This window comes from Embleya sp. NPDC050154 (assembly GCF_044460165.1).
Lineage (GTDB): Bacteria > Actinomycetota > Actinomycetes > Streptomycetales > Streptomycetaceae > Embleya.
Window position 1 is genome coordinate 58538 of the sequence record NZ_JBITJP010000037.1, and the last position, 45266, is coordinate 103803.

The following is a 45266-nucleotide window of genomic DNA, read 5'->3' on the forward strand; positions in this document are numbered from 1 at the left end:
CGCCCGGCGCGCCCGCCCGCTCCCAATCCCCCCCCCGCCCCCCCCCCCCCCCCCCCCCCCCCCCCGCGGCGCCTGGGCCCCCGGGGGGGGGGGGGGGCGGGCCGGGCCCCCCCCCCCCCCCCCCCGCGGCCGTTCACCCACCCGCTTCCCGCGTCCGGTTGCGCGGTTTCGGCCGCGGGTGGGCCGAACAGGTGACGGAACCGCATCAACTCGTGAGTGTGGCCCGCGTGATCGGGTTCGGCGCGTTGGGATGGAGCCGCGGGGGTCCGCCACGACCCGATGAAGGTGCAGTCCCATGAACGACTCGCCGAACCACTCGTCCGACCCGACCGGCAACCCGTACGCTCCACGCCTGGTCGCCGCCGGCCAGACCTTCGACGTGATCGAGGTCGACGCGCGGCTGGGGCGCGAGGCGGTGAAGCAGTTGCGCGCGGCGGGAGTTCGGGTCGGCCCGGTGATCCACGACCGGCGCTGCGCCAAGATGGGCTTCCTGGTCCCGATCACCTCCCCGGCCCGCACGCGCCTGCGCGACCAGCGCGGCCCGAGCCGACACGGCCTGGGCGCCTGGGTCACCTTCCCGCCCGCGCGCGGCGAGAGCGGCCCGCTGGTCTGGTACATCGCCCCGACCGAGAACCCGATCCCCACCCCGCTCGCCCCACTCGACTCCGCCATCGCCCGCGCCGCCGCGACCCTGATCGATCACACCTGACCCACCGCCACCCTCGCCGGCCCCCGAACACGGCGCCACGACGCGGGCTCCAACCCACCGCCCCGACCGAAAAACCCGCCCCCACCCCCACCCCACTCGCGCGTCAGGCCCCCGAGCACACCCCCACACGATGCGGGCTCCGGTTCACCACCCCACCCGCCCCCGCACCACCCGCCCCGCCGCGACCCTGATCGATCACACCCGACCCACCGCCACCCTCGTCACACCCCCGAGCACGCCCATACGATGCGGGCTCCGGTCTGGTGATGGGGGCGACGGATGGGTGTGGTGGGACGCAAGGTCGGGGAGTTACGCGGCGAGGTGGTCGGGCACCTCTGGGTGCGGCGGCGGATCCGGCAGTGGATCTCGATCGGGTTCGTACTCGGGCTGATGCTCGGCGCGGCGGCAGCCGCGGGCGTGGCGGCGTTGTACTGGCCGGAGCAGGACAAGCCGCTGAAGATGACGATGCGCGAGGGGGAGATACCGGTCAAGGCGCCGGCCGTGCTCAGCGGTCCGGCCACGCTCACCGCTCAGGGGCTCACCTGCGGCATCGAGTGGATCACCGGCACCCACGCCGAACACTTCGCCCAGGGCCGGTTGTGCCGGGTCAAGGTCTCCATCGCCAACAACTCGCTGGCCACGGTGCAGATCGCCAACCTGGAGCAGCGCCTGGTCCTGCCCGACGGCACCCAACTGGCCATGGACCTGGAATCGATGGAGATCAAGCGCCAACTCCGCGAGTTCACCCTCGGCGCCTCCGACACCCTGGTCGAGGACCTCTGGTTCGACCTCCCCAAGAACGTCACCCCCACCGCTATCCTCCTGCGCGCCAACCCCGAAACCCCCCAGGGCCGCGCCGAACTCCCACAAAGGGACTGGTCGAGGAAATGAGGAAATAACGAGCCTGAGGCGCCCACATTCGGGCGTCATCCCCGGTGCGGCGGGATCGGTGGGCAACTCCTCGGCGAGGGCCTGGCGTTCGGCCTGATCATGGCGCCGGCGGGTGGTTCGGCGAGGGAAAGCCGGCCGATCGTGGACGCGTTGCGGGTCGTGGTACAGGCTCTGGGCGATGCCGACACCCCCTACCATCGGGGCGTGTCGGCGCCTGTACGGGGGCGCGTCGTCCAGAAAGGCGCACTTGTGACGCAGTCCTTCCACCCGCCCGGATCCCCCGGGGTAGACCGGAAGCCGATGTTCGCCTTCGGTTGGATTCCGCTGCCCAAGCGGGTCGCCGAGCGCTACTTCGTGCCCGACTACCGGCTGATCGGGCGCGACGTGACCCTGGAGCGGGTGCGCGTGATCCGGTCCTGGCTCGGCCTGGGCGTGCTGGTGTGGATCGCGGCCACCTACGGCGGCGGCGAGGACGCCGCCCAGGGCCTGATGACCAGCTTCGTCGCGTCCGTGTTCGTCGCGATCATCGCGTGCCCGATCGCGGTGGCCATCATCGTCGCCCTGACCCGCTCGGACGTACGCACCGAGACGCGCAAGAGCCTGATGTTGCCGCTGCGTTCGCTCGCGCTGTTCGTGCTCGTCTCGGTGGCCACGCTCGGCGGCCTGACCGCGCTGGCGTACGGGTCCAAGGGGGTCAACGCCGGCGCCAGCGTGGCCTCTTTCTTCATCACGGCGCTCGGCCTGGCCGTGTCGCTGTGGGTGCTGCGCTTTTGGATCCTCGCCGTGCGCGCGATCCCGCAACACCTGTTCCGCGCCGTGGACGGGCACCCGCTGCTGCCCGCGGTGATCGCGCCCTGGCTGTCGTGGTGTGGCGCGCTGATCGACCTCGGCGACGACGGCGGCAAGGGCGCGCTGCCGGTCGGCGTGCGGCTGGTCGGCACGCTGGGTGGCCCGGTCACCATCACCGTCATGTCGTTGTGGGAGATCCGCCGGGTTCGCAGCCGCTACGGCGTCACCTTCCGCGGCGGACCGCACCCCACCCGCAGGCCCGATCCGATCATGCCGCCGATGCCGCCGTTCCCGAGCCAGGCCAACCCGTGGCAGCAGGCTCCGCAGCCGCAGGGCCTCTTCCAACAGGGGCCGTTCCCGCCCACCCCGCCGCAGGGGCCCCACTCGCAACAACACCCGGCCTGGCGGCAGCAGCCCGGATACCACCAGCCCCCGCCGCCCCCGTGGGGCCCGCCGCGCGGCTGACCCCACCCGTCGCCGGGGGTGGCGACCGATCCGGCCCACCCCCGGCGCGCAGGCGGATGCCCGGTCCGTCGAAGACCTCAGTCCGTCGACAACCGCTCACGCAACCGCGCGACCTGCGCGTCGGTCACCCCCAGGCCGTCCCGCACATAGCCCTCGACCGACCCGTACAGCTCCTCCGCCGTAGAGAACGCCGTGTTCAGGTAGTCCTCGTGCACATCGAAGACCGGCTTGAGATGCGCGGGGTCAAAGCCGCGCTCGGCGATGTGCCGCAGGATCTCGCCGTTCTTGTCCTTGAGGTGCTCGGTGCTGGCCAGGTAGTCCTCGAACACGGTCGCCCGGGGCACCCCGAGCAGGGTGAGCAGCACCGCCGAGGTCCACCCGGTGCGGTCCTTGCCCTGCGAGCAGTGGAACACCGTCGGCACGTCGACGGCCGCCATCCGCGCGAACACCTCGCGGTAGGCGGCCCGGGCGCCCTCGGTGGTCACGAACCGTCGGTACACCTCGCACATCAGCTCGCGCCCGGCGGTGCCGCCGAGCAGTTCGCCCGCGCGATCCGGGTCGGCGAACACCTCGCCGAACAGCTCGTCGTTCTGCCGCCCCATCACGTCCGCGATCAACAGCTCCGCGCCCTGCGGCACCCGGTCCGGCTCGCGGTCGCGCTCGGTGTCCGAACGCAGGTCGATCACCAGGCCGATGCCCAGCCGCAGCAGCGTCGCGGCGTCCGCGGTGTCCACCTCGCCGAGGCCGTCGGAGCGGTACACGAGCCCCGTGCGCACCTTGCGGCCGTCCGCGGTGGCATGCCCACCCGCGTCACGGAAGTTCGGGGCGGTGACCAGGATCGGCGTCGGGGACGTCATGGTGCGCGGTCCTTCGCTTCGAGGAGATGCCGGGCGAGCAGATACCGAACGGGCGGCTGCCGAGTGAGTACCACCACCCTACGTGAGCGTACGGCGGGTTCACCCGGGACCCGCGCCCGCGCTCGCGCCCCGCTACGTGGGTGCCCACACCGCGTGCTCGACCCGCAACAACATGGCCGACCGCCCCGCCAGTCGCAGTCCGCTGCCCCCCGCGACCGGCTCGCTGTACCGCGCCATCGGGTCGCCCTCCAGCGCCGTGTCCAGGACCACCTCGTAGCTGTGCGCCCACGGCTCGTCCGGCAGCGTGAACCGCATCGGCTGCGAGGACGCGTGCAGGATGAACAGGAAGCTGTCGTCCACGATGCGTTCGCCGCGCGGTCCCCGGCGGTCGATGTCCAGGCCGGACAGGTACATACCCAGCGTCGCGGTCGGCGCGAACCAGTCCTTGCGGGTCATCTCCCGCCCGCCGGGAGTGAACCAGGCGAGATCGCGCAGCCCGTCCGGCGCGACCGGGCGGCCCGAGTAGAAGGCCCGCCGACACAACACCGGATGCGCGCGCCGCAGGCGGATCAGCCGGGCGGTCAGGTCGAGCAGCGGACGCCACTCCGGCGAGTCCAGCGCCGACCAGTCCAGCCAGGACATCTCGTTGTCCTGGCAGTAGGCGTTGTTGTTGCCCGCCTGGGTGCGGCCCATCTCGTCGCCCGAGGTGATCATCGGGACGCCGGTGGACAGCAGCAGGGTGGTCATCAGATTGCGGATCTGCCGCTTGCGCAGCGACACCACGTTCGAGTCCGACGTCTCGCCCTCGTAGCCGTGGTTCCAGGACCGGTTGTTGTCGGTGCCGTCGCGGTTGTCCTCGCCGTTCGCCTCGTTGCGCTTGCGCTCGTAGGTGACCAGGTCGCGCATCGTGAAGCCGTCGTGCGCGGTGACGAAGTTGATCGAGGCGTACGGGTTGCGGCCGTCGCGCTGGTACAGGTCGGACGAGCCGGACAGCCGGTACGCCAGTCCACGCACGTCCGGGCGGGCACCTCGCCAGAAGTCTCGGACCGCGTCCCGATACTGGTCGTTCCACTCGGTCCACAGCGGCGGGAACGCGCCCACCTGGTAGCCGCCCGCGCCCAGGTCCCACGGCTCGGCGATCAACTTCACCCGGGACAACACCGGGTCCTGGGAAATCACGGTCAGGAACGAGGACAGCCGGTCCACGTCGTGCAGCGAGCGGGCGAGGGCCGCGGCCAGGTCGAAGCGGAAGCCGTCCACGCCCATCTCGGTCACCCAGTAGCGCAGCGAGTCGGTGATCAGCTGGAGCACGTGCGGCTGGACCACGTTGAGCGTGTTCCCGCACCCGGTGTAGTCGGTGTAGTGCCGGCCGTCGTCGGCCATCCGGTAGTAGCCGGCGTTGTCGATGCCGCGAAAGCACAGTGTGGGTCCGGCCGGGCCGCCCTCGCCGGTGTGGTTGTAGACCACGTCCAGGATCACCTCGAGCCCGGCCGCGTGCAGCGCGTGCACCATGTCCCGGAACTCGTGCACCTGGCCACCGCGCCCGCCCGCCGAACTGTAGCCGGCGTGCGGCGCGAAGAAGCCCACCGTGTTGTAGCCCCAGTGGTTGGTCCGCCCACCGCGCAACAGGTGTTCCTCGGACACGAACTGGTGCACCGGCAACAGCTCGACTGCGGTCACCCCGAGCCGGACCAGGTGGTCGATCGCGGCCGGATGGGCCAGGCCCGCGTAGGTGCCGCGCAGGTGGTCCGGGACGCGCGGGTGGCGCGCGGTGAAGCCCTTGACGTGCAGTTCGTAGATGACACTCTCGGCCCACGGAATCTTCGGCCGGCGATCCTGCGACCAGTCGGCGTCGTCCGCGACGACCACCGACTTGGGTACGTACGCGGCCGAGTCGCGATCGTCGCGCACCGTGTCGTCCCGGCCGCGCACGTGCCCGAACACCGCGTCGTGCAGCGCGAAGTCGCCGTCCACCGCCCGCGCGTACGGGTCCAGGAGCAACTTGGCCGGATTCCACCGGGCGCCGCGGCCGGGCTCCCAGCGTCCGTGTACGCGGTAGCCGTAGCGCTGGCCCGGCCGCACGCCGGGCACGTAGCCGTGCCACACCCGGAAGGTCTGCTCGCGCAGCGGCAACCGGGTCTCGCGCGCCGTCCCGTCCGGGCCGTCCTCGAACAGGCACAGCTCGACCGCGTCGGCGTCGCCCGCCCACAGCGCGAAGTTGGTGCCCGCACCGTCGAAGCGCGCGCCCAGCGGCAACCGGCGGCCCGGCCAGGGCGGCGGCACGTGGCCGTTGGCCGTGGCGAAACCGCCGAGCGCGCCACGCGCGTCGACCCCGGGGTCCGTCGATTCCCACTCGAGCGTCACGGCCCGCCTCCCCATCCCGCTCCCCAGGATGTTCCCGCCGTGCCCCCACGCCTACACGCCCACGCACCCATGCGTGTAAGCCGCCGCGGCGGCATCCCCCGAGGGATGCCGCCGCGGCGGGCAACGATCGGCCGGGTCGGGGCGGCCGATCGGGTCTGCTCAGAACCAGGGGTGCCAGTGGTGGATCGCGGTCGAGGTCTCGGCGATGTTGGCGTTGTCCTGGTCGATCACCACGACGCCCGAGTTGCCGTTCACGCCCGCGGTGTTGTTCTGGTTCGAGGCACCCGCGCCGGTCGCGCTCTGCTGCGTGGCGTTGTAGTTGCCGTCGACACCGCCGAGCACGTTCCCGCTGCCACTGTTGGTGGTGGTGGAGGTCGTGGTCGACGCGTTCGAGCCGTTGTCGCCGACGGTGCCGTTGCCGCCGTCCGCGGCGGCGGCACCCGCGCCCAGGAAGAGCAGGCCGGCGGCGAGGGGAGCTACGGCGAGGGTGCCGAGCTTACGGTTCATGGGGATCCTCCGTGTATCGCGGATCCGGGCAGGGCCCGGGCGTCATCAGGTACGGCATCAGGTGGTGCACGGGCCGTCGCGGAGGGCGAACGATCCGACCCCGGAGACGACTTCGTGTGACCAAGCTGTCGCAAACAGTGACAACAAATCCAGTCATCCGGCCCGGCTTCGCTCGGGAGAGTGACATGGGAGCCCCGAAACCCCAACGAGCGCCGGTACGGAGGGTTGCGATCTCACCAGGATTTCCACCGATTCGGCGTAGAATTTCGGCCATTCTGGCCGAATTTCATGGCTTTGTCGATGAACGGTGAGTGACCGCAGCGCAGTTCCCTACCGGCCGAGCGCGGAAGAGCGCCTCAAGTCGTCGCGTGGGCCCCCATCGGGGGGCGCGCACTCCCGTCTTCACGCGAGCTTCACGAATACCGGGTTTGAGTTAGGTTGCCGGCATGCCTGTCGTCGTCACCGGAGCCGACCAGCCCCTCGGTCGCGCCGTCGCGTTCGAACTCGCCGCCTCGGGGGCCGAGGTGCGGGTCACCGTCCGGGATCCGGGCGCGGTCGGCGCGCTGCGCGCGGCCGGCCTGCGCGTCTCGGTCGGCGACCTGTCCGACCCGCTGCGACTGGGCGCCGTGCTGGAGGGCGCGCACACCGTGCTGCACCTGGATCGCGGCGCGGACGGAGCCGGCTCGCCGGGTGACACGTGGGAGTGGTTGCTGGAGGCCGCCGAGGGTACGGATCTCCAGCGGATCGTCACGGTCCTGCCCCAACCTCCGACCCGTTCCCTCGTACGGGGGTACGAATTGATCATCCGTCGGTTGCCCGCCGGCGACGCCGAGGGGCCCGGATACCCGGATCCGGCGCTGGTCCGCGAGTTGGTCGAGGCCGATCGTCGGGCCCGGTGAGGGACGTCGGCGCGGGCGGGCGACGCGAGAGCGACGCCGATCGTCCGGGAGGATGGCCTTGATCACCGCATTTGCCCGTTCATGACCGGGAATTCGGAACCGCGGTGGATGTTCGATTCGTCGAATGGGTTGTGGGATGTGGCTCTCGGCTCCGGCCGGGCCGCGGCTCGGCCCCGGATGAAGGGACTACCCGTACATGTCAGCAGGATCGAAGCCGCTCTCGTCGAGGCGGTCCGGGGCCCGATGGCGCGTGGTGCCCGCACTGATACTCGGCGTGCTCCTGCTCGTGTCGGGCTGCTCCGACGACGGCGGTGACGGCGGCAGGAAGACCGACGGCGGGAACACCGCGACCGCCAAGGGCGACCAGAAGAAGGGCGCCGATCCGGCGGCGATCACGCTGACCCCGGCCGACGGCGCGACCGCGATCGACCCGCAGGCCCCGATCACGATCGCGGTCAACGGGGGCAGGCTCGGCCAGGTCAAGGTCGTCAACGCGCGGAACGAGCCGGTCGACGGCACGCTCGACCCGGACGGCAAGACCTGGAAGCCCAAGGTCGCCTTCACCCTCGGCGGCAAGTACACGGTCGACGCGACCGCCACCAACGCCGACAACACACCCACCACCGCGCGCGCGACGTTCAGCACGGTGTCCGCCGACAAGAAGGTCACCGCGAGGTTCAGCCCCGAGGACGGCGCCACCGTCGGCGTCGGCTTCCCGGTGTCGCTGACCTTCGACTACCCGGTCCGGAACAGGGCCGCCGTGGAGAAGGCGCTGTCCGTCGACGTCGAGCCCAAGGTCGAGGGCGCCTGGCACTGGTTCGACGACACCCGGGTGGACTATCGGCCCAGGGACTACTGGGCGCCCGGCACGAACGTGAAGGTCAACCTGAACCTGCGCGGGGTCGACGTCGGAAACGGCGCGATCGCCAACCAGTTCAAGAGCTACAGCTTCAAGGTGGCCGCCACCAAGCGGATCGCGATGGTGGACGTGAAGGCCCACACGATGAAGGTGTACGAGAACGATCAGTTGATCAAGACCATCCCGATCACGGCCGGCAAGTCGCCGAAGTACAGCACGTGGAACGGGAAGATGGCGATCACCGAGAAATTCGAGAAGACCCGGATGAACTCGCAGACCGTGGGTCTGGGCAGCGAGTACGACATCGACGACGTGCCGTTCGCGATGCGGATCACCACGTCGGGCACCTTCGTGCACGGCAACTACTGGGCCGACCCGAGCGTCTTCGGCAGCGAGAACACCAGCCACGGCTGCGTCTCGATGACGAAGGAGAACGCCAAGTGGCTGTACGACCGGGTGATCCCGGGCGACGTGGTGGACATCTCCGGCTCCGACGAGCGCGTGGTGGACCCGGACAACGGCTTCGGCGACTGGAACGTGCCGTGGGACAAGTGGGTCGCGGGCGCGACTCCGGGCAGCGGCGCACCGACGACCACGACGCCGACGCACTGACGACCGCTCCGACGACCACGACGCCCGAGCGCCGACTCGACGCGCTTGACCCGGGGCCGCGACCCACGCGGTGGCGGCCCCGCTCGCGGCCTCGCCCGGTGCCGGCGCCTAAGGTCGGGTCGAACCCATCAGGGCTGACCGAAGGAGAGCGTCATGGGCGAATTCGTGAACCTGGAAGTGGCCGACGGCGTCGGCACGATCCGGCTGAGCCGGCCGCCGATGAACGCGCTGAACCGGCAACTCCAGGAGGAGTTGCGGGCGGCGGCGCAGGAGGCGGGCGAGCGGGCCGACGTGCGCGCGGTCGTGCTGTACGGCGGTGAGAAGGTGTTCGCGGCGGGCGCGGACATCAAGGAGATGGCCGACATGTCCTACGTCGACATGGCCGACCGGGGCGCCGCGCTTCAATCCTCGTTCACCGCGGTCGCCGAGATCCCCAAGCCGGTGGTCGCCGCGATCACCGGCTTCGCGCTCGGCGGCGGTTGCGAACTCGCGCTGTGCGCGGACGTCCGGGTATGCGCCGACACCGCGAAGCTGGGCCAGCCGGAGATCACCCTCGGCATCATCCCGGGCGCGGGCGGCACCCAGCGGCTGCCCCGGCTGATCGGCCCCGCCAAGGCCAAGGACCTGATCTTCACCGGCCGCTTCGTCGCCGCCGACGAGGCGCTCGCGATCGGCCTGGTGGACCGGGTGGTCCCGGCCGAGGACGTGTACGCCGAGGCGGTGAAGTGGGCGGCCCGATTCGCCCACGGCCCGGCCTACGCGCTGCGCGCGGCGAAGGAGGCGATCGACCGCGGCCTCGACGTCGACCTGGACACCGGCCTGGAACTGGAACGACTGCAGTTCACCGCGCTGTTCGCCACCGAGGACCGCGACATTGGCATGCGCGCCTTCATCGCCAAGGAAAAGCCCGAGTTCACCGGCCGCTGACCACCGCGCGACTCGAACCGACCGCGCCCGCGGAGCCGGTGCCGCCGCCCCCCGGCGCCACCGGCCCCCGGGCTCGGCGCTACGGCGTCCGGCCCGCCTGGACCACGCCGGATTCGTAGGCGAAGACGACGGCCTGGGCACGGTCGCGGACGCCGAGTTTGGCGAACAGGCCCGTGGCGTGGTTCTTGACCGTCTGGACGCCGATGCTCATCGACGCGGCGATCTCGGCGTTGTCCAGGCCGGCCGCGATCAGCCGCAGCACCTCCACCTCGCGCGGGGTCAGGTCGCGCAGGGCGGTCGCCGAGGGCTGCGGGGCCGACGGGGCCTTGACGAAGGACTCGATCAGCCGGGTGAGCAGTCGTGGCGCGACCGCGGCCTCGCCCAGGTGCACGGTGTAGACCGCCGCGATCAGATCCTCGGGCGACACGTCCTTGGGCAGGAAGCCGATCGCGCCCGCGCGCAACGCGCCGACCACGTACTCGTCCATGTCGAACGTGCTCAGCGCGAGCACCCGGCACTCGGGCAGTTCCTCGGACAGCCGCGCGGTGGCCTTGACGCCGTCGAGCACGGGCATCCGGATGTCCATCAGGATCACGTCCGGGTGCAGCCGATGTGCGGCCTCGACGGCCTGCGCGCCGTCGCCGACCTCGCCGATCACCTCGATGCCGGGGTCCGAGCGCAGAATCAGGGCCAGACCCCGACGCACGAGCGGCTGATCATCCGCCAGCAGCACGGTGATCGGGGGTGCGTCCAGGCTCATCTCGGTTCCAGTCCTCTCCAGGCTCCGCCGGCGGCAGCGGCACCAGCGCCGTCACACGGTAGCCGCCTTCCGGGCGCCTGCCCGCCACCAGCGTCCCGCCGTGCACCGCGACGCGCTCGCGCATACCCAGGAGACCGTACCCACCGCCCACCATCGCCGACCCACCGCCGTCGCCGTCGTCGCAGATCTCCACCAGGACCCGATCCGGTCGGTACTCCAACCGGACGAAGGCGCGCGCGTTCCCCGCGTGTTTGCGCGCGTTCGTGAGCGCCTCCTGCACGACCCGGTACAGCGTGAGCCCGGTGGCCGGCGGCAGCGACCGCGGCGCGCCGAGCACCTCGTACTCGGTGGGCAAACCCGCCGCGCACGAGTCGGTGATCAGCCGGTCGATCTCCGCGATCCCCGGCTGCGGCGCCGAGGGCGCCTCCTCGACGACGTCGGCGCCGCGCAGCACACCGAGCAGTTGGCGCATCTCGCGCATCGCGGTACGGCCGGACGACTCCAGTGTCACCAGCGCGGCCTTGGCGGTCTCCGGGTCGCGATCGAGGGTGGAGCGCGCGCCGCCGGACATCAGGTACATCGTGGTGATGTGGTGCGCGACGATGTCGTGCAGCTCGCGCGCGATCCGCCGGCGCTCGTCGGCCACCGCGCGATCCGCCAACAGCCGTCGGTTCAGCGCCACCTGGTCCTGCCGGCTGCGCACCCCGACGCCGACCGCGATCAGCAGGCAGATCGTCATCAGGTTGGGGAGCATCGCGAACGGCACCGACCAGCCGATCAGGACGTCGCGCGTCACCTGAGTCGCGAGCACCGCGGCGCCGGCGATACCGGCGACTCGGTACGAACAGAACCGGGCCACCGTGTACAGCCCGACCGCGAGGGCCAGGCCGAAGTTGTGCGTCGCCGGATCGGCGGCCCACACCGGCACCGGTTGCACCGCGATCACCGCGGCCAGTACCGGCACCGGATGCCGACGTCGCACGATCATCAGCACACCGCCGGCCGCGAGCAGCAGCACCGCGAGCACCGACATGTGCGGGCCGGCGCGGTGGCCGGTCGTGAGGTACGCGGCGACGTCGGCCGCCACACACGCGAGCGCGATCAGCAGGTCGTTCCGGGTCCACGGGAAGGCCCGGACCCGGCGCCGGACCAGCCGCAGCAGGCCCTTCGGCGGCCCGGGATCGGGCGCCTCCGGGTCCGGCTTGCTCGCCGGCGCCGAAGCGCCCGGCGCGACGACGAGGTTCATGCACCCATTCCATCCTCTTCGACCCTGTTCCTGAACCTCATCGCAGACGATCCGCACCCCCGGACCCGAGTCCTGGTTGTGCGGTACTCCCGGACCGAGGTCCCGGTCCATTCCCCTTCCGCCGGTCGATGTCCGAAGGGGAGTACGCGTGATGACATTGAGCCAATCCGGAGTTCCCGCATCGAGCTCCCGCGTTTCGATCCGACGGCGGAGAAGGAAAATGATCCGTAGAACAACCGCGTTCGCCACACGTCATCGATGGATGACCATCATCGTCTGGGCGGTTTTCGGTCTCGCCCTGACCGCCGTCGGAACACCGTTGATGAACAGCGTCACCGATTCCTCGACCGGTGACTTCCTGCCGAAGAAATACGACTCCGCGGCGGCCATTCAGATCGCCGAGAAGAAATTCGACGAGAAGCCCGACCCGAACGCGGTGACCGTGCTGGTCGCCCGTGCCGACGGTGCCAAGATCGGCCCGCAGGACCAGAAGAAGATCGCCGACACCACGGCCGCGCTGGCCAAGAAGCCGATCGAGGCGAAGCCCGAGCAGTTCGCCAAGGACTTCTCGCAGACGCCGAGCTACGCCGTGGGTGTGGTCGCCCCGGACGGGACGTTCCAACTGGTCTCGTTGTCGCTGGACGGCAATATGAACGACGTCGGTCTCCAGGACGTCTACCGGGACGCCCGTGATCTGGCGAAGACCGATTACGAGGCCGCCGGATTCCGGGTCGGATTCACCGGTGGTATCGCGAACACGGTCGACAACCTGGACGAGGAAGAGGACACCCAGGCGCTCGTCGGAATTTTGACGATGGGCCTTATCGTCCTGCTCAACGTATTGGTCTTCCGCAGTGTCCTGGCCGCGATATTGCCGCTGCTCGCGGTGACGTTCATCGGCGGTGTGGCGACCGGCGCGGTGGCCGGCAGCGCGAAGCTCCTGGACATCAAGCTCGACCCGTCCGTGCCGTCCCTGATCACCGTCGTGCTCCTGGGCATCGGCATCGACTACTTCCTCTTCCTGATGTTCCGCTTCCGCGAGCAACTGCGCGCCAACCCCGATCAGGACAAGCGCGAGGCCGCCGCGATCACCGCCGGCAAGGTGGGCAACGCGATCACCTGCGCGGCACTGACCATCGTGGCCGCGTTCGCGACCCTGGGCATCGCGAGCTTCGGTCAGTTCAAGGTGCTCGGCCCGGCCATCGCGGTCTCGGTCCTGGTGTGCCTGCTGGGCAGCCTGACCCTGATGCCCGCGCTGCTCGCGGTGTGCGGTCGCGGGATGTTCTGGCCGGCCCGGGCGTGGAAGAAGGAGCGTCCGGCGGGCTTCGCCGCCCGTCTGGGCGAGAAGGTCAGCGCGCGTCCGGTGCGCTACCTGGCCGGCAGCCTGGTCCTGCTCGGCGTGCTCGGCGCCGGTGCGGTGGGCGTCAAGATGAGCTACGACCAGGAGGGTCAGCCCACCACCAACGCGACCAGGACCGCCGACGAGATCTCCCGCTCGCTTCCGGCGGGCGTGTCGGACCCGCACACGGTCTACGTGCAGACCAAGGCCGGCGGCAAGCTCGACGAACGTTCGCTCACCGGGCTGACCGGTGCGCTGGGCAAGGTCGAGGGCGTGGGCCAGGTCGCCAAGCCGGTGCTCAACCCGGACGGTTCGGCCGCTCGGATCGATGTGTTCCTGGCCGCGAAGGCCGACACCCAGAAGGCGCGGGAGTTGATCACCGGCCCGGTCCGGGGCACCATCTCGAAGCACACTCCGGACGGCGCCGAGGCGCACATCACCGGAACGGCGGCCATCTTCGCCGACGTCTCGGACGCGGTGGACAAGGACCTCAAGCTGGTCTTCCCGGTCGCCGCGATCCTGATCGCGCTGATCCTGTTCCTGCTGCTGCGCTCGCTGCTCGCGCCGCTCGTGCTGATGCTCGCGGTCGGCCTCGGCTTCGTGGCCACGCTCGGCGCCGGAACGCTGGTCTTCCAGCACATGCTCGACCGACCCGGCGTGTCCTTCACGCTGCCGCTGGTGCTGTTCCTGTTCGTGGTCGCGCTGGGCACCGACTACAACATCCTGATGAGCGACCGGCTGCGGGAGGAGATGGACAAGCCGGTCCCGGCCCGCAAGGCGGTGGCCATGGCGGTCGAGCACACCGCGCCCGCGATCGCCACGGCCGGTCTCGTACTGGCCGGATCCTTCGCCAGCCTGGCGGCCAGCCCCGCGACCGCGGAGATCGGCTTCGCCACCGCGGTGGGCATCCTGCTCTCCTCGATGCTGCTCTCGATCGTGCTGGTGCCCGCGATCGCCGCGATCCTGGGTCGGGGCCTGTGGTGGCCGCGCCGGAGCGGCAAGGCCAAAGGGCACGGCGGCGGCACCGGCGCGCAGGACGCGTACGGCCACCCGGACTCGGACCGCACGCTCGTGACCGAGCCGCAGATGGCCGGCGGCTACGGGCCCGCGCCGTACCAGGGCGGGCAGCCGTACCAGGCTCAGCCCCACCAGGGACAGCCCTACCAGGGACACCCGTACCAGGGACAACACCAGCAGCCCTACCCGCCGTACCGCCCGGACCAGCCGCACGGCTGACCGAGCGATACCGCCGCGGAGAAAGCACGTTCGGGCCCCGCCGTCGACAAGGACGGCGGGGCCCGAACGGTCGAGCGAGTGCGGTCAGCGCAGCGCGATGCCCTCCGCGAAGCCCTCACTCTCCGGCGGCGCCGCGATCAGGCCCAGTTCGGCCGGACCCGCGAGCAGCGGATGGGTCGGCATCACCCGGACGGTGTAGCCGAACGGACCGGTCCGATCCAGGGCCAACGAGCCCTCGTAGAACCGGCGACCGTGCTCGTCCCGGTGCCCCGCCTTGAGCGGCGCCACCGTGCTCTCCACGATCCGGTCCGCGTCGTCGACCCGGCCGTGCACGACCTGGACCTCGACGTCGGCGGGCGCGAGTTCGCCCAGGGAGACGAAGACCCGCAGGTTCAGCGTGTTGCCGACCTCGGGGGCGTCCCCTATCCCGCCCGACTCCACGTGATCGACCCGGACGCCCGCCCAGGACCTCCGCACGTGCGCCTTCCACTCCGCCAACTCGCGCGCGGCCGCGCCGGTGATCGCCCGACCGGACAACGCCGCCGGCGCGTACAGCACGTCGACGTAGTCCTTGACCATCCGGTCCGCGAGCACCTTCGGGCCGAGCGTGGCCAGCGTGTGCCGGACCATTTCCAGCCACCGGGTGGGCAGGCCCTCGGGCCCCCGGTCGTAGAACCTGGCCGCGACCGAGTTCTCGATCAGGTCGTACAGAGCCCCGGCCTCGAGGTCGTCCCGGCGGTCCACGTCGGTGATCCCGTCGGCGGTCGGAATCGCCCAACCGTTCGAACCGTCGTACCACTCGTCCCACCACCCGTCCAGGATGGACAGGTTCAGGCAGCCGTTCAGCGCGGCCTTCATCCCCGAGGTGCCACACGCCTCCAGCGGGCGCAGCGGGTTGTTCAGCCACACGTCGCATCCGGGGTACAGGTGCTGGGCCATCGCGATGTCGTAGTCCGGCAGGAAGACGATCCGGTGTCGCACGTCCTCGCGGTCGGCGAACCTCACCAGTTCCTGGATCAGTCGTTTGCCGCCCTCGTCGGCCGGGTGCGACTTGCCCGCGATGACGATCTGCACCGGCCGTTCCGGGTGCAGCAACATCCCGCGCAACCTGGCCGGATCCCGCAGCATCAGGGTGAGCCGCTTGTAGGAGGGCACCCGGCGGGCGAACCCGATGGTCAACACGTCCGGATCGAGCACGCCCTCGATCCAGCCCAATTCCGCGTCGCCCGCGCCGCGTTGCTTCCAGGACGCGCGCAGCCGCAGCCGCGCCTCGGCGACCAGCTTCGCGCGCAGCCCCCGGCGCAGCTCCCACAAGGAGCCGGCCGAGAGCCGATCGATGGCCGCCCACGCCGAGGGGTCCTCGGTGAGTTCGACGCCCGCCTCGCGGCCGGCCAGGTCCAGCACATCGGCGTCCACCCACGTGGGCGCGTGTACGCCGTTCGTGATCGAGGTAATCGGTACCTCGGTGGTGTCGAAGCCTGGCCACAGGCCGTCGAACATGCCCCGGCTGACCCGTCCGTGCAGCTTGCTCACGCCATTGGCCCGTTGGGCGAGCCGCAGGCCCATCACGGCCATGTTGAACACGCCCGGATCGCCGTCCGGGTAGGTCTCCGCGCCGAGCGCGAGGACCCGGTCCACCGGAACCCCCGGACAAGCGAGGTCGCCGCCGAAATGCCGCTGGATCTGATCGCGCCCGAACCGGTCGATCCCGGCCGGCACGGGGGTGTGCGTGGTGAACACCGTGCCCGCGCGGGCGGCTTCGAGGGCCGCGTCGAAGTCCAGCCCCTCGGTCTGGGTGAACTCGCGGATGCGCTCGATGCCCAGGAAGCCGGCGTGGCCCTCGTTGGTGTGGAAGACCTCGGGCGCCGGATGACCGGTGATCTCGCAAAATGCCCGCAAAGCCCGTACCCCGCCGATGCCGAGCAGCATCTCCTGATGCAAGCGGTGTTCGCTCGTGCCGCCGTACAGCCGGTCGGTCACCTCGCGTTCGGCGGGCTCGTTCTCCTCGATGTCCGAGTCCAACAGCAGCAGTGGCACCCGACCGACCTGGGCCTTCCAGATCCGCGCGTGCAACTCACCCGTCGGGAGTCCGATGACCACTCGTGTGGGTGCACCGTCGGCACCCCGAAGGAGCGTCAGTGGCAACTCGTTGGGGTCCAGGAGGGGGTAGCGCTCCTGTTGCCACCCGTCCCGGGACAACGACTGCCGGAAGTACCCGTGGCGGTACATCAGGCCGACTCCGACGATCGGGACACCCAGGTCGCTCGCGGCCTTCAGATGGTCGCCCGCGAGGATGCCCAAACCGCCGCTGTACTGCGGAAGTGCCGCGGTGATGCCGTACTCCGGCGAGAAGTACGCGATCGCCGCCGGTGGCGCGTCGGGGCCGGGAGCAGCCTCCGACAGGGTTTGGTACCAACGAGGTCCGGTCAGGTATTCGTGCAGGTCTTCGGCCGCCACCCGCAGTCGGGCGAGGAAGCGGCGGTCGTCGGCGAGGGCGCCGAGTTTGTCGTTCGGCACGGTGCCGAGCAGGCGGACGGGGTCTCGGCCGACCGAGGCCCAGGTGTCCGGATCGATCGACTCGAACAGGTCGCGGGTCTCCGCGTGCCAGGACCAGCGGAGGTTCATCGCCAGTTCACCCAGTGGCTCCAGCGGAGCGGGCAGAACCGTACGCACGGTGAATCTGCGGATTGCTCTCACGCTGCGACCCTAGCCGGAAGGCGGCAGAACTTGCGACAGTGGATGCAGTGCGCTTGCAAAGCCGGCAAGATCTTGCGGATGGGTCTGGGGGCGTTTTTACACCATATGGACCGTGCCCCGAGCGACTTGACGATCGTTGAACAGCCGGGTCCTTCCGTCCCGCCGTATCGCGGACACACCAGACATCCACCGTCCACGATCGCGGGCCGGGCCCCACCCGGTCCCCGCCTGGTGGTCGCGTCACGAGCAATGGCCGCCGCGCAGCGGTGAGAGGTGGACCCGAGCGATCCCACCGGTCGCCGCCGGGTCGGTTTTCCGCCACTCCCGGGTCCGGCAATCGGGGTATCGAGTGGGTTTCCGTACGGGTGTATCGCGCGCGACGCGCACGGGATGCCCGTCCGTGGGTACAGGAGTTCGGCATGACCAGTTCGGCTGAGAAGGACCCCGGGGGCGCCCGCGCACCCCGGGCGGGGCAGGTCGCGGCCGACAAGGCCGCGGCACGGAAGACGACCGCCGGGAAGTCGAGGGCCGCGCGGCCCGAACCGACGTCGGCCACCGGGCCGGCGCCCGGTGCGACGACGAAGCCGGCACCCGAGGCGAGCGCGACGAAGGCGAGCACCGTGCGGCCCGAGCCGGCGCGGCCCCTTGCCGCGCAACCCGACGCGCCGCCCGCCGCGGCCAAGTCACCCGCGCGCGCCGGGAGATCGGCCAAACCGGTGACGCCGCGGATCGGGCGCATCCCGATCCTGGACGTCGAGCCCGCCGTCGACGGCGGCACCCGGCCGGCCCGGGCGATCCCGGGCGAGACGTTCCCCGTGGCCGCCACGGTCTTTCGCGAGGGCCACGACGCGGTGGCCGCGGGCGTGGTGCTGCGCGACCCACGCGGCCGGGCCGGCGCGCTCACCCCGATGCTTCCGGGCGCGCCCGGGACCGACCGGGTGCACGCGAGCGTCACGCCGACCACAGAGGGCCTGTGGTCCTACGCCGTCGAGGCGTGGGGCGACCCGATCGCCTCCTGGCGGCACGCGGCCGGCATCAAGATCCCGGCCGGCCTGGAGGTCGACCTGGTGCTGGAGGAGGGCGCGCAGTTGCTGGAGCGGGCCGCCGCCGGCGTGCCCAAGAAGGACGGCCTGCGGGCGGTCGTGCTGGCCGCAGTGGACGCGGTCCGGGACGAGACGCGCAGCCCCACCGAACGACTCGCCGCGGCACGGTCGAGCGCGCTGGACGAGGTGCTGGCCAGGCATCCGCTGCGGGAGTTGCTCACCAGCTCGGCGCGCCATCCGCTGCGGGTCGAGCGCGAGCGCGCGTTGTACGGGTCCTGGTACGAATTCTTCCCGCGTTCCGAGGGCGCGGTGGTGGACCCCGCCGGCAACCACCCGCCGCGCGGCGGCACCTTCCGGACCGCGATGGAACGCCTGCCGCAGATCGCCGCGATGGGCTTCGACGTGGTCTACCTGCCACCGATTCACCCGATCGGCCGGGCGTTCCGCAAGGGGCCCAACAACACGCTCGAGGCCGGCGAGCACGATCCTGGGTCGCCGTGGGCGATCGGCTCGCCCGAGGGCGGGCACGACGCGATCCACCCCGACCTGGGCACGATCGAGGACTTCGACGCGTTCGTGGCCCGGGCCCGCGAGTTGCGGATGGAGGTGGCGCTCGACTTCGCGCTCCAGGTCTCCCCCGACCACCCGTGGGTCGAGAAGCACCCGGAGTGGTTCCGGCACCGGGCCGACGGCACCATCGCCTACGCGGAGAACCCGCCGAAGAAGTACCAGGACATCTACCCGATCGACTTCGACGCCGACTTCGAGGGTCTGGTCGCCGAGACGTTGCGGGTGTTGCGGCACTGGATGGCGCACGGCGTGCGGATCTTCCGGGTGGACAACCCGCACACCAAGCCGGTGATGTTCTGGGAGGAGGTGATCGCCACGATCAACGCGACCGACCCGGACGTGATCTTCCTGGCCGAGGCGTTCACCCGACCGGCGATGATGCGCACGCTGGCCAAGGTCGGCTTCCAGCAGTCGTACACGTACTTCACCTGGCGCAACGGCAAGGACGAACTTCAGGAGTACCTCACCGAGTTGACCACCGGCGAGGCGTCCTCCTACATGCGGCCGAACTTCTTCGTGAACACCCCGGACATCCTGCACGCCTACCTGCAGTACGGCGGGCCCGCCGCGTTCAAGATCCGGGCCCTGCTCGCCGCCACGCTTTCCCCGACGTGGGGCGTCTACTCGGGCTTCGAGCTGTTCGAGCACCGCGCGGTCAAGGCGGGCAGTGAGGAGTACCACGACTCGGAGAAGTACCAGTTCCGCCCGCGCGACTGGGCCGGGGCCGAGCGCGAGGGACGCTCGCTGGCGCCGTACATCACCACGCTGAACCGGATGCGCCGACGCCACCCGAGTCTGCAACGTCTGCGAAACCTGACCTTCCATCACGTGGACGACGATGCGGTCATGGCCTTCTCCAAGCGCACCCGTGTGGGTGATGTCGACGACCTGGTCCTGGTGGTGGTGAACCTGGATCCGCACCACACGCACGAGGCCACCGTCGCCCTGGACCTGCCCGCCCTCGGGTCGGACTGGCAGGACACCTTCGCGGTGCAGGACGAGTTCACCGGAGCCGGCTATCGCTGGGGTCGGCACAACTACGTGCGGCTGGATCCGGCGCACGAGCCCGCGCATCTCTTCTCGGTCCGGAGGAACAGCCCGTGATCGTCAACGAACCCGTCCGCGACACCTTCGACGACACCCCGTCGCGGGATCGCGATCCCCTGTGGTTCAAGCGAGCCGTCTTCTACGAGGTCCTCGTGCGGTCCTTCCAGGACAGCAACGGGGACGGGGTGGGCGACCTGAAGGGCCTGACCCAGAAGCTGGACTATCTCCAGTGGCTCGGCGTCGACTGCCTGTGGTTGCCGCCGTTCTTCGCGTCGCCGCTGCGCGACGGCGGCTACGACGTGGCCGACTACACCGCGGTGCTGCCCGAGTTCGGCGACCTCGCCGACTTCGTCGAGTTCGTCGACTCGGCGCACAAGCGCGGCATGCGGGTGGTGATCGACTTCGTGATGAACCACACGAGCGATCAACACATGTGGTTCCAGGAGTCGCGGAACAACCCGGACGGGCCGTACGGCGACTACTACATGTGGGCCGACGACGACAAGGCGTACGGCGACGCCCGGATCATCTTCGTCGACACCGAGTCCTCCAACTGGACCTACGACCCGGTGCGCAAGCAGTACTTCTTCCACCGCTTCTTCAGCCACCAGCCGGACCTCAACTACGAGAACCCGCGCGTGCAGGAGGAGATGCTGGCCGGGCTGCGGTTCTGGCTGGACCTGGGCATCGACGGGTTCCGACTGGACGCGGTGCCGTACCTGTTCGCGCAGGAGGGCACCAACTGCGAGAACCTGCCCGCGACCCACGAGTTCCTCAAGCGGGTGCGCAAGGAGATCGACGACAAGTACCCGGACACCGTGCTCCTGGCCGAGGCCAACCAGTGGCCCGAGGACGTGGTGGACTACTTCGGCGACGGCGACGAGTGCCACATGGCGTTCCACTTCCCGGTGATGCCGCGCATCTTCATGGCGGTCCGCCGCGAATCGCGTTACCCGGTCTCGGAGATTCTGGCCGGGACCCCGTCCATCCCGGACAACTGCCAGTGGGGCATCTTCCTGCGCAACCACGACGAGCTCACCCTCGAGATGGTCACGGACGAAGAACGCGACTACATGTACAAGGAGTACGCGAAGGACCCGCGGATGCGGGCCAACGTGGGCATCCGCCGTCGGCTCGCGCCGTTGCTGGACAACGACCGCAACCAAATCGAGCTGTTCACGGCGCTGCTGCTGTCGCTGCCGGGCTCGCCCGTCCTGTACTACGGCGACGAGATCGGCATGGGGGACAACATCTGGCTCGGCGACCGCGACGGTGTGCGCACGCCGATGCAGTGGACGCCGGACCGCAACGCGGGCTTCTCCACGTGCGATCCGGGTCGGCTGTACCTGCCGAACATCATGGACCCGGTCTACGGCTACCAGGTCACCAACGTCGAGGCGCAGATGTCCAACGCCTCCTCGCTGCTGCACTGGACCCGCCGGATGATCGAGGTGCGCAAGCAGAACCCGGCCTTCGGGCTCGGTGTGTACAACGAGCTGACCTCGTCCAATCCCAGCGTGCTGGCGTTCCTTCGCGAATACGAGGACGACATCGTGCTGTGTGTTCACAACTTCTCGCGCTTCGCCCAGCCCACCGAGCTGGACCTGCGGCAGTTCGAGACGTACGAACCGGTCGAGTTGCTCGGGGGGGTGACGTTCCCCGCGATCGGCGAGCTGCCGTATCTGCTCACCCTCGCGGGGCACGGTTTCTATTGGTTCCGCCTCACCCGTGGAGAAATGACGCTGTGACGGATTCCACCCGACCCCACGATCCGACTGCCTCCGCCGTGATCGCCGTGCTGCGCGACTGGCTGCCGCAGCAGAGATGGTTCGCCGGCAAGGGCCGACCTCTTCGTGGGGTCGGTGTGGTCCACAGTCTCGAAGTGGTCTCCGGCGATCCCGCGCTGCACCACGTGCTGCTGCGGGTCGAGCACGGTGCCACGCCCGAGCACTACCAACTCCTGCTCGGGGTTCGGGGCACCCTGCCGGACCGGCTCGCGCACGCGGCCATCGGCCGGTTGCCCAACGGCAGCAGCCTCTACGACGCGGTGCACGACGCCGAGCTGACCCGGTGGTTGCCGGAACGGTTCGTCGCCGCGGACACCGTCGGCTCCCTGGCCTTCCACCGGCCCGGCGCGCAGGCCCCCGACCCCGAACACGTCGGCCTGGTGATCGGCGCCGAGCAGTCGAACACGTCGATCATCTTCGGCGACGACGTGATCCTCAAGCTGTTCCGGCGCGTGGTGCCCGGCGTCAATCCGGACCTGGAGGTCTCGCTCGCGCTGGCGGGCGCGGGCTCGCGGCGGATCCCGGCGCCGATCGCCTGGTTCGACATGCCGTTCCCGGACACCGACGCCGAGCCGACCACGCTCGGCCTGCTCCAGGAATACCTGCGCACCGGCACCGACGGCTGGGAGTTGGCCAAGACCTCGGTCCGCGACCTGTACGCCGGCCAGGAGGTGCGCGGCGCCGGTCCGCACGCGCACGAGACCGGCGGCGACTTCGCCGGCGAGTCCTTCCGACTCGGCGCGGCCACCGCCGAGGTGCACGCCGACCTGGCCCGCTCGCTGCCCACCTCGGTGGCGGGCGAGGCGGAGTTGGCCGCGATCGCGCAGGACATGGAGCGCCGATTGCACGCGGCGGCCGAGGCGGTGCCGGAGTTGGCGCCGTTCACCGACCGGCTGCGCGAGGCGTATCAGGACCTGGAGACGCTGGGTCGGGACGGGCATCCGGTCCCGTTGCAGCGCATCCACGGCGACTTCCACCTCGGTCAGGTGATGCGCACCGCCACCCGGTGGGTGCTGCTCGACTTCGAGGGCGAGCCCGCCCGGCCGCTGAGCGAACGACGCTCGCTGCACTCGCCGCTGCGCGACATCGCGGCGATGTTGCGCTCGTTCGACTACGCGGCCCGGCACCTGCTCGCCGGCGGTGGCGGGTTCTGGGGTCGCGGGGCGCCCGCACCGCACCTGGTGCGCCGCGCGGAGGAATGGGCCACCCGCAACCGGGAAGCCTTCTGTGCGGGGTACGCCGACGCGGGTTCGTTCGACCCGCACTCCGAGCCCGTGTTGTTGCGGGCCTTCGAGACCGACAAGGCCGTGTACGAGGTCATGTACGAGTCGGGCAACCGACCCTCGTGGCTGCCGGTGCCGATGTCGGCGATCCGGCGGCTGGCCGAACGCGCACCGCAGCCGCACTGACGACCTGTCGATTCCGTTTCAGCACCCACGTCTCAGGAGGTCCCATCCGTGACGGCCCGTCCGCACAGCACCGCGTCATCCGAGGGCGGCGGGGTCGCCGGCCGTCCCGCTCCGCGTCGGAGCACGCGCAGCCGCACCCGCCCGGCCGGCACCCCGGTGGTACCGCCGCTGGCCGCCGACGAGTTGCGCCGGCTCGTGGAAGGCGGTCATCACGATCCGCACGGGCTGCTCGGCCCGCACCCGGACGTACCCGGCGTCGACGGCGTGGTGGTGCGGGTGCTGCGGCCGTGGGCCCGTGAGGTGATCGTGGTCACCGGCGAGCACCGGGTCGAGCTGACCCACGAGGCCGAGGGCCTGTTCACCGGTCTGTTGCCCGGCTCGACGGTGCCCGACTACCGGCTGGAGGTCCGCTACGAGGGCACCGAGCTGCACACCGACGACCCGTACCGGTTCCTGCCCACCCTGGGCGAGTTCGACCTGCACCTGATCTCCGAGGGTCGGCACGAGCGGCTGTGGGAGGTGCTCGGCGCGCACGTGCGCTCCTTCGAGACCGCGAACGGACCCGTCGCCGGCACCTCCTTCGCGGTCTGGGCGCCGAACGCGCGCGGTGTGCGGGTGGTCGGCGACTTCAACTACTGGGACGGCATCGCGCACCCGATGCGTTCGCTCGGCTCGTCCGGGGTCTGGGAGCTGTTCGTTCCCGACGTCGGCGACGGCACCAAGTACAAGTACGAGATCCTCGGCCGCGACGGGGTGTCCCGGCAGAAGGCCGACCCGCTGGCCTTCGCCACCGAACTGCCGCCCTCCACAGCGTCGGTCGTGCACACCTCGACCTACTCCTGGGCGGACAAGGAGTGGTTGGAAAAGCGCGCCGAGGTCACCCACCACACCTCGGCGATGAGCGTGTACGAGATCCACCTGGGCTCGTGGCGGCCGGGCCTGAGCTACCTCGAACTCGCCGAGCAGTTGCCCGCCTACGTCACCGAGATGGGCTTCACCCACGTCGAGCTGCTGCCGGTGGCCGAACACCCGTACGGGCCGTCGTGGGGCTACCAGGTGTCCTCGTACTACGCGCCCACGTCGCGCTTCGGCAGCCCCGACGAGTTCCGCCACCTCGTCGACGCGCTGCACCGCGCGGGCATCGGCGTGCTGGTGGACTGGGTGCCGGCGCACTTCCCCAAGGACGCGTGGGCGCTGGCGCGGTTCGACGGCACACCGCTGTACGAGCACCCGGATCCGCGCCGGGGCGAACATCCGGACTGGGGCACGCTGGTCTTCGACTACGGCCGGCACGAGGTGCGCAACTTCCTGGTCGCCAACGCGGTCTACTGGTGCGAGGAGTTCCACATCGACGGCCTGCGGGTGGACGCGGTCGCCTCGATGCTCTACCTGGACTACTCGCGCGAGCACGGTCAGTGGGCGCCGAACCAGCACGGCGGCCGGGAGAACCTGGACGCGGTCGCCTTCCTCCAGGAGATGAACGCGACGCTGTACCGGCGGGTGCCGGGGGTGTTGACCATCGCCGAGGAGTCCACCGCGTGGGACGGGGTGACCCGCCCCACCGACGGCGGCGGGCTCGGCTTCGGCTTCAAGTGGAACATGGGGTGGATGCACGACTCGCTGGAGTACATCCAGAAGGAGCCGATCCACCGCCAACACCACCACAACGAGATCACCTTCTCGCTGATGTACGCCTGGAGCGAGAACTACATCCTGCCGATCAGCCACGACGAGGTGGTGCACGGCAAGCGCTCGCTGGTGGACAAGATGCCGGGCGACCGCTGGCAGCAGATGGCCAACGTGCGCGCCTATCTCGCCTTCATGTGGGCCCATCCGGGCAAGCAGTTGTTGTTCATGGGCTCGGAGTTCGGCCACGGCGCGGAGTGGTCCGAGGCGCGGGGTCTGGACTGGTGGCTGCTCGACCACGCCGAACACCAGGGCATCCAGCGGCTGGTCCGCGACCTGAACACGGTGTACCGGGGCAGGTCCGCGCTGTGGACCCAGGACACCCGGCCGGAGGGCTTCTCCTGGATCGACGGCGGCGACGCGGCGTCCAACGTGCTGTCCTTCATCCGGATCGGCGCGGCCGGTGAGCAGTTGGTCTGCGTGTGCAACTTCTCCCCGGTGGTCCGCGAGGACTTCCGGGTGGGTCTGCCGCACGCGGGCCGCTGGCGCGAGGTGCTCAACACCGACGCCGGCGGCTACGGCGGCGCCAACGTCGGGAACCAGGGCGAGATCACGGCCGAGGAGTCGGAGTGGCACGGCCGCCCGGCCTCGGCGACGATGACGCTGCCCCCGCTGGCCACGGTGTGGTTCGTGCCCGAATAGCACTCGACGCGCCCCGGGACCGCGTGGGTCCCGGGGCGCGTCGCGTGGCGCGCCGGCCGGCGGACTACTTGATCCCGGCCTTGTTGATGCCGTAGCCGGGGATGTGCAGCCTGCCGCCCAACTGGGCGTACATCGAGCTCTCCACGTTCGTGAAGAACACGATCGGGATGTTGATCGGCGGCGGACTCTCGGGCGTGAACGTGATCGGGACGATCCCGAAGATGTTGCCCTTGAGGTACTTCACGTACATCGTCGTCGGGATGTCCGCGTCCATCCAGGACTTGCTGCCCTCGTCGGACGAGATGACGATGTCCTTGCCGCCCTCCTCCTTCACCGTCATCGACATGTTCCAGATGTCGATGCCCTTGGACACGGTGAACTTGAGCGCGTTCTCCTCGGTCCCGGTGTGCGTCTTCACCTTGACCACGCCCTCGTAGTTCAGCCCGGCCATGGCCAGCAGGCTGGACTTCAGGACCAGCGGATCCACCGCTACCGGTGGGAGTCCGCCGCCGCTCTTGGCGTTCACGGGGCCCTGCACCGGGCACGGGAAGGGCGACTTGCCGTCCTTGGGCACGGCCGAGGACGACGTGGCCGACGGCTTGGCCGACGTTGTCGAGGGCTTCGCCGAGGACTTGGCCGACGGCTTCGCGGAGGCCGTCGGGGTGGTCGACGCCGAGCCGACCGGCGCGACCGGGGCCGCCGGGACAGCCGGAGCAGCCGGAGCGGACGACGCCGCGGACGGCAGCTTGATTCCGGGCAGTCCGAGTCCGGGCAACCCGGGCAGGTTCAGCTCGGGCAGCTCGAGTTCCGGCAGTTTCAGCTCCGGCAGTTTCAGTTCCGGCGCCTTGCTCGTCGGCGCCGCCGTGCTCTGCGCCGGCGTCGGCGTGACGGGCGTGGCTTCGCCCGCCGGACCCTGCGCCGCTGTCGGCCGAGCCGCCTTGCCGGCGGGCACCGGGGTCGACGACTTGCCGGCACTCGGCGCCGCGCTCGACTCGGCCGGCGATGCCGACGCCGAACCCGACGCACTCGTGGAGGCCGTGGCACTCGCGGGTACGCACGGCCCGTCCGCGTACGGGTTGTCCGGCAGCGGATCGCTGGGGGACGCGTGGGCAATGCCCACCAAGCCCACCACACCGACCATCGCGGTGACGATCGCGGTCAGCGCGACGCGGGGCGAGGTCATCGCCCTGGAGGGTTCACCGGGCCGGTCGGTCGTCACCGACCCGGTGGGTGCTTCCCCCGAGGCATCGGGGGCCTTCCCGTGGAGCGCCTGGGCCAGGAAGCCGTCCTCGACGAGGGTGTCGCCGTGGTCGTCCCCGTCCGGCCCGGGCCGTCCGTCGTCGTCGCCGTCCCGGTCGTCGTCGGCCGGGGACTCGGCCTCCTCCGCGTCGCTCGGCGGTTCGGCGTACGCCCACGACACCGCGAGCATCCCGCCGATCAGACCGAACAACATGCCCAGCCCGAAGCCACCGAAGGTGGCCACGATGAAGGACACCAGCGACACGATGATGGTGAAGACGCCGAGGTAGATCCGTACCTTCGGATTGAGCCAGGTGGCGATGCCGAGCATGATCAGGATCACGCCGATGAACAGCGCCGAGATACCGCTGTGTTGCTTGAGCTGGACGGTCACGTCGCCGGCCTTGAGCGACGCGTACGGCGCCCACAGGATGGGCCCGGCGGCCAGCATGGTGAACAGCCCGGCCCAGAAAGGCCGAACGCGCCGCCACCTCCCGAACGCCCGCCACCGGCGCACGAGCGCGTTGGGCTGCGGCTGTGCTGCGGTCACGAATCACTCCCTGAGGTGTTGCTCCGGTATGGCGGACCGGCCGCGAGCAGGGAGACCCGCTCGCGGCCGACGGCACATCAGAAGCAGACCTTGTCCTTGCCGCCGACCTTCAGGTGCAGGCCGTTGAGCTTGAAGTTGGTCGCCGTGACCAGCCAGGCCGACTGCTTGACGTTGGTGAACGTGGCCTTGGTCGCCTGCTGGCCGAACATGCCCGGCGCGCCGTTGCCGATCGCCGCCGGCCCCTTGGCCCACGGCGATTCCGGGGTGCCCTTGGCCATCCGGGAAGCGTCGACACCGATGTCGATGTTCTCGAACTCGGCATCACCGTCGAGCGCGTCCATCGCGAGCGTCATGTTCTTCGCGGTCGCCGGCGAACCGTCGCCACCCGCCTCGATGCGCAGGACCACACCGATGCCGGGGACCTCGACCGACTGACACAGCTTGGTGATCCTGGCGTCGCCGATCGCAGCCACGGCCACCGGCTTCTGACCACCCGGGCTCTTGACGAAATTGCCGTACTGGGAGAACTCGTTCGCCTGCAGCTCCGCGGCGCTGACCTTGAAACTTCCCCCGGACACCGCGATGTCGACCGGAATGGCACCGTTCGCGACACCCGCGAACATACCGACGGTCATCGCCGCGACCGGGACGAGCACGATGCCGAATCGCTTCCAGCGGGTCTTGCCGCTACCCGCCTGAACCTTCTTGTCCATGGTCCTCCTCGGGACAGAGTCCCCTCCTCATGCGGACCAGGGCCGCACGTGGCGGGGCATGGAGGGAGGGCCTGCCTGTCCTGGGACGGACCGGCACGGCCTGGATGGGGAGGTCCGCGTCCGAGCCACCGACCGGCTGCCGGGGCGAATGGGACACGGATCGAGCGGCCCGATCATCTTTCACGACCGGGTCGGCACACAAGAGGTTCGTTACCGGCGAGTAACGCGGACCTTCGAACGACACCCGCCACCGGATCACAGCGCGGTATCGACACCGACGTCGAGTGATCCGATTTCGTGGCAAAGGTCCGTTAACGGATCACGCGGAGATCACCAAATGCCACGCAGGGCTAGGGAAATTGCCCCGAGTCAAAGATGGGTAAAGACGAAGCCCCGATCGCTCTCGACCACGAGAACGACCGGGGCTTCATCGACAAAGCGAGCGCCTGACGCAGGATCAGAAGAGCACGCCCGCAAGGGCCATCCGGGCCTTGGGCACCCTCGGGTCGTCCGCGCCGACGATCTCGAACAGGTCGAGCAGGTGCAGTCGCGCGGTGTTGCGCTCCTCGCCCGAGGTCCGCCGCACGGTCTCCACGAGCCGAGCGAAGGCCTCGTCCGCCCGGCCGTCCAGGATGTCCAGGTCGGCCGCGAGCGTCTGCGCCGCGACGTCGTCCGGGTGCTCGGCGGCGTCCGCGCGAGCCTTCTCCGCGTCCACCTCCTGGGTACGCCGCAGGAGTTCGGTGTTGATCAGGCCGAGCTTGGCCTCGGCGTGCGCGGGGTGGTCGGAGAGCACGTTGCGGAACGCCTGTGCCGCGCCGTCCAGATCACCGAGCTCCAGCGCCTCGTCCGCCGCCGCGAGCAGCGGATCCCCGGCGGGCTCCTCCTCGTCGTCGGCGGGGGCCGCGGCGGGCTCACCGTCGACCGCGATACCGGTCAGGCCGAACCGCTCCTCGCCGAGCTGGACGAGCTGGTCCAGCACCTGCCGCGCCTGCGCCTCGGGCACCACGCCCTGGAACAGCGGCGCGAGCTGACCACCGACGACCGCCATCACGGCGGGAATGCCCTGGATGCCGAACTCCTGGGCCAGACGCGGGTTCGCGTCCACATCGATCTTGGCGAGCACGAAGCGGCCGGCGTACTCCTCGGCCAGGCGCTCCAGCAGCGGGCTCAGCTGTTTGCACGGCTGGCACCACTCGGCCCAGAAGTCGATCACGACGGGGGCCTGTTGGGAGAGCGCGAGCACATCGGTCTCGAAGGTGGCCTCGGTGACGTCGATGACGACCCGTTGGGCACCGGACGCGGCGGCGGGCTTCCCGGCCGGCGCGGCCGCACGCTTGGCGGCGTTGTCGGCGGCGGCCTTGACCGCGCCGAGGTCGACTACTCCGCGCATGGACATGTTCCGTGGCTGCATGTAGACATCTTCCCCCGAGAGCACGCCGAACGATGCACGGGGCGACCCACCGGCGCACGTTCGAAGCCTCGTCGCGTCCCGGTCCCCGCAGGATGCGGGCCCCGGGACGGACGACGACCCTTGACAGGTCGTCAGTCGCGATCGTGTGCTCGAATCCCCATCCAGGCACCGCGATTCGCTACGGCTCGTAGCGTAAGGGGAGCGCCGGGGGGAATGCGACCGTGGCATCGCGAATGGCGGATGTGAGTTGCGCCACCGCCCCGCACGGTACCAGCCGGTAACATGACCGCCCGTGTACGACGAATCGGCGGGAGTGCCCCTACAGCGCAAGGGACGCCCACGCAGCGCCACCGCGGACGACGCGATCCTGGACGCGGCGCGAGCGCTGCTGGCCGACGGCGGATGGGCGGGCCTGACCATGGGCGACGTCGCCGCGCGCGCGGGCGTGGCCAAAACCACGCTGTACCGCCGCTGGCACTCCAAGCACGATCTGGCCATCGCCGCGGTCGCCGAGATGCTCGACACCCTCGACCTGCCGGACCAGGGTCCGGACCTGCGCGCGGACATCGAGGACGTGGTCCGCCGCTTCGCCGCGCTCCTGGGCCGCCCGGAGATGCGCACCGCCCTGATGGGCCTGGTCGCCGACTCCACCAGCGACCCGGCCCTGCGGCGGCGCATCCGCGAAGAGGTCGTCGACCCGCAAAAGCGCCTCGTCGTCGAGGGCCGAGCCCGAGCCAAGGCCCGAGGCGAGATCTCCGCCCCGGGCGACATAGACGTGGACCTGATCTTCGACGTCATCGCCGGCACGGTGGTCCAACACGTCCTGGTAAGCGCGGAACCCGCCTCCGACGCCTGGGTCCAACGCTTCACCACCTTCGTGGTCACCGGCCTCCTAACCACCAGCCCCGAGCCGATCAGCCCAGCCGGCGTTTGAAGCCGATCAGCCCGACCGGCGCTCGAGGCCACCCCAGCCACCCCGACGCCCGACGTAAGCCGAACTCAATCCAGCCCGGCCGGCGCTTGAGGCCACCCCAGCGACCCCGACGCCCGACGTAAGCCGAACTCAATCCAGCCCGGCCGGCGCTTGAGGCCACCCCAGCGACCCCGACGCCCCACGTAAGCCGAACTCAATCCAGCCCGGCCGGCGCTTGAGGCCAAGCAGCCCGGCCGGCGCTTGAGGCCAAGCAGCCCGGCCGGCGCTTGAGGCCAATGCGAGGCCGAAGGCGAGCCCACCCAAAATCAGAACCGCGCCGGCTCCGTGTACGTCCCCCACTCCTCCCGAAGAACATCACAGATCTCCCCGAGCGTCGCCTCCACCCGAGCCGCCGCCAACATCGGCGGCACCAGGTTCACCGACCCCCGCGCGGCAACCCGCATCTCCCCCAGAGCCGCGTCCACCGCCGCCTGATCCCGCGCGCCCCGCCGCACCCCCAGCGCCGAGACCTGATCCCGCTCCACCTCGTGGCTGACCCGCATGATCTCCAGGTCACCCGTCACCGAGCCCTCGTGGCAGTTGACCCCGACCACCCGCTTGTCACCCTTCTCCACCGCCCGCTGGTAGCGGAACGCGGATTCGGCGATCTCCCCGGTGAACCACCCGTCCTCGATGCCGCGCAGGATGCCCGATGTCATCGGCCCGATCGGGTGCGGCGACGTCTCGCCCAGCTCGCGGATCCGCGCGAACGTTGCCTCCGCCTCCGCCTCCAGCCGATCCGTGAGCGCCTCGACGTACCACGACCCGCCGAGCGGGTCGGCCACCGCCGCGACCCCGGTCTCCTCCATCAGCACCTGCTGGGTGCGCAGCGCGATCTCCGCGGCCTGCTCGCTGGGCAGCGCGAGCGTCTCGTCCAGCGCGTTGGTGTGCAGCGAGTTGGTGCCGCCGAGCACCGCCGCGAGCGCCTCGACCGCGGTGCGCACCACGTTGTTGTACGGCTGCTGCGCGGTCAGCGAGACGCCGGCCGTCTGGGTGTGGAAGCGCAGCCATTGCGCCTTGGCGGTCTTGGCGCCGTACACGTCGCGCATCCACCGCGCCCAGATCCGGCGCGCCGCGCGGAACTTGGCGATCTCCTCGAAGAAGTCCACGTGCGCGTCGAAGAAGAACGACAGGCCCGGCGCGAACACGTCCACGTCCATGCCGCGCGACAACCCCAGCTCGACGTAGCCGAAGCCGTTGGCCAGCGTGTACGCGAGTTCCTGCGCGGCCGTCGCCCCGGCCTCGCGGATGTGGTAGCCGGACACCGAGAGCGGCTTGTACGCCGGGATCTCGGCGGCGCAGTACTCCATCAGGTCGCCGATCAGCCGCAGGTGCGGCTCGGGAGCGAACAGCCACTCCTTCTGCGCGATGTACTCCTTGAAGATGTCGGTCTGCAGCGTGCCGTTGAGCGTGCCGATGTCCACACCCTGACGCTCGGCCGCCACCAGGTACATGCAGAACGCCGGCACCGCCGGGCCCGAGATGGTCATCGACGTGGTCACGTCGCCGAGCGGGATGTCGCGGAAGAGCACGTCCATGTCGGCCGCCGAGTCCACCGCGACACCGCAGTGCCCGACCTCGCCGAGCGAACGCTCGTCGTCGCTGTCGCGGCCCATCAGGGTCGGCATGTCGAACGCGACGGAGAGCCCGCCGCCGCCGTTCGCCAGGATCATCCGGTAGCGCTCGTTGGTCTGTTCGGCGTTGCCGAAACCGGCGAACTGCCGGATGGTCCACGCCCGCCCGCGATAGCCGGTCGCGTACAGACCGCGGGTGTAGGGAAATTCGCCCGGCCAGCCGATCCGTTCGAAGCCCTCGTAGGGCTGATCGGCCGGTGGTCCGTAGACCGGCTCTACCTCGAGTTCGGAGAGCGTGGTGCGGCGCATCCCGTCGTTGCGGACCTTGTCGTACCGGTCCTGCCAGCGCCGCCGACCCGCTTCGATGTCCTCGGTGTTCACGTGGCTCCTGTCCGCTGCCGTCGTCGTAGGACCCATTCCCGCGCGGCACGAGAAAATTACTAGGACGTCCTAGTAAATGTCCACGACCCGGAAAACGCCAAAACCCCCGACGGGACGTCGGGGGCTCGGGATGCACTCGAAGCCGGGCACGCGGCCCGGGGGCGGCGACCGCTCAGGCGGTGGCGGGCGCGGCGGTCGGCTCGACCAGCTTGTGCTTCATCTTGTGGTCGAAGACGAACGGGCCGAACGGCGGGATCGCCGCGATGAACGCGAGCAGCGTGGTCTTGTTGTCCCACGACAGCTTGGTCCGCACGTCCATCATGGCCAGCAGGTACAGGATGAACATGACCGCGTGCAGCAGGCCCAGCGGCATGACCAGGTTGATGTCCGAGATCCGGCTCAGCAGCGAACCGAAGACGAGCAGGAGCAGGAACGACGTGCCCTCGGCGATGGAGATCACCTTGAAGCGGCCGACAGCGGTGGAAAGCATGGGGATCCTCGGGGGAAGGGGGTTCGAAACGGGCTGACCCGAGCCGACCGACACATGCCGGGCCGGCCTCGGACGGGGCGAACGGCTCAGGCGGTGGCGGCGGCGGGCTCGCGCTCGCGGACCGCCTCGACGGCCTTGCGCTCGGCGTAGAACGACGCGAGCGGGATCGTGCCGGCGACCATCATCAGCAGCATGCGCTCGAACTTCCACTTCATCTTGCTGCTGAGGTCGAAGGTGACGACGAGGTAGACCATGAACAACAAGCCGTGGGCCTGGCTGACGTACAGCGTCGCCTTCTCGCCCGTGTCGAACCCGTACTTCAGGACCATGCACAGGCACAGGACCAGGAGCATGCACCCGGTGATCCAGGCCATCACCCGGTAACGGGTCAATACGACAGGCTTCACGGCGGCACCTTCGGTAACGGCGGCATCGACGACCTCGTCGACCGCTTTTCACAATGGCGCATGCAGCTTACGTCGCCGGCACCGGGGTCCCCGAATCCGCCCCCTCCCCACCGATATGTGCCCGCTACGCGCCCGCCGTGTCGCGCACCGAACCGGCCGGCGCCTGCACCGGTGCCGCCTCACTCCCGGCCGGCGTCTCCTCGACACGGAAGTCGCCCGCGTCCACCCGCAGCACCCGCAGCAGGTCGAAGAGCTGGGCGCACTGTTCGGGGGTGTACGCGCCGAGCCCGAACTCGCGCGCGGTCAGGTCCCGGGTGGCCCGCTCGGTGACGTCGCGGCCCTTGTCGGTGATCACCGCGAGCACCCCCCGCCCGTCGCGCGGGTTGGGCCGGCGGGCGACCAACTCGGCCTGCTCCAGGCGGTCGATCGTGTTGGTCACACTCGTGGGATGGACCATCAGCCGCTCGCCGATCCGGGACAGCGGCAGCGAGCCGGTCCGGCTGAAGGTGAGCAGTACCAGTGCCTCGTAGCGGGCGAAGGTCAGCCCGTACGGCTTGAGCACCGCGTCGGCGCCCGCGAGCAGGATCTGCTGGGCGCGCATGATCGAGGTGATCGCGACCATCGGCGGGCACTCCCCCCAGCGCTCTCGCCAGTGCTCGTCGGCACGCGTGATCGGATCGAAGGGGAGATTCAGTGGCTTCGGCACGGGCCGAGCGTAGTGGAGGTTACCCATCGGTCACGTGGCTGTCTCACGTCTTGCGCATACCCCCGCGTGTATACGCGGGCGCGGCTCGCACACCCGCCCGCGCGGCGCGCCGGGGACCCGCGCACAACCAACAGGTCATTCAAGTTTCAACTATCTTCGGTATTCTCGTTACATGACCGAAGCCGAGCCCAGGTGGCTGAGCGATGAAGACCAGTGCGTGTGGCGCCAGATCATCGCGGTGATCAACATGCTGCCGCCGCGGCTGGAGCGCGAGCTCCAGCGCGAGCACGGGTTGTCCCTGCACGACTACCAGATCCTGGTCCGGCTCTCCGAGCACCCGGACCGGGAGGTACGGCTGAGCGATCTCGCCGAGGCGACCCAGCAATCGAAGAGCCGGCTCTCGCACCAGATGACCCGGATGGAGAACGCCGGCCTGGTCGCGCGCCGCAACTGTCCGACCGACCGGCGCGGCGCCTTCGCGGTCCTCACCGACCAGGGTTGGCGCGTGCTCGAGGCCGCGGCACCCACCCATGTGGAGAGCGTCCGCGAGCACCTGATGGACGTGATGACCGCCGATCAGAAGCGGATCGTCGGCGAGGCGTTCGGCGCGGTGGCCGAAAAGCTCCGCCCGGCCGCCCGCGCCACGGCCTGTCCATCCCCGAAGCAACCCTGAACCACCCCCGGCCCGCCGAACACCCAAGCCGAGCCCGCACCGAAAACGGCACCACATCCGGCCCGTCCGGCGTTCGAGGACGACGCTCCGAGCCCGGCCGACCCCACGATCGGGGCCGACCCATCAGCCCGTCCGGCGTTCGAGGACGACAAGCCGAGGTCGGCCCACAGCGCCTCAGGCCCCCAGCCCCGCGATCAACTCGTCCGCGGCCGCGTACGGATCCAGATCCCCGGAGAGCACCCGCGCCGCGAGCGCGTCGAGCCGAAGGCCGTCCCGCAGATCGCCGATCCGCGACCGCAGCGCGGTGACCGCGATCGCCTCGACCTCGTCCGCCACCCGGCGCCGTCGGCGCCGGGTCAGCTCGCCACTGGCCTCCATCCAGGCGCGGTGCTTCTCCAGCGCCTCGACCACCTCGTCCACGCCCTCGCCGCGCGAGGCCACCGTCTTGACGATCGGCGGACGCCAGTCCCCCGGCCCGCGCGCCTCACCCAGCGACAACATGTGCCCGAGTTCGCGCGCCGTGGTCGCCGCGCCGTCCCGGTCCGCCTTGTTGACCACGTACAGGTCGCCGATCTCCAGGATCCCGGCCTTGGCCGCCTGGATCCCGTCCCCCATCCCGGGCGCGAGCAGCACCACCGTGCTGTCCGCCATCGAGGCGATCTCCACCTCCGACTGGCCCACGCCGACGGTCTCCACGATCACCACGTCACAGCCCGCCGCGTCCAACACGCGCAGTGCCTGCGGGGTGGACCAGGACAGCCCGCCCAGATGCCCGCGCGAGGCCATCGAGCGGATGTACACCCCGGGGTCGGTCGCGTGGTCCTGCATCCGCACCCGGTCGCCCAGCAGCGCGCCGCCGGAGAACGGCGAGGACGGGTCCACCGCGAGCACCCCGACCCGCCGGCCCAACCTGCGGTAGGCACTCACCAGCGCGGTGGTGGACGTCGACTTGCCCACGCCGGGCGATCCGGTCAGCCCGATCACGTACGCGTTGCCGGCCAACGGCGCCAGCGCGGCCATCACCTCGCGCAGCTTCGGCGACGCGTCCTCGACCAGCGAGATCAACCGGGCGACCGCCCGGGGCCGACCCTCTCGGGCCTGGGCCACCAACGTCGCGACATCCATCCCCGACCTCATGCGCCACCGCTTCCCTGCTCGGATATGCCGAAACGACCCCGGAGTCGGCGCGGCCGCACACCGGGGTGCGGGCCACGCGACTCCGAGATCGTTTCAGGTGGGTGGGGCGTCGTGAACCGCCCGGTCGCCCGCGTCGCCTCGGCCCCCGCCCGCGCCCGGCACGGCGACCGCTGGGCTCAGTTGCCCGGGACCGTCAGGATCAGCGCGTCGCCCTGGCCGCCACCGCCGCACAGCGCCGCCGCGCCGGTGCCGCCGCCGCGTCGCTTGAGCTCCAGCGCCAGGTGCAGCACCACGCGGGCGCCGGACATCCCGATCGGGTGGCCCAGCGCGATCGCGCCGCCGTTGACGTTGACCTTGTCGGTGCCCACCCCGAGGTCGCGCATCGACTGCACGGCCACCGCGGCGAACGCCTCGTTGATCTCGATCAGGTCCAGGTCGTCGACGGTCAGGCCCTGCTTGCCCAGCGCGTGCTTGATCGCGTTCGAGGGCTGCGACTGCAGCGAGTTGTCCGGGCCCGCGACGTTGCCGTGCGCGCCGATCTCGGCCAGCCACTCCAGACCCAACTCCTGGGCCTTGGCCTTGCTCATCACCACGACGGCGGCGGCGCCGTCGGAGATCTGCGAGGCCGACCCCGCGGTGATGGTGCCGTCCTTGGTGAACGCCGGCCGCAGCTTGCCCAGCGACTCCGCGGTGGTGTCCGGGCGGACCCCCTCGTCGGTGGCGAACACGACCGGCTCGCCGCGTCGCTGCGGGATCTGCACCGGCACGATCTCGGCGTCGAAGACCCCGTTCTTCGCGGCGGCGGCGGCCCGCTGGTGCGACAGCGCGGCCACCTCGTCCTGCTCCTGGCGGGAGATGTCGAGCTTGCCGTTGTGGTGCTCGGTCGACTCGCCCATCGGGATGTTCTCGAACGCGTCGGTCAGGCCGTCGTAGGCCATCGCGTCGAGCATCTCGATCGCGCCGTACTTGAAGCCCTCACGGGATTTCGGCAGCAGGTGCGGGGCGTTGGTCATCGACTCCATGCCGCCCGCGACCACGATGTCGAACTCGCCGGCGCGAATCAGCTGGTCGGCCAGCGCGATCGCGTCCAGGCCGGAGAGACAGACCTTGTTGATCGTGAGCGAGGGCACGTTCATCGGGATGCCGGCCTTCACCGATGCCTGCCGGGCGGGCATCTGCCCCGCGCCGGCCTGGAGCACCTGACCCATGATCACGTACTGGACCTGGTCCCCGGTGACGCCCGCGCGCTCGAGCGCGGACTTGATCGCGATGGCGCCGAGGTCGGTGCCGGAGAAGCCCTTGAGGGATCCGAGCAGACGGCCCATGGGGGTGCGGGCCCCCGCGACGATGACAGAACCGGCCATGAGGGTGGCCTCCACAACTTGATGGTCGGGGTGCCATCGCCAGGCGGCCCGGGCGACGTGCGGCATCCCCGCGACGGACGTGAGGTTGTTCCGGAACCTACCCGCAAGGGCCGCGACCACGGCAGGGGGCTCCGATGTGACGGAACCCACCATCTCGGGCCACCCATACCGGGTGTGCTCTCACCCATAGTCTCGTTTCGACGGACCGGGTATCTACCCGCAGGTAACCCGGGTACTTCCCAGAGGCCTTTGGAGGCCATGGTGCTCACACGTATCGACCACATCGGCATCGCCTGCCACAACCTCGACGAGACGGTGGCGTTCTATCGGGCGACCTACGGCTTCGAGGTGTTCCACACCGAGGTCAACGAGGAGCAGGGCGTTCGCGAGGCGATGCTCAAGATCAACGAGACCTCGGACGGCGGCGCGTCCTATCTCCAGCTCCTGGAGCCCATCCGCGAGGACTCCACCGTCGCGAAGTGGCTCGCCAAGAACGGCGAGGGCGTGCACCACATCGCCTTCGGCACCGCCGACGTGGACGCCGACGCGGCCGCGATCAAGGACAAGGGCGTCCGGGTGCTGTACGACGAGCCGCGCCGTGGTTCCATGGGTTCGCGCATCACCTTCCTGCACCCCAAGGACTGTCACGGTGTGCTCACCGAGCTGGTGACCTCGGCCGCGAACCCCGCCGCGGAGCACTGACCGCCCACGTCACCGCACCGAGCGCCCGGCCCGCGCCATCGCGCCCGGCCCCGCCGCCTTCCCGGGCACCCGCCCGACCACTCGCGACCTTTCGTGAACCGACACATCGTCAAACGAGCGGCGGAGTTCCTGCGACTCCGCCTCTTGTCGGCTTTGTGCCGACCGCCTAACGTTACCAGCGGGTAAGTTCAGCGAAGTTCAGCAATCCCTCATGTTGTCTCATGCTTCAACCGCCGACCCATGGAGGCCGACGATGAAGGAGATCCTCGACGCCATCCTCGCGGGGGACACCCCCAAGGAGGCGTACGCAGCGCTCCCGCTTCCCGACTCGTACCGCGCCGTCACCGTCCACAAGGACGAGGAGACGATGTTCGAGGGCATGGAATCGCGGGACAAGGATCCGCGTCAGTCGCTGCACGTCGAAGACGTGCCGCTGCCCGAACTCGGCCCCGGCGAAGCCCTCGTCGCCGTGATGGCCAGTGCGATCAACTACAACACCGTGTGGACCTCGCTCTTCGAGCCGGTCTCCACCTTCCGCTTCCTGGAGAAGTACGGCCGCAACTCGGAGCTGACCAAGCGGCACGACCTGCCCTACCACGTGGTCGGCTCCGACCTCGCGGGTGTCGTGCTGCGCACCGGCGCGGGCGTGAACGCCTGGAAGCCCGGCGACGAGGTGGTCGCGCACTGCCTGTCGGTCGAGCTGGAGAGCGCGGACGGGCACGCGGACACCATGCTCGACCCCGAGCAGCGCATCTGGGGCTTCGAGACCAACTTCGGCGGTCTCGCGCACATCGCGCTGGTCAAGAGCAACCAGTTGATGCCCAAGCCGGCACACCTGTCGTGGGAAGAGGCCGCCTCGCCGGGCCTGGTCAACTCGACGGCGTACCGCCAGCTCGTCTCGCGCAACGGCGCGGGCATGAAGCAGGGCGACAACGTGCTGATCTGGGGCGCCTCCGGCGGCCTGGGCTCGTACGCGACCCAGTTCGCCCTGGCCGGCGGCGCGACGCCGATCTGCGTGGTGTCCTCCGAGGACAAGGCGCAACTGTGCCGGGACATGGGCGCAGAGCTGGTGATCGACCGCCGGGCCGAGGACTTCCGGTTCTGGAAGGACGAGCGCACCCAGGACCCGCGCGAGTGGAACCGGTTCGGCAAGCGCATCCGCGAACTCACCGGCGGCGAGGACGTGGACATCGTCTTCGAGCACCCGGGCCGGGAGACCTTCGGCGCGTCCGTGTACGTCACCCGCAAGGGCGGCACCATCGTGACCTGCGCGTCGACGTCGGGTTACATGCACGAGTACGACAACCGTTATCTGTGGATGAGCCTGAAGCGCATCGTCGGCTCGCACTTCGCCAACTATCGGGAGGCGTGGGAGGCGAACCGTCTGGTGGCCAAGGGTAAGATTCACCCGACGTTGTCGCGCACCTACGCTCTGGAAGAGACCGGCCAGGCGGCCCGGGACGTCCACCGGAACCTGCACCAGGGCAAGGTGGGCGTACTGTGTCTCGCACCGGAGGAGGGCCTGGGGGTTCGGGACGCCGAGATGCGATCGCGGCATATCGACGCCATCAACCGCTTTCGTAACGTCTGACGGCGGTCCCTGGATCTGAGACCATTCTCCCTGGTAGTCAATGCGGTACGGGCGGTTCCGGATGTACATACGGGGTCGTGTCGTCACCAACCGGTCGGAAACGGCCGATATGCAGTACTGAAACGTACGCGGCCAGGGGATGGAGTGGGACCCCACAGTGCGGGGCTACGACCGCTACCAAGTCGACGAGCACCTCGAAGTACTCGACGACGAGATCAAGCGGCTGAAGAAGGAGCGCGACGACACCGTCGCACACGCGGAGGACCTCGGCTATCAGGTCGAGGTTCTCCGCGCGAAGCTGCATGACCTTCGCCGCCAACTCGCCACGCCCCGATTCGACAGCATCGGCGGCCAGGCCGAGCAGATGCTGCGCAACGCCCAGTTGCAGGCCGACCAGGTCCGCGCGGACGCCGAGCGCGAATTGCAGGAGTCGCGCGCGACCACGCAGCGCCTGCTCCAGGAGGCCGCCGCGCGCTCCGCCCGGCTGGAGGCCGACTGGCAGGCCGAGGTGATGGAGCGCCGCCGGCGCCTGGACGAGGAACTGACCCAGGCCCGTCAGGCCACCGAGACCCGGGTCAACGAGAACGTCGCATGGGCCGAGCAGTTGCGCGCGCAGGCCGAGGAGCGCTCGCGCCAACTCGTGGACAACGCCCGCGCCGAGGCCGAGCGGATCGCCGCCGCCGCGCGCGAGCAGGCCGCCGGCACCAGTGAGAGCACCCGCGCCGAAGTCGAATCGCTGCTCTCCCGCGCGCAGGGCGACGCGGACCGGGTGATCGCCGAGGCCAAGGCCCGGGCGAGCGCGGCCGTGGACCAGTCCGAGCAGTTGCGCACCGAGACCCGAACCCGCGCGGAGAGCCTGGTCGGCGACGCCCGGGTCGAGGCCGCCCGGATCATCGGCGAGGCGCGCTCCGAGGCCGAGCGGGTCACCGGCGAGGCCGGCGCCCGGGCCCAGGGCGCCTCCGAGAACACCGCGAAGCTGCTCGAATCCGCCCAGTTGGAGATCGAGCGCCTGCGCGCCGAGGCGGCCGGCGAGGCGGACCGCCGCCAGGCCGAGGCGCAGCGCCTGCTCCAGAGCGCCGAGGCCGAGGCGAGCGAGAAGCTCGGCAAGGCCGCCGGCGAGGCCGAGGCGTATGTGGGCAAGGCCCGTGCCGAGGCGGACAAGCTCACCGCCGAGGCCCGTGCCGCCGCCGAGCGGCTGCGTGCCGAGGCACTCGCCGAGGCAGACCGGCTGCGCGACGAGGCACGCGCCGAGGCCGAGGCGCTGCGCACGGACACCCGCGCCGAGTTGGACACCGCCCGCGAGGAAACCCTGGCCCGGGTCGACGAGTTGGAGGCCGGGGCGCGCGCGGAGATCGAACGCCGCCGGCAGGAGGTGGACCGACTGCGCGGCGAGGCGCAGCAGTTGCTCACCAATGCCGAGGCCGGCGCCGCCGAGCGCCTGGAGACCGCCGCCCGCGCCGCGGACGACCTGATGGCCAAGTCCCGGTCCGAGGCGGAGCGGGTACAAAGCGAGGCCCGTACCGAGGCGGACGAGTTGCGCGCCCGCGCGCAGGCCGATGCCGAGGCGGTGGAGACGCGCACCCGCGAGTCGAGCGATCGACTCGCGAACGAGGCCCGCGAGTACGCGGAGCAGTTGCGTGCCAAGGCCGCCGAGAGCGCCGAGGAACTGCTGGAGGCGGCCCGCGCCGACACCGGAAAGCTGCGCGAGAAGGCGGTCGCCGACACGCACCGTCTGCGCGAGCTGACTCAGCGCCAACAGGCCGAGGCCGTCGAGGAGTTGCAGCGCGCCCAGGACGAGGCGCAAAACCTGCGCGCCGAGGCCGCGGCAGCCGCCGAGCAACTGCGCGAGGAGTCGAGCGCGCAGGCGGCGGAACGGGTCGAGGCGGCCCGCGCCGAGGCCGAGCGGGTGCGCACCGAGGCGGCGGAGAACGCCGGTCGCGCGCACGCCGAGGCCGAGGAACTGGTGGCCAAGGCCCGCGCCGAGGCCCAGAAGGCCGGCGCCGACGCGGCCCGCGCGGCCGAGGAGCTGATCCGCTCGGCCGAGCAGGCCGCGACCGAACTGCGCGATCAGGCGGTGGCGCGCGCCGAGGCGATGCGCGCGGAGGCCGAGCGCCAGGCCGCCGAGCTGCGCACCCGCACCGAGGAACTGCGGGCCCGCGCCGAGCAGTCCGCCACCGACGCGGAGGCCGCGCTGGACCGCGCCCGGGCGGACGCCCAGGCCACCATGGAGCAGGCCCGCGCCGAGGCCGGCGCGCGTACCCAGTCGGCCGCGGTCAAGGCCGACGAACTGATCGGCAAGGCCCGCGAGGAGGCCGAGAAGGTCCTCACCGACTCCCGCGAGGAGGCGGACGGCATGCGCTCGGCCGCCCGCCGGGACGCGGCCTCGATGCACGAGGAGGCGGAGACCGAGTCGCGCACGCTGCGCGAGGAGACCGAGGCCACCGCGCTGGCGGTCCGCGAGGCGGCGGAGAACGCGGCCCGCACGCTGCGCGAGGAGAGCACCGAGCAGGCCCGCACGCTGCTGGCCGACGCGGACGCGGACGCGACCCGGATGCGCACCGAGGCCGAGACCGCCGCGCAGGCGCTGCGCGAGAAGACCACCAATACCGCGCGCTCCGTGCTGGAGCAGGCCGACGCGGAGGCCGAGCGCATGCGCACGGAGGCCGAGACGGCCGCCCGAACGCTGCGCGAGGAGACCACCGAGACCGCGCGCTCCGTGCTGGAGCAGGCGCACGCCGAGGCCGAGCGCATGCGCACCGAGGCGGAGGAGGCCGCGCACACGCTGCGTGCCGAGACCGCCGCCACCGTGCGCGCCGCGCTGGAGAAGGCCGAGTCGGACGCCGCGCGGGTACGCGCCGAGGGCGAGGAGACCGCGCTCGGCATCCTCGAGCAGGCCGACAGCGAGGCCCGCACGCTGCGCCAGGAGGCGACCGCCGCGCTGGCCGCGGCCAGGTCCGACGCGGACGCGACCCGGGCGCAGGGCGAGACCGACGCGGACCGGGCCCGGTCCGAGGCGCAGGCCGCCGCCCGGGCGCTGCTGGAGCGGGCCGAACGCGATGCGGAACAGCTGCGCACCGAGGCCGAGACCGCGGCCCGCACACTGCGCACCGAGGCCGCCGAGGCACTGGACGCCGCGCGTACCGAGGCGCAGCGCCTGCACACCGAGGCGACCGCGACGCTGGCCTCGGCGAACCGGGACGCGGGCACGCTGCGCGAGGAGGCGGCCGCCGCGCTGGCGGAGGCGACGGCGGAGTCCGAGCGCATGCGCGGCGAGGCGGAGACCGCGGCGCTGACCCAGCTGGAGCAGGCCGACACCGACTCCGCCCGGATGCGCGAGGAGGCCGAGGCCGAGGCGGCCCGGCTGCGCACCCAGGGCGCGCAGGCGCTGGAGGAGGCCCGCGACGAGGCGGCCGAGCTGCGCGATCGCACCAAGGCGCGGGCGCGCGAGTTGCTGGAGAAGGCCGAGGCGCGCGGCACCGATCTGCTGGAGAGTGCGACCACGCAGGCCCGGCTGGCCAAGGAGGACGCCGCGCGCGCGGTGGCCGAGGCCCAGGCCGAGGCGGAGGCGGTACGCGCCGCCGTGGTGGGTATCGAGGACGCCGCCCGCGAGGAGTCGGACCGGCTCACCGCGCTCGCCGAACGCGATCTGACCAAGGCCCGCGACGACGCCGAGACCACGCTGGTGCGCGCCCGCGCGGAGGCGGATGCCACGGTCACCGCGGCGCGCAAGCACGCCGAGCGGATGAAGTCCGACTCCGACCGGGAGGCCGAGAAGACCCGAACGGCCGGACGGGAAGCGGCGAACAAGGAGCTGCGCGAGGCCGAGGAGGCCGCGACCGCGCTGCGCGAGCAGGCCCGCGCGGAGCTGGACCGGGCCGCCAACGAGGCCGAGGATCTGCTGATCCGGGCCAAGGGCCGGGCCACCGAGATCGTCGGCGCGGCCGAGCGCAAGGCCGAGCAGCGCGTCAACGAGGCGAACGAGGCGGCGAACCGCCTGATCGCCGAGGCCGAGGCCGAGGACGAACGCCTGCGCGCCGAGGCGACCGCGGTGATAGAGAAGGCGCGCGGGGACTCGGACGCGATGATCAGCGAGACCCGCCGGGACACCACCGCCACCCGCGAGCGTTCCGACAAGGAGGCCGAGCAGGTCGTCGAACGTGCCCGCCGGCAGGCCGCGGAGGGCCTGAAGCAGGCCGGCAAGCGGGTCGACGACCTGGTCGCCGCAGCGGAGGAACAGGTGAGCGAGGCCCGCGTGGACGCCGAGAAGATGAAGGTGGTCGCGGCGGAGGAAGCCGAGCGGATTCGTGACAAGGCCGGTTCCGAGGCGGATAGGGTACGGATTGCCGCGGTGAAGAAGGCCGAGGCGTTGCTCTCGGAAGCGGAACAGCGTCTCGCCGACGCCCAGAAGGGCGCGGACGACCTGCGGGCGAAGGTGGCCGAACAGGTGGCCGCCGCCCAGCGGGAGGCGCAGGCGGTCCGTCGCAAGACCGCCGCGGATGCCGAGAAGGTTCTCGACGAGGCGCGGAAGGAGGCGGAGCGACTGCGCACCGAGGCGCGCAAGGACGCCGACCGTCATCGCGCCGACGGACAGCGCAAACTCGACGAGTTGAACCGCAGGCGCAAGGACATCACCGCCGAGATGTCGCGCGTGCAGGGCGTGTTGGACGCGCTCGCCGCTCCCGCGGGCCTCGCCTCCGGCAAGGGCAACTCCTCGTCGGGCAAGGGCCCCGCGGCGAAGGGTGCCGGTTCGTCGTCATCCGATTGAGCGATGCCGGCCGGTTCTTATCCCCCGGTCAGGTCGATGCTCCGCCCGATTCGTGCCAGGATTCCACCCGTCACCTCATTCACCGCACCCGTCATACGACAGGAACCCCATGAGCGACACTAACTCTCCGCACGGCTTCGACATCGTCCGCCGTGGGTACGAGCGTTCGCAGGTTGACGACCGCATCACGAAGCTCGTGTCGGACCGTGACAGCGCGCTCGCGAGGATCTCGGCGCTGGAGAAGCGGATCGAGGAACTGCACCTCGAAAGCCAGAACGCGCAGGCTCAACTCGCCGACGCCGAACCCTCCTACGCCGGTCTCGGCGCCCGGGTGGAGAAGATCCTCCGCCTCGCCGAGGAAGAGGCCAAGGACCTGCGCGAGGAAGCCCGCCGCGCCGCCGATCAGCACCGCGAGTTGGCCGAGGCCGCCGCGCAGCAGGTGCGTTCCGACGCCGAGCAGTACGGCAAGGAGCGCAAGGCCAAGGCCGAGGACGAGGGTTCGCGGATCCTCGACAAGGCCAAGAGCGACGCCGCGCAGCTTCGTGGCGAGGCGGCCAAGGACGCGTCGGCCAAGCGCGAGGAGGCCGAGGCCCTCTTCGAGGAGACCCGGGCCAAGGCCGCCCAGGCCGCCGCGGACTTCGAGACCAACCTGGCCAAGCGCCGCGAGCAGTCCGAGCGCGACCTGGCGGCCCGTCAGGCCAAGGCCGAGAAGCGCCTGTCCGAGGTCGAGCACCGGGCCGAGCAACTGCGCCTGGAGGCGGAGAAGCTGCGCACCGACGCCGAGCGTCGTTCGCGTCAGACGATCGAGACGGCGCAGCGCCAGGCCGACGACATCGTCGCCGACGCGCGTGCCAAGGCCGACCGGATCCGCTCGGAGTCCGAGCGCGAGCTGGCCGCGCTGACCCACCGTCGGGACAGCATCAACGCGCAGCTCACCAACGTGCGCGAGATGCTGGCGACCCTCACCGGCGCGGCCGTCGCCGCCGCGGGTGTGAGCATCGATGACGACGACGACAAGATGCCGGGTGTACCGGCACAGCAGAGCCGCTGACCCTCTCTCGGGGGGGCATCGGTACGGGCCGTAGGGGGGCCGGTTTCGGCGGGGGGGGGGGGGGGGGGGGGGGGGGGGGGGGCGCGGCCCCCCCCCCCCCCCCCCGCCGGGTCAGTCGTCCAACAGGTCCCGCAGCAACTCCACGGTGAGCGGCTCCGGTTCCGCGCCCAGGCCGGCCAGCAATCCGTCCAACCGGTC

The 45266-nt window shown here is 70.8% G+C and carries 32 protein-coding genes; 17 read left to right on the forward strand and 15 right to left on the reverse strand.

What is annotated here, in order from left to right:
* Positions 1-295 precede the first annotated feature (295 nt).
* The 3 genes from ACIBSV_RS45630 to ACIBSV_RS45640 all read left to right on the forward strand — a co-directional run bounded on the left by ACIBSV_RS45630 (position 296) and on the right by ACIBSV_RS45640 (position 2854).
* Positions 296-709: a hypothetical protein gene (locus tag ACIBSV_RS45630; RefSeq protein ID WP_395873432.1), complete on the forward strand. Its 414-nt coding sequence runs from the start codon at positions 296-298 to the stop codon at positions 707-709.
* Between the two features lie 279 nt (positions 710-988).
* Positions 989-1600 carry a hypothetical protein gene (locus ACIBSV_RS45635; protein WP_395873433.1) on the forward strand — a complete coding sequence of 204 codons (612 nt, stop codon included), beginning with the start codon at positions 989-991 and terminating at the stop codon, positions 1598-1600.
* Positions 1601-1900: 300 nt separating this feature from the next.
* A complete protein-coding gene (locus tag ACIBSV_RS45640; RefSeq protein ID WP_395873434.1) occupies positions 1901-2854 on the forward strand; it encodes a hypothetical protein in 954 nt (317 codons plus the stop codon).
* A 77-nt stretch (positions 2855-2931) separates the two neighbouring features.
* Here ACIBSV_RS45640 and ACIBSV_RS45645 read toward each other — a convergent pair whose 3' ends face one another.
* The 3 genes from ACIBSV_RS45645 to ACIBSV_RS45655 form a co-directional block, all read right to left on the reverse strand.
* Positions 2932-3711: a tyrosine-protein phosphatase gene (locus tag ACIBSV_RS45645; RefSeq protein WP_395873436.1), complete on the reverse strand. Its 780-nt coding sequence runs from the start codon at positions 3709-3711 to the stop codon at positions 2932-2934.
* 132 nt (positions 3712-3843) lie between these two features.
* Positions 3844-6090 carry a glycogen debranching protein GlgX gene (gene glgX, locus ACIBSV_RS45650; protein WP_395873437.1) on the reverse strand — a complete coding sequence of 749 codons (2247 nt, stop codon included), beginning with the start codon at positions 6088-6090 and terminating at the stop codon, positions 3844-3846.
* A 144-nt stretch (positions 6091-6234) separates the two neighbouring features.
* The gene (locus ACIBSV_RS45655) at positions 6235-6582 is read right to left on the reverse strand and encodes a hypothetical protein (protein WP_395873438.1); all 348 of its coding nucleotides are present in this window, start codon (positions 6580-6582) and stop codon (positions 6235-6237) included.
* Positions 6583-7028: 446 nt separating this feature from the next.
* Here ACIBSV_RS45655 and ACIBSV_RS45660 point away from each other — a divergent pair, with 446 nt between their 5' ends.
* The 3 genes from ACIBSV_RS45660 (at position 7029) to ACIBSV_RS45670 (ending at position 9879) form a co-directional block, all read left to right on the forward strand.
* On the forward strand, positions 7029-7481 hold the full coding sequence (locus ACIBSV_RS45660) for an NAD(P)H-binding protein (protein WP_395873439.1): 453 nt from the start codon (positions 7029-7031) through the stop codon (positions 7479-7481).
* A gap of 253 nt (positions 7482-7734) precedes the next feature.
* On the forward strand, positions 7735-8952 hold the full coding sequence (locus ACIBSV_RS45665) for an Ig-like domain-containing protein (protein ID WP_395873440.1): 1218 nt from the start codon (positions 7735-7737) through the stop codon (positions 8950-8952).
* Between the two features lie 153 nt (positions 8953-9105).
* A complete protein-coding gene (locus ACIBSV_RS45670; protein WP_395873441.1) occupies positions 9106-9879 on the forward strand; it encodes an enoyl-CoA hydratase/isomerase family protein in 774 nt (257 codons plus the stop codon).
* Between the two features lie 79 nt (positions 9880-9958).
* On the opposite strand, the gene ACIBSV_RS45675 is transcribed toward ACIBSV_RS45670, so the two are convergent.
* Together ACIBSV_RS45675 and ACIBSV_RS45680 are read right to left on the reverse strand one after the other, a co-directional pair.
* Positions 9959-10639, reverse strand: a complete 681-nt coding sequence (locus tag ACIBSV_RS45675) for a response regulator (protein ID WP_395873442.1) — start codon at positions 10637-10639, stop codon at positions 9959-9961.
* The gene (locus ACIBSV_RS45680) at positions 10596-11885 is read right to left on the reverse strand and encodes a sensor histidine kinase (RefSeq protein ID WP_395873443.1); all 1290 of its coding nucleotides are present in this window, start codon (positions 11883-11885) and stop codon (positions 10596-10598) included. Before ACIBSV_RS45680 ends, ACIBSV_RS45675 begins: the two co-directional genes overlap by 44 nt.
* A 262-nt stretch (positions 11886-12147) precedes the next feature.
* On the opposite strand from ACIBSV_RS45680, the gene ACIBSV_RS45685 reads away from it, so the two are divergent.
* A complete protein-coding gene (locus ACIBSV_RS45685; protein ID WP_395873444.1) occupies positions 12148-14460 on the forward strand; it encodes an MMPL family transporter in 2313 nt (770 codons plus the stop codon).
* A gap of 84 nt (positions 14461-14544) precedes the next feature.
* On the opposite strand, the gene glgP is transcribed toward ACIBSV_RS45685, so the two are convergent.
* Positions 14545-17157, reverse strand: a complete 2613-nt coding sequence (gene glgP, locus ACIBSV_RS45690) for an alpha-glucan family phosphorylase (protein WP_395873445.1) — start codon at positions 17155-17157, stop codon at positions 14545-14547.
* Positions 17158-17576: 419 nt separating this feature from the next.
* Between glgP and ACIBSV_RS45695 the strand changes: the two genes are divergently transcribed.
* Genes ACIBSV_RS45695 through glgB form a run of 4 tightly spaced genes read left to right on the forward strand, consistent with a single transcriptional unit; the run spans position 17577 to position 25341 of the window.
* A complete protein-coding gene (locus tag ACIBSV_RS45695; protein ID WP_395873446.1) occupies positions 17577-19874 on the forward strand; it encodes a maltotransferase domain-containing protein in 2298 nt (765 codons plus the stop codon).
* Positions 19871-21565 (forward strand): maltose alpha-D-glucosyltransferase, encoded by a 1695-nt coding sequence (gene treS / locus ACIBSV_RS45700; protein ID WP_355532028.1) that lies wholly within the window; start codon positions 19871-19873, stop codon positions 21563-21565. Before ACIBSV_RS45695 ends, treS begins: the two co-directional genes overlap by 4 nt.
* Positions 21562-23013, forward strand: a complete 1452-nt coding sequence (locus ACIBSV_RS45705; RefSeq protein ID WP_395873447.1) for a maltokinase — start codon at positions 21562-21564, stop codon at positions 23011-23013. The genes treS and ACIBSV_RS45705 overlap by 4 nt, the downstream gene beginning before the upstream one ends.
* 48 nt (positions 23014-23061) lie before the next feature.
* Positions 23062-25341, forward strand: coding sequence for a 1,4-alpha-glucan branching protein GlgB (glgB, locus tag ACIBSV_RS45710; RefSeq protein ID WP_395873448.1), 2280 nt, complete (start codon positions 23062-23064; stop codon positions 25339-25341).
* 64 nt (positions 25342-25405) lie between these two features.
* Here the strand turns inward: glgB and ACIBSV_RS45715 are convergent, their stop codons facing one another.
* The 3 genes from ACIBSV_RS45715 to ACIBSV_RS45725 all read right to left on the reverse strand — a co-directional run bounded on the left by ACIBSV_RS45715 (position 25406) and on the right by ACIBSV_RS45725 (position 29254).
* Entirely contained in the window at positions 25406-27130 is a 1725-nt protein-coding gene (locus ACIBSV_RS45715; protein WP_395873449.1) for a DUF6114 domain-containing protein, read from the reverse strand.
* 77 nt (positions 27131-27207) lie between these two features.
* On the reverse strand, positions 27208-27843 hold the full coding sequence (locus ACIBSV_RS45720) for a DUF6230 family protein (protein WP_395873450.1): 636 nt from the start codon (positions 27841-27843) through the stop codon (positions 27208-27210).
* Positions 27844-28300: 457 nt separating this feature from the next.
* Entirely contained in the window at positions 28301-29254 is a 954-nt protein-coding gene (locus ACIBSV_RS45725) for a tetratricopeptide repeat protein (protein WP_395873451.1), read from the reverse strand.
* Between the two features lie 292 nt (positions 29255-29546).
* Between ACIBSV_RS45725 and ACIBSV_RS45730 the strand changes: the two genes are divergently transcribed.
* Positions 29547-30188 (forward strand): TetR/AcrR family transcriptional regulator, encoded by a 642-nt coding sequence (locus ACIBSV_RS45730; protein WP_395873452.1) that lies wholly within the window; start codon positions 29547-29549, stop codon positions 30186-30188.
* 305 nt (positions 30189-30493) lie between these two features.
* Here the strand turns inward: ACIBSV_RS45730 and ACIBSV_RS45735 are convergent, their stop codons facing one another.
* The 4 genes from ACIBSV_RS45735 to ACIBSV_RS45750 form a co-directional block, all read right to left on the reverse strand.
* Entirely contained in the window at positions 30494-32110 is a 1617-nt protein-coding gene (locus ACIBSV_RS45735) for a methylmalonyl-CoA mutase (RefSeq protein WP_395873468.1), read from the reverse strand.
* 244 nt (positions 32111-32354) lie between these two features.
* A complete protein-coding gene (locus ACIBSV_RS45740) occupies positions 32355-32672 on the reverse strand; it encodes a DUF3817 domain-containing protein (RefSeq protein ID WP_395873453.1) in 318 nt (105 codons plus the stop codon).
* A gap of 86 nt (positions 32673-32758) precedes the next feature.
* Positions 32759-33079 carry a DUF3817 domain-containing protein gene (locus ACIBSV_RS45745; protein WP_395873454.1) on the reverse strand — a complete coding sequence of 107 codons (321 nt, stop codon included), beginning with the start codon at positions 33077-33079 and terminating at the stop codon, positions 32759-32761.
* Positions 33080-33203: 124 nt separating this feature from the next.
* Positions 33204-33785 carry a MarR family winged helix-turn-helix transcriptional regulator gene (locus ACIBSV_RS45750; protein ID WP_395873455.1) on the reverse strand — a complete coding sequence of 194 codons (582 nt, stop codon included), beginning with the start codon at positions 33783-33785 and terminating at the stop codon, positions 33204-33206.
* A gap of 172 nt (positions 33786-33957) precedes the next feature.
* On the opposite strand from ACIBSV_RS45750, the gene ACIBSV_RS45755 reads away from it, so the two are divergent.
* The gene (locus ACIBSV_RS45755; RefSeq protein ID WP_395873456.1) at positions 33958-34458 is read left to right on the forward strand and encodes a MarR family winged helix-turn-helix transcriptional regulator; all 501 of its coding nucleotides are present in this window, start codon (positions 33958-33960) and stop codon (positions 34456-34458) included.
* A 174-nt stretch (positions 34459-34632) separates the two neighbouring features.
* Here ACIBSV_RS45755 and meaB read toward each other — a convergent pair whose 3' ends face one another.
* Positions 34633-35583, reverse strand: coding sequence for a methylmalonyl Co-A mutase-associated GTPase MeaB (gene meaB, locus ACIBSV_RS45760; RefSeq protein WP_395873457.1), 951 nt, complete (start codon positions 35581-35583; stop codon positions 34633-34635).
* A 188-nt stretch (positions 35584-35771) separates the two neighbouring features.
* Positions 35772-36959, reverse strand: coding sequence for an acetyl-CoA C-acetyltransferase (locus ACIBSV_RS45765; protein WP_395873458.1), 1188 nt, complete (start codon positions 36957-36959; stop codon positions 35772-35774).
* Between the two features lie 261 nt (positions 36960-37220).
* Here ACIBSV_RS45765 and mce point away from each other — a divergent pair, with 261 nt between their 5' ends.
* The 4 genes from mce (at position 37221) to ACIBSV_RS45785 (ending at position 45068) form a co-directional block, all read left to right on the forward strand.
* Positions 37221-37661, forward strand: a complete 441-nt coding sequence (mce, locus tag ACIBSV_RS45770; protein ID WP_395873469.1) for a methylmalonyl-CoA epimerase — start codon at positions 37221-37223, stop codon at positions 37659-37661.
* A gap of 253 nt (positions 37662-37914) precedes the next feature.
* Positions 37915-39252, forward strand: a complete 1338-nt coding sequence (ccrA, locus tag ACIBSV_RS45775) for a crotonyl-CoA carboxylase/reductase (RefSeq protein WP_395873459.1) — start codon at positions 37915-37917, stop codon at positions 39250-39252.
* A 139-nt stretch (positions 39253-39391) separates the two neighbouring features.
* Entirely contained in the window at positions 39392-44017 is a 4626-nt protein-coding gene (locus ACIBSV_RS45780; RefSeq protein ID WP_395873460.1) for a hypothetical protein, read from the forward strand.
* A gap of 109 nt (positions 44018-44126) precedes the next feature.
* Complete coding sequence (locus ACIBSV_RS45785) at positions 44127-45068, forward strand: cellulose-binding protein (protein WP_020555437.1); 942 nt, start codon at positions 44127-44129, stop codon at positions 45066-45068.
* Positions 45069-45266 lie beyond the last annotated feature (198 nt).

What these genes read in the sequence shown, in the direction of transcription:
- glgX (WP_395873437.1), bottom strand. Translation starts at nt 6,090, where the DNA reads ATGGGGAGGCGGGCCGTGACGCTCGAGTGGGAATCGACGGACCCCGGG.
- ACIBSV_RS45755 (WP_395873456.1), top strand. Translation starts at nt 33,958, where the DNA reads ATGACCGAAGCCGAGCCCAGGTGGCTGAGCGATGAAGACCAGTGCGTG.
- ACIBSV_RS45695 (WP_395873446.1), top strand. Translation starts at nt 17,577, where the DNA reads ATGACCAGTTCGGCTGAGAAGGACCCCGGGGGCGCCCGCGCACCCCGG.
- ACIBSV_RS45740 (WP_395873453.1), bottom strand. Translation starts at nt 32,672, where the DNA reads ATGCTTTCCACCGCTGTCGGCCGCTTCAAGGTGATCTCCATCGCCGAG.
- ACIBSV_RS45765 (WP_395873458.1), bottom strand. Translation starts at nt 36,959, where the DNA reads ATGGCCGGTTCTGTCATCGTCGCGGGGGCCCGCACCCCCATGGGCCGT.
- ACIBSV_RS45655 (WP_395873438.1), bottom strand. Translation starts at nt 6,582, where the DNA reads ATGAACCGTAAGCTCGGCACCCTCGCCGTAGCTCCCCTCGCCGCCGGC.
- ACIBSV_RS45720 (WP_395873450.1), bottom strand. Translation starts at nt 27,843, where the DNA reads ATGGACAAGAAGGTTCAGGCGGGTAGCGGCAAGACCCGCTGGAAGCGA.
- ACIBSV_RS45780 (WP_395873460.1), top strand. Translation starts at nt 39,392, where the DNA reads ATGGAGTGGGACCCCACAGTGCGGGGCTACGACCGCTACCAAGTCGAC.
- ACIBSV_RS45630 (WP_395873432.1), top strand. Translation starts at nt 296, where the DNA reads ATGAACGACTCGCCGAACCACTCGTCCGACCCGACCGGCAACCCGTAC.
- ACIBSV_RS45725 (WP_395873451.1), bottom strand. Translation starts at nt 29,254, where the DNA reads ATGCAGCCACGGAACATGTCCATGCGCGGAGTAGTCGACCTCGGCGCG.
- ccrA (WP_395873459.1), top strand. Translation starts at nt 37,915, where the DNA reads ATGAAGGAGATCCTCGACGCCATCCTCGCGGGGGACACCCCCAAGGAG.
- ACIBSV_RS45645 (WP_395873436.1), bottom strand. Translation starts at nt 3,711, where the DNA reads ATGACGTCCCCGACGCCGATCCTGGTCACCGCCCCGAACTTCCGTGAC.
- ACIBSV_RS45670 (WP_395873441.1), top strand. Translation starts at nt 9,106, where the DNA reads ATGGGCGAATTCGTGAACCTGGAAGTGGCCGACGGCGTCGGCACGATC.
- ACIBSV_RS45635 (WP_395873433.1), top strand. Translation starts at nt 989, where the DNA reads ATGGGTGTGGTGGGACGCAAGGTCGGGGAGTTACGCGGCGAGGTGGTC.
- ACIBSV_RS45685 (WP_395873444.1), top strand. Translation starts at nt 12,148, where the DNA reads ATGACCATCATCGTCTGGGCGGTTTTCGGTCTCGCCCTGACCGCCGTC.
- ACIBSV_RS45660 (WP_395873439.1), top strand. Translation starts at nt 7,029, where the DNA reads ATGCCTGTCGTCGTCACCGGAGCCGACCAGCCCCTCGGTCGCGCCGTC.
- ACIBSV_RS45735 (WP_395873468.1), bottom strand. Translation starts at nt 32,110, where the DNA reads ATGCGCCGCACCACGCTCTCCGAACTCGAGGTAGAGCCGGTCTACGGA.
- ACIBSV_RS45675 (WP_395873442.1), bottom strand. Translation starts at nt 10,639, where the DNA reads ATGAGCCTGGACGCACCCCCGATCACCGTGCTGCTGGCGGATGATCAG.
- meaB (WP_395873457.1), bottom strand. Translation starts at nt 35,583, where the DNA reads ATGGATGTCGCGACGTTGGTGGCCCAGGCCCGAGAGGGTCGGCCCCGG.
- ACIBSV_RS45640 (WP_395873434.1), top strand. Translation starts at nt 1,901, where the DNA reads ATGTTCGCCTTCGGTTGGATTCCGCTGCCCAAGCGGGTCGCCGAGCGC.
- ACIBSV_RS45785 (WP_020555437.1), top strand. Translation starts at nt 44,127, where the DNA reads ATGAGCGACACTAACTCTCCGCACGGCTTCGACATCGTCCGCCGTGGG.
- ACIBSV_RS45680 (WP_395873443.1), bottom strand. Translation starts at nt 11,885, where the DNA reads ATGAACCTCGTCGTCGCGCCGGGCGCTTCGGCGCCGGCGAGCAAGCCG.